55 protein-coding genes (1 of these 55 running past the window's edge) are annotated in these 56321 nt (G+C 54.8%); 29 read left to right on the top strand and 26 right to left on the bottom strand.

Going from position 1 to position 56321, the window contains the following annotated elements:
- Positions 1-79 precede the first annotated feature (79 nt).
- Both BEN30_RS03385 and BEN30_RS03390 read right to left on the bottom strand, forming a co-directional pair.
- Entirely contained in the window at positions 80-1255 is a 1176-nt protein-coding gene (locus BEN30_RS03385; RefSeq protein ID WP_069956943.1) for a JmjC domain-containing protein, read from the bottom strand.
- A gap of 10 nt (positions 1256-1265) precedes the next feature.
- Entirely contained in the window at positions 1266-2297 is a 1032-nt protein-coding gene (locus BEN30_RS03390) for a TAXI family TRAP transporter solute-binding subunit (protein WP_069956944.1), read from the bottom strand.
- A 199-nt stretch (positions 2298-2496) separates the two neighbouring features.
- On the opposite strand from BEN30_RS03390, the gene BEN30_RS18250 reads away from it, so the two are divergent.
- Positions 2497-3120 (top strand): hypothetical protein, encoded by a 624-nt coding sequence (locus BEN30_RS18250; protein WP_139134824.1) that lies wholly within the window; start codon positions 2497-2499, stop codon positions 3118-3120.
- Between the two features lie 34 nt (positions 3121-3154).
- On the opposite strand, the gene BEN30_RS03400 is transcribed toward BEN30_RS18250, so the two are convergent.
- Complete coding sequence (locus tag BEN30_RS03400) at positions 3155-4012, bottom strand: ATP-binding protein (protein WP_069956946.1); 858 nt, start codon at positions 4010-4012, stop codon at positions 3155-3157.
- 216 nt (positions 4013-4228) lie between these two features.
- Between BEN30_RS03400 and yajC the strand changes: the two genes are divergently transcribed.
- The 9 genes from yajC to ubiV all read left to right on the top strand — a co-directional run bounded on the left by yajC (position 4229) and on the right by ubiV (position 13157).
- A complete protein-coding gene (yajC, locus tag BEN30_RS03405) occupies positions 4229-4663 on the top strand; it encodes a preprotein translocase subunit YajC (protein ID WP_069956947.1) in 435 nt (144 codons plus the stop codon).
- A 63-nt stretch (positions 4664-4726) separates the two neighbouring features.
- Positions 4727-6310: a protein translocase subunit SecD gene (secD, locus tag BEN30_RS03410; RefSeq protein WP_069956948.1), complete on the top strand. Its 1584-nt coding sequence runs from the start codon at positions 4727-4729 to the stop codon at positions 6308-6310.
- Positions 6311-6326: 16 nt separating this feature from the next.
- Positions 6327-7256: a protein translocase subunit SecF gene (gene secF, locus BEN30_RS03415; protein ID WP_069956949.1), complete on the top strand. Its 930-nt coding sequence runs from the start codon at positions 6327-6329 to the stop codon at positions 7254-7256.
- Positions 7257-7286: 30 nt separating this feature from the next.
- Entirely contained in the window at positions 7287-7658 is a 372-nt protein-coding gene (locus BEN30_RS03420) for an Mth938-like domain-containing protein (RefSeq protein ID WP_069956950.1), read from the top strand.
- Between the two features lie 28 nt (positions 7659-7686).
- A complete protein-coding gene (locus tag BEN30_RS03425) occupies positions 7687-8118 on the top strand; it encodes a hypothetical protein (protein WP_069956951.1) in 432 nt (143 codons plus the stop codon).
- A gap of 79 nt (positions 8119-8197) precedes the next feature.
- Positions 8198-10390, top strand: a complete 2193-nt coding sequence (locus tag BEN30_RS03430; protein WP_069956952.1) for a transporter substrate-binding domain-containing diguanylate cyclase — start codon at positions 8198-8200, stop codon at positions 10388-10390.
- 117 nt (positions 10391-10507) lie between these two features.
- Positions 10508-11230 carry a ubiquinone anaerobic biosynthesis accessory factor UbiT gene (gene ubiT, locus BEN30_RS03435; protein WP_069956953.1) on the top strand — a complete coding sequence of 241 codons (723 nt, stop codon included), beginning with the start codon at positions 10508-10510 and terminating at the stop codon, positions 11228-11230.
- Positions 11227-12216, top strand: coding sequence for a ubiquinone anaerobic biosynthesis protein UbiU (gene ubiU, locus BEN30_RS03440; RefSeq protein WP_069956954.1), 990 nt, complete (start codon positions 11227-11229; stop codon positions 12214-12216). The genes ubiT and ubiU overlap by 4 nt, the downstream gene beginning before the upstream one ends.
- Positions 12217-12227: 11 nt before the next feature.
- Positions 12228-13157 (top strand): ubiquinone anaerobic biosynthesis protein UbiV, encoded by a 930-nt coding sequence (gene ubiV / locus BEN30_RS03445; RefSeq protein ID WP_069956955.1) that lies wholly within the window; start codon positions 12228-12230, stop codon positions 13155-13157.
- Here the strand turns inward: ubiV and BEN30_RS18255 are convergent.
- The gene (locus BEN30_RS18255) at positions 13154-13372 is read right to left on the bottom strand and encodes a hypothetical protein (protein ID WP_139134825.1); all 219 of its coding nucleotides are present in this window, start codon (positions 13370-13372) and stop codon (positions 13154-13156) included. The two genes, ubiV and BEN30_RS18255, sit on opposite strands and share 4 nt — an antisense overlap.
- 389 nt (positions 13373-13761) lie before the next feature.
- Here BEN30_RS18255 and BEN30_RS03450 point away from each other — a divergent pair, with 389 nt between their 5' ends.
- On the top strand, positions 13762-14658 hold the full coding sequence (locus BEN30_RS03450) for an inverse autotransporter beta domain-containing protein (RefSeq protein WP_170826946.1): 897 nt from the start codon (positions 13762-13764) through the stop codon (positions 14656-14658).
- Positions 14658-15338 (top strand): hypothetical protein, encoded by a 681-nt coding sequence (locus tag BEN30_RS03455; protein WP_069956957.1) that lies wholly within the window; start codon positions 14658-14660, stop codon positions 15336-15338. The genes BEN30_RS03450 and BEN30_RS03455 overlap by 1 nt, the downstream gene beginning before the upstream one ends.
- Positions 15339-15416: 78 nt before the next feature.
- Here the strand turns inward: BEN30_RS03455 and BEN30_RS03460 are convergent, their stop codons facing one another.
- A complete protein-coding gene (locus BEN30_RS03460) occupies positions 15417-16013 on the bottom strand; it encodes a superoxide dismutase (protein WP_069956958.1) in 597 nt (198 codons plus the stop codon).
- Between the two features lie 170 nt (positions 16014-16183).
- Between BEN30_RS03460 and BEN30_RS03465 the strand changes: the two genes are divergently transcribed.
- Positions 16184-16996 (top strand): squalene/phytoene synthase family protein, encoded by an 813-nt coding sequence (locus BEN30_RS03465; protein WP_084004955.1) that lies wholly within the window; start codon positions 16184-16186, stop codon positions 16994-16996.
- 17 nt (positions 16997-17013) lie between these two features.
- Here the strand turns inward: BEN30_RS03465 and msrA are convergent, their stop codons facing one another.
- Together msrA and BEN30_RS03475 are read right to left on the bottom strand one after the other, a co-directional pair.
- Positions 17014-17520, bottom strand: coding sequence for a peptide-methionine (S)-S-oxide reductase MsrA (msrA, locus tag BEN30_RS03470; RefSeq protein ID WP_069956960.1), 507 nt, complete (start codon positions 17518-17520; stop codon positions 17014-17016).
- 55 nt (positions 17521-17575) lie between these two features.
- Positions 17576-20209, bottom strand: coding sequence for an ankyrin repeat domain-containing protein (locus tag BEN30_RS03475; protein ID WP_069956961.1), 2634 nt, complete (start codon positions 20207-20209; stop codon positions 17576-17578).
- Between the two features lie 154 nt (positions 20210-20363).
- On the opposite strand from BEN30_RS03475, the gene BEN30_RS03480 reads away from it, so the two are divergent.
- Positions 20364-21275 carry an alpha/beta hydrolase gene (locus BEN30_RS03480; RefSeq protein WP_084004956.1) on the top strand — a complete coding sequence of 304 codons (912 nt, stop codon included), beginning with the start codon at positions 20364-20366 and terminating at the stop codon, positions 21273-21275.
- 21 nt (positions 21276-21296) lie between these two features.
- On the opposite strand, the gene BEN30_RS03485 is transcribed toward BEN30_RS03480, so the two are convergent.
- Both BEN30_RS03485 and trmFO read right to left on the bottom strand, forming a co-directional pair.
- Complete coding sequence (locus tag BEN30_RS03485) at positions 21297-21911, bottom strand: glutathione S-transferase family protein (RefSeq protein WP_069956963.1); 615 nt, start codon at positions 21909-21911, stop codon at positions 21297-21299.
- Positions 21908-23296 carry a methylenetetrahydrofolate--tRNA-(uracil(54)-C(5))-methyltransferase (FADH(2)-oxidizing) TrmFO gene (gene trmFO / locus BEN30_RS03490; protein WP_069956964.1) on the bottom strand — a complete coding sequence of 463 codons (1389 nt, stop codon included), beginning with the start codon at positions 23294-23296 and terminating at the stop codon, positions 21908-21910. Before trmFO ends, BEN30_RS03485 begins: the two co-directional genes overlap by 4 nt.
- A 135-nt stretch (positions 23297-23431) precedes the next feature.
- On the opposite strand from trmFO, the gene BEN30_RS17840 reads away from it, so the two are divergent.
- The gene (locus tag BEN30_RS17840) at positions 23432-23869 is read left to right on the top strand and encodes a rhodanese-like domain-containing protein (protein ID WP_245648976.1); all 438 of its coding nucleotides are present in this window, start codon (positions 23432-23434) and stop codon (positions 23867-23869) included.
- A gap of 37 nt (positions 23870-23906) precedes the next feature.
- On the opposite strand, the gene BEN30_RS03500 is transcribed toward BEN30_RS17840, so the two are convergent.
- Together BEN30_RS03500 and BEN30_RS03505 are read right to left on the bottom strand one after the other, a co-directional pair.
- Complete coding sequence (locus BEN30_RS03500; protein WP_139134827.1) at positions 23907-24116, bottom strand: hypothetical protein; 210 nt, start codon at positions 24114-24116, stop codon at positions 23907-23909.
- Positions 24117-24244: 128 nt separating this feature from the next.
- A complete protein-coding gene (locus tag BEN30_RS03505) occupies positions 24245-24664 on the bottom strand; it encodes a bacteriohemerythrin (protein ID WP_069956966.1) in 420 nt (139 codons plus the stop codon).
- Positions 24665-24883: 219 nt separating this feature from the next.
- Between BEN30_RS03505 and BEN30_RS03510 the strand changes: the two genes are divergently transcribed.
- A complete protein-coding gene (locus BEN30_RS03510; protein ID WP_069956967.1) occupies positions 24884-26476 on the top strand; it encodes a CYTH and CHAD domain-containing protein in 1593 nt (530 codons plus the stop codon).
- 10 nt (positions 26477-26486) lie between these two features.
- Here BEN30_RS03510 and uvrA read toward each other — a convergent pair whose 3' ends face one another.
- Positions 26487-29324 carry an excinuclease ABC subunit UvrA gene (uvrA, locus tag BEN30_RS03515; protein ID WP_069956968.1) on the bottom strand — a complete coding sequence of 946 codons (2838 nt, stop codon included), beginning with the start codon at positions 29322-29324 and terminating at the stop codon, positions 26487-26489.
- 303 nt (positions 29325-29627) lie between these two features.
- Here uvrA and BEN30_RS03520 point away from each other — a divergent pair, with 303 nt between their 5' ends.
- Positions 29628-30191 carry a response regulator gene (locus tag BEN30_RS03520; RefSeq protein ID WP_069956969.1) on the top strand — a complete coding sequence of 188 codons (564 nt, stop codon included), beginning with the start codon at positions 29628-29630 and terminating at the stop codon, positions 30189-30191.
- 179 nt (positions 30192-30370) lie between these two features.
- On the top strand, positions 30371-30871 hold the full coding sequence (locus BEN30_RS03525; RefSeq protein WP_084004958.1) for an Hpt domain-containing protein: 501 nt from the start codon (positions 30371-30373) through the stop codon (positions 30869-30871).
- Positions 30872-30941: 70 nt separating this feature from the next.
- Here BEN30_RS03525 and BEN30_RS03530 read toward each other — a convergent pair whose 3' ends face one another.
- The 6 genes from BEN30_RS03530 to BEN30_RS03555 all read right to left on the bottom strand — a co-directional run bounded on the left by BEN30_RS03530 (position 30942) and on the right by BEN30_RS03555 (position 38506).
- The gene (locus tag BEN30_RS03530; protein ID WP_069956970.1) at positions 30942-31493 is read right to left on the bottom strand and encodes a hypothetical protein; all 552 of its coding nucleotides are present in this window, start codon (positions 31491-31493) and stop codon (positions 30942-30944) included.
- A gap of 141 nt (positions 31494-31634) precedes the next feature.
- A complete protein-coding gene (gene hemA / locus BEN30_RS03535) occupies positions 31635-32846 on the bottom strand; it encodes a 5-aminolevulinate synthase (RefSeq protein WP_069956971.1) in 1212 nt (403 codons plus the stop codon).
- A gap of 184 nt (positions 32847-33030) precedes the next feature.
- Positions 33031-34422, bottom strand: coding sequence for an aspartate aminotransferase family protein (locus tag BEN30_RS03540; protein WP_069956972.1), 1392 nt, complete (start codon positions 34420-34422; stop codon positions 33031-33033).
- 98 nt (positions 34423-34520) lie between these two features.
- The gene (locus BEN30_RS03545; protein WP_069956973.1) at positions 34521-36854 is read right to left on the bottom strand and encodes a DAHL domain-containing protein; all 2334 of its coding nucleotides are present in this window, start codon (positions 36852-36854) and stop codon (positions 34521-34523) included.
- On the bottom strand, positions 36851-37864 hold the full coding sequence (locus tag BEN30_RS03550) for a cytochrome-c peroxidase (protein WP_211563274.1): 1014 nt from the start codon (positions 37862-37864) through the stop codon (positions 36851-36853). Before BEN30_RS03550 ends, BEN30_RS03545 begins: the two co-directional genes overlap by 4 nt.
- Positions 37865-38080: 216 nt before the next feature.
- Entirely contained in the window at positions 38081-38506 is a 426-nt protein-coding gene (locus tag BEN30_RS03555) for a hypothetical protein (protein ID WP_069956975.1), read from the bottom strand.
- 208 nt (positions 38507-38714) lie between these two features.
- On the opposite strand from BEN30_RS03555, the gene BEN30_RS03560 reads away from it, so the two are divergent.
- Together BEN30_RS03560 and BEN30_RS18945 are read left to right on the top strand one after the other, a co-directional pair.
- Complete coding sequence (locus tag BEN30_RS03560; protein WP_069956976.1) at positions 38715-39497, top strand: response regulator; 783 nt, start codon at positions 38715-38717, stop codon at positions 39495-39497.
- Positions 39494-40972, top strand: coding sequence for an ATP-binding protein (locus tag BEN30_RS18945; RefSeq protein ID WP_069956977.1), 1479 nt, complete (start codon positions 39494-39496; stop codon positions 40970-40972). The genes BEN30_RS03560 and BEN30_RS18945 overlap by 4 nt, the downstream gene beginning before the upstream one ends.
- Before the next feature lie 16 nt (positions 40973-40988).
- On the opposite strand, the gene BEN30_RS03570 is transcribed toward BEN30_RS18945, so the two are convergent.
- From BEN30_RS03570 to hspQ, 3 genes are all read right to left on the bottom strand, one after another.
- Complete coding sequence (locus BEN30_RS03570; protein WP_069956978.1) at positions 40989-42005, bottom strand: hypothetical protein; 1017 nt, start codon at positions 42003-42005, stop codon at positions 40989-40991.
- Between the two features lie 141 nt (positions 42006-42146).
- Positions 42147-42824 (bottom strand): orotate phosphoribosyltransferase, encoded by a 678-nt coding sequence (locus BEN30_RS03575; protein ID WP_084004959.1) that lies wholly within the window; start codon positions 42822-42824, stop codon positions 42147-42149.
- Positions 42825-42907: 83 nt separating this feature from the next.
- Entirely contained in the window at positions 42908-43300 is a 393-nt protein-coding gene (gene hspQ, locus BEN30_RS03580; RefSeq protein WP_084004960.1) for a heat shock protein HspQ, read from the bottom strand.
- 143 nt (positions 43301-43443) lie between these two features.
- Between hspQ and BEN30_RS03585 the strand changes: the two genes are divergently transcribed.
- The 4 genes from BEN30_RS03585 (at position 43444) to BEN30_RS03600 (ending at position 47755) form a co-directional block, all read left to right on the top strand.
- The gene (locus tag BEN30_RS03585) at positions 43444-45144 is read left to right on the top strand and encodes a thiamine pyrophosphate-binding protein (RefSeq protein WP_069956979.1); all 1701 of its coding nucleotides are present in this window, start codon (positions 43444-43446) and stop codon (positions 45142-45144) included.
- A gap of 1 nt (position 45145) precedes the next feature.
- Positions 45146-46135 carry a mitochondrial fission ELM1 family protein gene (locus BEN30_RS03590; RefSeq protein WP_069956980.1) on the top strand — a complete coding sequence of 330 codons (990 nt, stop codon included), beginning with the start codon at positions 45146-45148 and terminating at the stop codon, positions 46133-46135.
- A 31-nt stretch (positions 46136-46166) separates the two neighbouring features.
- Positions 46167-46685, top strand: a complete 519-nt coding sequence (locus BEN30_RS03595) for a type III secretion system chaperone family protein (RefSeq protein WP_069956981.1) — start codon at positions 46167-46169, stop codon at positions 46683-46685.
- A 77-nt stretch (positions 46686-46762) separates the two neighbouring features.
- Complete coding sequence (locus BEN30_RS03600) at positions 46763-47755, top strand: diguanylate cyclase domain-containing protein (RefSeq protein WP_069956982.1); 993 nt, start codon at positions 46763-46765, stop codon at positions 47753-47755.
- 6 nt (positions 47756-47761) lie between these two features.
- On the opposite strand, the gene BEN30_RS03605 is transcribed toward BEN30_RS03600, so the two are convergent.
- The 5 genes from BEN30_RS03605 to BEN30_RS03625 form a co-directional block, all read right to left on the bottom strand.
- Positions 47762-49012 (bottom strand): NupC/NupG family nucleoside CNT transporter, encoded by a 1251-nt coding sequence (locus BEN30_RS03605; protein ID WP_069956983.1) that lies wholly within the window; start codon positions 49010-49012, stop codon positions 47762-47764.
- A 38-nt stretch (positions 49013-49050) separates the two neighbouring features.
- Complete coding sequence (hemN, locus tag BEN30_RS03610; RefSeq protein ID WP_069956984.1) at positions 49051-50400, bottom strand: oxygen-independent coproporphyrinogen III oxidase; 1350 nt, start codon at positions 50398-50400, stop codon at positions 49051-49053.
- A 117-nt stretch (positions 50401-50517) separates the two neighbouring features.
- Positions 50518-52044, bottom strand: a complete 1527-nt coding sequence (locus BEN30_RS03615) for a pilus assembly protein (RefSeq protein ID WP_069956985.1) — start codon at positions 52042-52044, stop codon at positions 50518-50520.
- Between the two features lie 18 nt (positions 52045-52062).
- On the bottom strand, positions 52063-52617 hold the full coding sequence (locus BEN30_RS03620; protein WP_069956986.1) for a TadE/TadG family type IV pilus assembly protein: 555 nt from the start codon (positions 52615-52617) through the stop codon (positions 52063-52065).
- Between the two features lie 10 nt (positions 52618-52627).
- Positions 52628-53152, bottom strand: a complete 525-nt coding sequence (locus BEN30_RS03625) for a TadE/TadG family type IV pilus assembly protein (RefSeq protein ID WP_069956987.1) — start codon at positions 53150-53152, stop codon at positions 52628-52630.
- Between the two features lie 267 nt (positions 53153-53419).
- On the opposite strand from BEN30_RS03625, the gene BEN30_RS03630 reads away from it, so the two are divergent.
- The 5 genes from BEN30_RS03630 to BEN30_RS03650 all read left to right on the top strand — a co-directional run.
- A complete protein-coding gene (locus BEN30_RS03630) occupies positions 53420-54217 on the top strand; it encodes a tetratricopeptide repeat protein (protein ID WP_170826947.1) in 798 nt (265 codons plus the stop codon).
- Complete coding sequence (locus tag BEN30_RS03635; protein ID WP_069956989.1) at positions 54214-54699, top strand: PilZ domain-containing protein; 486 nt, start codon at positions 54214-54216, stop codon at positions 54697-54699. The genes BEN30_RS03630 and BEN30_RS03635 overlap by 4 nt, the downstream gene beginning before the upstream one ends.
- A gap of 78 nt (positions 54700-54777) precedes the next feature.
- Positions 54778-55485 carry a Crp/Fnr family transcriptional regulator gene (locus BEN30_RS03640; protein ID WP_069956990.1) on the top strand — a complete coding sequence of 236 codons (708 nt, stop codon included), beginning with the start codon at positions 54778-54780 and terminating at the stop codon, positions 55483-55485.
- A 359-nt stretch (positions 55486-55844) separates the two neighbouring features.
- Positions 55845-56030 carry a Flp family type IVb pilin gene (locus tag BEN30_RS03645; RefSeq protein WP_069957006.1) on the top strand — a complete coding sequence of 62 codons (186 nt, stop codon included), beginning with the start codon at positions 55845-55847 and terminating at the stop codon, positions 56028-56030.
- A gap of 199 nt (positions 56031-56229) precedes the next feature.
- Positions 56230-56321: the 5' portion of an A24 family peptidase gene (locus tag BEN30_RS03650; protein WP_069956991.1), read on the top strand. The gene runs 442 nt beyond the window's last position; only the first 92 of its 534 coding nucleotides appear in the window; its start codon is at positions 56230-56232; its stop codon lies off the right edge, out of view.

Below are 56321 nucleotides of genomic sequence, written 5' to 3' on the forward strand. Positions count from 1 at the left end.
TTGTTCAGGGCGAACTATTTTGGGCGCGGTCGTGACCAACGTTGCCATCAAATTTGCCATTCACAAACCGCCGTTCTGATCAGCAAAACTCGAGCGCTTCGTGGTTGTAAAGATCACACAGCAGTTGCACGCTGGTGGGTGATGTTGACAACGTCCGCATGTTGGTGCCATTCACAGGCCGTTCTTTCATCAAAGCTTGAATGATGTCGAAGGCGTGTTCGTCCAGCACAAAGCTGTGGCCGTCAAATCCAAGGGTGAAGCGCCCCGCTTCGGATGTGAGGGCGAATTTGACGTAGTGGGGCTTGATCAAGCTGTCGCCGTCTTTCAGGTAGGCGGCAAAGTTTTCTAGCGACAGTGGGTCTTCGCGCTCAGAATAGACACCGAAGTCCTCATGCCCAGACTCGGTAAAAAACGTCACCAACCATTGGGTAAAGTCAGCGCGGTTCAACAATCCGCCAAGGCGCTCGCGCACGGTGGCGACGGCATCGGGCGCAATGGAGAAATCTGCACTTTCGACGTTCAGACCATCGCCCACATAGCGCGGGTCGGTTTCTTCAAACTGCGCCAGATGGTGCCCGTAACTGCTCAGCAGTTCGGACAGCTTTGGCCCCAAAAACCCAACCGAATAGGTTAGCGAGGTTTCAATCGTGGTGCCTTCGTGAGCGAAGTTCGGCGGCAGGTACAGCACGTCGCCGCGGTTGACCTCCACCCGGTCGCCCTCGTAGCGGGTTTTGAGCAGTTTGAAGTTCAGGCCTTCAACGTGTTGAGGGTGTTGGAGGGCCTCGCGACCAATGGTCCAAACGCGCTGGCCTTGGCCTTGGACCAAGAACACGTGGTAGCTATCGATGTGCGGTCCCACCGAGCCGCCGGGGGCGGAATAGCTGACCATGATGTCGTCCATCAGCCACCGGGGAGCAAATTTGAAATGGCGCAACAGGGCCGAAGTGTCGGGGTGAAACTGCTCGACATTTTGCACCAGAAGGCTCCAGTCCTTGTCGCCAGCGCTGGCATAGTCGTCAACGCTAAAGGGACCAAAGTGCGCCGACCAGTCGAGTACGTCGCCGGCGCTCTTCACCATGCGCGAAAGTGGGGCGTCTTCCATCGCCAACCCGGCCAACTCATCGGCGCTGATGAGGCCTGCCAAGTCGTCCTGGTCAAACGCGGCGCGTACAAGAAATGGCTTTTGGTTCCAATAAGTGGCGTAGAACTCAGTGGGGGACGGCAGGGCGTCCAAAATGATCAGGCGTTGGGGCATTGGGTTCCGATTAGCGGCGCGGCGCAGGTTTGACCTGCAACAGCGTGGAGAGGTCCTGCATTTCCTGGAAATATTTATCAGCGCCGGGATGCATCGGAGCCGTCAGGCCTCTTTTGGACATGTCATTGGGCTGAAGGCTAAAGAGCGCCGCAGCGGAGAATTTAAAATCGGTGAAATTGTTAAAAAGGCTTTCGATCAGAGTATAGACGACTTTTTCGGGGGTTTTTGAAGTGGTGACCAGGGTGGCCGTCACGCCGAAGGTCTTGGTGTCGAGCGGGGAGCCGGGATACATTCTTCCGGGAATGGTCACGGGGGTGAAATAGGGGAACTTTTCGGTCAGCAACTTGACCGCCGGACCGGACACTTGCACCAATGCCGTGTCGCACATATGGGCCGTTTCTTTGATGGAAGCGTTGGGGTGACCTACCGTATACACAACCGCATCGACATCACCGCCACACAACGCCGCCGACTGTTCCGCAGGGGCCAATTCGCTCGCTAGGGCAAAGTCTTCTATTGTCCATCCTTTGGCGTGCATCATCAGATCCATGCCGGAGCGTTGCCCGGAACCGGGGTTGCCGATGTTGACGCGCTTGCCCTTTAAATCGTCGAATGTCTTTATGCCCGCGGCGGTGCGGGCCAACACGGTGAAGGATTCGGGGTGTAGCGATAAAACTGCATTGAGGTCCGAATACGTACCCTGGCCTTGAAACGGTCCATAGCCTTTGGTGGCGTAAAACTGCACATCCGATTGGGCAATGGCAAAGTCAACGGTGCCGTCACGCAGCCGATTGATGTTGTCCACGGAACCGCCGGTGATGGCGACGGAACAATGAATGCCGTGCTTGTCCTGCCTTTGGTTGATGAATTTGCAAATGGCTTTGCCGACGGGGTAATAGACGCCAGACGTGCTGCCCGTGCCGATCGTAATGTTGCGGGCCTCAGCACCCTGCGCTTGCCCTTGAATGGCAAGTGAAATTCCCAAAGCGCTGGCCAAGCAAATCAAAGCGTTGCAACTATGCCGTTTTAATTGAGAGGCCATCGTATCTCCGAAAGCAGGTTCTTATAACGGTTTAAGCTAATATACTGTGACAGAATTTGTGTTCATCCGTCAATGATATGATGATCCCTACAGAGCACAAATCAGGTATTGTTGGTTGAGGACCCAATGATATCAGATTAATATCGTACGCTATTGAATACGCCCCTAGGGAACCGGGCGGGACGGGACGGAGGCCGAGGTGTCGGAAGTTGATCTAAACAAGGCGCTCCCTCAGTCGGACGATGGCACTCCGGTGATGAAACTTGGGCCGGCACCCGTACCAGCCCCAGACCCCACGCCAAAACCGGCGCCGTCGCCCAAATGGCTGGCGCTGTTGTCCAGATGGCCGAGATTGCAGGCAAAATTTCTGGGGCTCTCTGCCCAATTGCCGACGCTTGTGGCTCAATTACAGGCACAGTCTGAAAGTCTGCCAACGCAAGTCGCTCGGGTGAAAGCGCTGCCTGGGACGCATTTTGGCATTGCGGCTCTTGGCCTTGTCGTCGTGGCATCGCTGTTGGTTTATGTTTTGTCCGAAGACGTACCCTTGGCGTTGCCCGGGTGTGGCGATGCGGACGTGCAAGAGGTGGTCCGCAGTCTTGTAAAGAGCGCCCTCACCCAACAGGGGGCACCCACACCAAAAATAGACGTCTCTGACTTTGAATCAGGTGGGTCCGCGCCGGATGCCCCGCGTCAACTCTGTACGTTTTTGGTGAGCGAACAAGGCGAGAAGCTCACCATGTATATGTCTGTGTCATGGAAAAACGTCGATACGGGTGAATACCAAGTGATGATCGGTTCGACCTACGACTCCGTTTCAGAGTGACACGGTTTGCTCTCCGTTAGGGCCTGACCCTAGCTTAACTTAAGGTTTTGCCTTGTTTGCCTGCGATGTCCTGGATGAACTGCCAGGCCACCCGGCCGGACCGGGCGCCGCGGGTCATCGACCACTCCAGGGCCGCTGCCTGCAAATCGTCTTTGCTGATGTCGAGGGCGTAGTGCACCCGGTAGCTTTCGCAAATCTCAAAATAAGTGGTTTGGTCGAGGTTGTGAAAGCCCAACCACAAGCCGAAGCGGTCCGATAGGGAGACTTTTTCTTCCACCGATTCAGACGGGTTGATGGCCGTCGAGCGTTCGTTTTCGATCATATCGCGGGCCATCAAGTGGCGGCGGTTAGACGTTGCGTAGAAAATCACGTTGTCGGGTCGGCCCTCGACGCCGCCTTCCAAAACCGCTTTTAACGATTTGTACTGAGCATCATCGGCATCAAACGACAGGTCGTCGCAAAAAATAACCGCGCGCCGTCCGGTTGCACGCAAAATCTCCAACAAGCGGGGCAGGGTGGGGATGTCTTCGCGATGAATTTCCACCAACAGCAGCGGATCTTTGCGGTTGGCGTTGATTTCAGCGTGCACCGCTTTCACCAACGAGCTTTTACCGGTGCCGCGCGCGCCCCACAGCAAGGCGTTGTTGGCGGGATGACCGTCGGTGAACTGGCGTGTGTTTTGCAGCAAGGTCTCGGCTTGCGACTTGATACCCTTCAGCAATGAGAAGTCCACGCGATTGACCTTCGCGACCGGGCTCAGGCGTTGCGAATCCGCGTGCCAGACAAAGGTGTCCTCATCGCCCAGCACTTGGGTTGAGGAACGGGCGGGGGCTAAGCGGTCCAACGCGTCGGCGATGCGCTCTAAAACGGGCTTTAATTCATGATCTGTCATGGTCGGGGACGATAATCGGGCAAATTGCGCCCGTCAATACGCGTCACAATTCGCGTAAATACGCCTGAATACGCCTCTATCTTGCGGATCTGCCTTAAAAAAGCCTTTCTGCGTTTGCATACCGTGTCGATACGGCTATATATTCCGCAGTCTTTTTTAGTGGACCCTGTCCCAGGCGCCATTGTGGCGTGGAATGAGGGTTTTGAGGAGTTTCCAATGCTGATTTCGCCTGCTTTTGCGCAAACCGCCGGTGCTGCATCTCCGGCTGACATGTTCAGCCAGTTCATGCCGCTGCTGCTGATCTTTGTGGTGTTTTATTTTTTGCTCATTCGTCCGCAGCAAAAGAAAGCCAAAATGCACAAGGAAATGCTGAACGCGTTGCGGCGCGGCGACCGGGTTGTCACCGGTGGCGGGATCATCGGCACCATCACCAAAGTCAAAAGCGACACCGAAGTTCAGGTTGAAATTGCCGATGGCGTCAAAGTTTTGGTGGCCCGTGATTCCATTTCGGTGGTCATGGCAAAAACCGAAGCAGCGGATAAGGTTTCTGCAAACGACTCAGACGATGACAGCCAAGACGATCAAGACGGCAATGCGAAGACCGACGGCAAAAGCAAAAGCACTGGCCTGAAAAAACTGCTCGGCGGCTGATCAAGGATCTCCGCTTTTCGACGATTGTTCTGATTTCATACGCTTCACTCAACGGAATTTGCCATGCTCAAGATCGAAACCTGGAAGCTTGCCGTCGTTGGCATTCTCTGCGCGCTTGGATTTGCCTTTGCCGCGCCCAACCTGTTGAGCAGCGAAGCGGTGGACGGTTTGCCGGGGTTTTTGCCCAAAAGCCAGATCAGCTTAGGTCTGGATCTGCAAGGCGGATCGCATCTGTTGCTGGAAGTCGAAGTCGGCGTCGTCGTTAAGGAGCGTCTGGAATCTTTGGTGGATTCAATCCGCACGGAGCTGCGTAAAGAGCGCATCATATACGGCGGCCTGGGCGCAACGGACAGCGCCGTCAGCGTCACCATCAAAGATCCGGCTGAAGCCCAAAAGGCATACGACACCATTCGCCAGCTAGAAGTCGGCTATGCCAGCGATTTGGCCGATGACGGTGTCATCACCCTGACCTTGACCGAACAATCGTTGAAAGAACGACGCGTCGCGGCGGTCGAACAATCCATCGAAATCGTTCGCCGCCGCATCGATCCTCAGGGTATCAAGGAACCCACCATCATTCGCCAAGGCGATGATCGCATTTTGTTGCAGGTGCCTGGTGAAGATGACCCGGAAAAACTTAAAAAGCTGCTCGGTCAAACCGCGAAGCTGACCTTCCATCTGCTCGACGAAAAAGGCTCGCTGGCTGATGCTATGGCCGGGCGGGTGCCGCCGGGCTCCATGTTGGTGCCATCGATTGATGAGTTTGACAATCGCGGCGCGGCACGCATGTATTTGTTAAAGAAGCGCGTTTCCGTCAGTGGTGATACCTTGGTTAGCGCCTCGCTGGGCTTTGATCAAAGCTCGCGCCCGGCGGTCAATTTCCGCTTGGATGCCGTGGGCGGCAAAAAGTTCGCCGACATCACGCGCGCCAACATTGGCAAGCCGTTTGCCATTGTGCTGGATGGCAAAGTCATCAGCGCGCCCACCATTCAAGGCATTATTCCGGGCGGTTCAGGCCAGATCACCAGCGGAACGTTCACCACGGAAAGTGCCAGGGAATTGTCCTTGTTGCTGAGTGCAGGCGCGCTGCCCGCCCCGTTGACGGTGCTGGAAGAACGCTCCGTCGGACCGGGTTTGGGCCAAGACAGCGTCGATGCGGGCAAAGTTGCATCAATGGTCGGCCTTGCCCTAGTGGTGGTGTTCATGGCGATTTATTATGGCCGTTTCGGCGTTTACGCCAATGTGGCGTTGCTCATGAACATGGTGTTGATCGTCGCCATGCTGTCGGCCTTTGGCGCGACACTGACGTTGCCGGGCATTGCCGGTATTGTGCTCACCATCGGTATGGCGGTGGATGCCAACGTGTTGGTGTTTGAGCGCATTCGCGAAGAATTGCGCACCGGACGGGGTGTTTTATCCGCCGTGGACCAAGGTTACAAACTGGCGCTCAGCACCATCATGGATGCCAACATTACGACCTTGATTGCGGCGGTGCTGTTGTTTGCCTTTGGATCGGGTCCGGTGCAGGGCTTTGCGGTGACATTGGCTGTCGGCATCATTTCATCGATGTTTACGGCGATTTGGGTGACGCGCATTCTCATTTCAACTTGGTTGCGGCGCACTCGCCCCGCGACGTTGACCATTTAAGGAGAAGGTAACAGTTATGCGGATCAAACTTCTCCCCGAGAATCCCAATTATGCGTTTCTGTCCAAGCGCATGATTTTCTATGTATTTTCGTCTCTGTTGGTGGCGTCTTCCATTGCGATGTTTAGCATCAAGGGCCTCAGCTACGGCATCGATTTCACCGGCGGCATTATGATCGAAGTGAAAATGTCCGAGCCGGACCAGATTGGCAGCATGCGCTCCACGCTTTCCCAATTGGGCCTGGGCGCGGTTGAGTTGCAAGAATTCGGAACCTCAGATGACATTATGATCCGTCTGCAGGCGCAAGATGGCGGCGAAGCGGCAAACCAAGCCGCCGTAAACGCGGTGAAAAAGGCGCTGGGCGACGGCGTTGAATATCGGCGCACTGAATTGGTCGGGCCCAAGGTATCCGATGAGCTGTTTTTGAACGGTATTTACGCCGTTGTTTCTGCGATTATGGCCATTTTGATTTACATTTGGTTTCGCTTTGAATGGCAATTCGGTCTCAGCGCGGTGGTTGCTCTGGCCCATGACGTAATCAGCACCATTGGGGTGTTTTCGCTGATCCAACATGAATTCAACCTGACCACCGTGGCCGCCGTTTTGACCATTGCGGGGTATTCCATCAACGACACGGTGGTGGTTTTCGACCGGGTGCGCGAAAACTTGCGCAAATACAAAACCATGCCGATGGAACAACTGCTCAATCAAAGCGTCAACGAAACCTTATCACGCACGACCATGACCTCGTTCACAACCTTGTTGGCACTGGTGGCACTGTATTATTTTGGCGGTGAAATCATTCGCGATTTTGCCTTCGCGATGATTTGGGGCATACTCATCGGGACCTACTCTTCGATCTGTGTGGCGGTGCCGATGTTGCTGCACATGTCCGTCGAACGGCGCAGCGGTGAGGACGACCAGCAAGCCCAAGAACAACAGTCGTAAAGCCTTCAAGGCTTTTTGAGAGGAGGGCGCATGTCCCTCGACATCACGCCACAGGTTCCCGCTTCGCGCCAAATCGTGCGCGCGTACGGCGATGGCGGCTTTAACATTTCCGGTGTCCAACACGAAGGTTCGGTGTTTGTCTTTTTGGAAGAAACGCGGGCGTGGTCGGGGGAAATAACCCTCGACGCACTGGAGCCTGTTATCCATCTTATAAACAAACCGGAAATCTTGATCATCGGTTGCGGTTCAACCTTTGAATTGCCAGATGAAGCGTTGCGTGCGGCCTTGAAAGCGCACGGCATTGCTTTGGAGTGGATGGATACAGCAGCAGCGTGTCGGACGTACAATGTCTTAGCCCTTGAAGAGCGTTCCGTCGCTGCCGCATTGGTTGCCGTTGTTTAAACCTTAAAACTCAAAAAGGTCAGCTTAGATGAAAAAATCAAGTCTCTTCGTGTGTTTGATTTCGGCTCTTGTGATGCACGGTTCTTGGGTGAGTACGGCGGTGGCCGAAGACGACCGCGAAGCCATTTTTGTGAGCCGTGAACAGCGCGACCTGGTGTTGGAGGATATGCGCAACTTCTTGGTCGCGGTGCAAGACATTGTCCTGGCCATGGCCGACGGCGATATGGCCACGGTCTCAGATGTGGCACGCGCCATGGGGCCGGGCAAGGGTCGGGGGATGGGCATGGGCATGGATATGCCTATGGAATTTCGCCAAATGGGTCGCGGAACCCACGTTGCCTTTGTCGAATTGGCACAAGCTGCCGACATGGGGTCTGAGGGTGTGATCGCGGATCTGGGAACGTTGATGTCAAACTGCACGGGATGTCATGTGACCTATAAATTTGTGATCAAACAATAATCCTTATTCCTTGGCCGAATGTGCTTATTCATATACACTATAATTTACGGATTAAATTATTGATGTAGGGTGTTTTTTCGTGAGCACATTTCGGCTGGGGCGAATCTTTTTCGCACTGATTTTTTTTGTCGGGGTGACGTATTTTGCTATGGTATGCCGTGTGCAGGCCAGCGAAGTTCCCCTTTCAGATGCTGAACGAGCCTACATTCAAGACAACCCAACCCTGCGTGTCGCCAACGAAATGGCGTGGCCGCCGTTTAACTTTAGTGAAAACGGGGAGGCCAAGGGGTATTCCATCGATTACATTCGATTGATTGCCCAAAAGCTGGGGCTCAAAGTTGAATTCGTCAGAGGCCCAAGCTGGGGCATGTTCATGGGGATGATCCGCACGGGCGACATCGACGTGATCATGAACATCATTCCGTCCGACGAACGCCGTGCCTATATCAACTTCACGTCGGCTTATGTGATTTCATCGGCGGCGCTGTATACCAAGGGCAGGCATTCCGACATCACCACGCTGGACAGTCTGAACGGCAAAACCGTCGCCGTGCCCGCAGGTTATATTTCACAAGAGTTGTTGACCCGCAAGTATCCAAACATCAAGCAGTATTTGACCACCGACACCGCCGAGGCCCTGCAGGCTGTAGCGAAGGGGGAGGTCGATGCCGTCATTTCCGACACCGGCGTGGCAGAGCATCTCATTCGGAAATTAAAACTTGAGAGTTTGGTGAACACGACCACGATTTCGGATCCAATGTTTGTCAATGTGTTGAGCATTGGGGTGCGTAAAGATCGGGCGTTGTTGCTGACCATCTTGCAAAAAGGCATGGATGCGGTTTCGGATGAAGAAACCTTGCGTCTCCGCGAACAGTGGTTGAGCCCTTCACAGGGCTCCCAGGTGCGAAGTCCGTTGGCGTTCACTGAGGGCGAGAAGGCGTATCTCGCGGCGCACGATGAAATCACCATGTGTATCGATCCCGATTGGATGCCCTATGAAAAATTTGATGCGGATGGCAAGCACATCGGCATGACGGCAGATTATTTTGATGCGTTTGCTCTGCGCATCGGCAAGCCCATTCATGTGGTGAAAACCAAAACGTGGCCCCAGTCTCTCGACGCCGCGCGCAAACGGGTTTGTGACATTATGTCCCTGGTGATGAAAACCGAAGAACGCCGTGCCTACTTGGATTTTACGGCGCCCTATCTGGTCAGTCCGATGGTGATCGCGACCCATCCCCATGCGCCGTTTATCGCCGATATTCCCAGCATCGGCGATCACGTGGTCGGGATCGTCAAAGGCTATGCCTTCGTGTCCGTTTTTCGCCATCGGTACCCCGACATCCATGTGGTCGAAGTGAACAACATCAATGACGGTCTGGACAAAGTGCGTAACGGTGAACTGTTTGGCATGATCGATACGCTGGCCACCATCGGATACGCCATCCAGCAAAATTATATCGGCGAGTTGAAAATCGTTGGCAAGTTTGAAGATACCCTCAATTTGAGTGTCGGAGTGCGCAATGATGCCCCTGAACTGCTGAGTATTTTTAATAAAGTCATTGATTCTTTAACGCCAGAACAACACCGCGCCATCCGCAACGCCTGGATCTCTGTTCACTATGAAGAGGCGCCCGACTACACCCTTTTGATTCAGGTGATCATTGCTTTTATGATTATTTCCGTGCTGATGGTGTATTGGCAAATTCAATTGCGCAAGCACAACGCGGTGTTGGAGCGTCTGTCGAATACCGACCGTCTGACGGGGCTTTTCAATCGCTTGAAGCTCGATGAAATGATGGAAATGCGCCATGCTGAATTTGCGCGGTTCGGTCGCCCCTTCAGCATCATTTTGCTCGACATCGACAATTTTAAATTGGTCAACGATCGCTTCGGTCACCAGATGGGGGATCGGGTTTTGGTGAAGGCCGCATCCCTTCTCAAAGACCAATCGCGGACCGTAGACAGCGTCGGGCGGTGGGGCGGGGAAGAATTTTTGATCATCTGCCCCGAAACCCGTGCCGAGGGTGCCAAGGTGCAAGCGGAATATATCCGCGCGGCGTTTAAATCTACGGACTTTGGGACTGGTGATACCATTACGGTGAGCTTGGGGATTGCCGAGATGGGCGAAGGTGAAGGCGTCAAAGACGTTATTTTACGCGCCGACGCAGCGCTTTACACGGGCAAAAACAATGGCCGCGATCAAGTTTGCGTCGCCGCGCCCCGTCCTGGGTCCACTCAGGCGTTCACTCAAACGCCTACAGGCCAATAGGCTTTGCTCTTAACGAATTTCTATGCAGCTTTGGTTTCATCTTGTGCGGTCTTCGCAGGGCTGTATAATTCACATATAAACCATGTTGAATTGGTATCATTCTAAGGTGCGTATGCGATGTTTTCTTCCACGATGATTCCCCCATTTTCGCCCGTTTTGCTGGGCGGCCTTGCTGCGCGCGGGCTTTCACCGAAGATTTTGCAACCGGCGCTGCGTCATGCGATGAAAACCATCTTTCAGCGTCACCCGGATTTGTTTGAGCGTTTAGGCCACATGGGCGCGCCTGTGTACTTGATTGATCCCATCGATTTGCCGTTGGCCTTCGTGTTGTATGCGGACGTTCACAATCCCGATATTGAGGCCGTACGCTCGGCCGAAGGGGTGAACGCGTGTGCCACCATTCGCGGTCCGTTGTTGAGTTTGCTGCGTTTACTGGAAGGGCGTATTGACGGCGATGCATTGTTTTTCTCCCGTGAGTTGGTGATCGAGGGCGACACCGAAGCCGTGTTGGCGTTGCGCAACACCGTCGACGGGGTTGAAGTCGATGTGATGGAGGAAATCCTCACCGCCTTCAGCGCCAATTTGCCCCGACCTTTGTCGGCCCCCATGTCGGCGCCGGTGCGATTGGTTGCGCGTTTGGGCCAAGGGCTGTTTGCCCGGGCCGCAGACGATTTGAGCATTTTGCACTCTGCGCTCACGGCCCCTTTGCAACGCCGGGTCGACGCCCAAGCGGCCCAGTTGGATGCGTTAAAAGGCGAGCCCGCGCGTGCTCCCAGCAAACCCAGGGCCAAAGCCAATCAACGCACCGTGCGTGAAGGGCGAGAGGGGGCTCAGGTATGAGCGCTCTACTGGAATTGGTATGTCCCGCAGGGACACCGGCATCGCTGCATGGTGCCGTTGAAAACGGTGCGGACGCAGTCTATCTGGGCTTTCGTGACGAGACCAACGCGCGCAATTTTCCGGGCTTGAATTTCAGCCGTCCCGAACTGGAAGACGGCTTGCTGTTTGCCCATGACCGCGGCTGTCAGGTCTTTTTGGCCGTCAATACGTTCCCTGAAGCGGGCAACCCCGGGCCTTGGCACAAAGCCATCGACGACGCGGCGGCGCTGGGCGTGGACTGTGTGATATTGGCCGACATCGGATTGCTCAATTACGCCGCCACCCATCACCCCGATTTGCGTCGCCATCTGTCGGTGCAGGCGTCGGCGTCGAACCCGGATTCCATCAACTTTTATGTGGATGCGTTTGGCGTCAAGCGGGTGGTGTTGCCGCGTGTGCTGAGCATTCCGGAAATCGCGGATTTGAACAAGCAGATTGCGGTGGAGACGGAAGTGTTTGTGTTTGGCGGGTTGTGCGTGATGGCGGAAGGGCGCTGTCAGTTGTCGTCTTACGCCACCGGACAATCGCCCAACATCAACGGCGTGTGCTCGCCTGCGAGCCATGTGCGCTATGAAGAAGACGCCGGCAACATGGTCTCGAAACTCGGCGATTTCACCATCAATGCCTTTGGCGAAGGCGAACCGGCGGGCTATCCGACGCTCTGCAAAGGTCGTTTTGTCACCGCCGGCAAGGCCTCGTATTTGTTTGAAGAACCCACCAGCTTGAACGCCGCATCGATGCTGCCAGAACTGGCCAAAGCGGGCGTGACGGCGCTGAAAATCGAAGGCCGTCAACGCGGCCGCGCCTATGTGTCGCAAGTGGTGGCGGCCTTTCGTCGCGCCGCCGATGCGGTTGAGGCGGGCGAGGCGGTGCCGGAACTGGGCCTGGAAAACATCACCGAAGGCCAAGCCAAAACGTCTGGCGCCTTCAACAAAAGCTGGCGGTGAGGAAAAACATCATGAGCGCAAAACTCACACCCAAACTCACACCTAAACTGACTCTGGGCCCGGTGCTGTTCAATTGGAAACCCGAAGTCTGGCGCGATTTTTATTTTCGCATCGCCGATGAAGCCGATGTCGACACGGTCTATGTGGGCGAAGCGGTGTGCTCCAAGCGCGCGCCGTTTTACGAACCCTACATCGCCGACGTGGTGGAACGGTTGCTGGGCGCGGGCAAAGAGGTGGTGTTGACGACCTTGGCACTGATCATGAACAGCCGCGAAATGAAGGCGCTGCGCGAAACCGCCGAGGATTCCGAGTTGATGGTTGAAGCCAATGACGTCTCAGCGTGCGCGCTTTTGGCCGGGCGTCCCCACGTGATCGGACCCTACGTCAACGTCTACAACGAAGGCACGCTGAAATACTTTACGGACCAAGGCGCGGTGCGGGTGTGCCTGCCCGTGGAATTGGGCCGCGATGCCATCAAAGCCCTGAAAGCAAGCACGTCCGTCAACAACGACGTGGCGCTGGAAGTCCAGGTCTTTGGCCGTCTGCCCCTGGCGGTGTCGGCGCGCTGCTACCATGCGCGTTCACACATGCTGCACAAAGACAGCTGCCAGTTCGTCTGTGATCGCGACCCCGACGGGATGGAGCTGGACACCTTGAACGACGAACCGTTCCTGGTGGTCAACGGCATCCAAACCATGTCCCACAGCTACCAAAACCTAAGCGCGGAGCTGGCCGAAATGCAAACGCTCGGCATCACCCACTTCCGCCTGTCGCCGCATACCGCCGACATGGTCGCGGTGGCAAACATCTATAGGGGCGTGCTCGACGGAACTCTGTCCCCCGACCAAGCCGACACCCAACTCGCCGACCTGATCGGCGAAGTGAGCTTCTCCAACGGCTATTACTACGGCGCTAAAGGCGTGGATTTTGTGGCGGCTTAGGGGCTGGTTTTAAAGTTGCGGCAGTCGTTTTCTAAACACCACAACCCCACCCACGCCCCGTCATTGCGAGCCCCCACTTGGGGGCGGGGCAATCCAGGGCCTTGAGTAAAGTAACCCGTCACCGTAACCACCAAGTAAACTGTCACCGTAACCCCACCGTAACCCAGGTCTGAGCCCCGCGCCCTGGATGGCGTCGTCGCTTCACTTCTCGCCATGACCGTGGGGATCAAAGTCTTCGTCTAAGTTTAGTCTTGACCGGACTTGATCCGGTCATCCACGTCTTTTTCACGCCCCCAAACATAGTCGTGGATACGCGGGGCAAGCCCGCGCAGAACGGTTTGGTGGTCTGGGCGGGGAGGGAGCGTCTCCGTACGATTTCGGCCTCAGGAACCCTTCTTTGCAACCTCGCAGGAACGCCAACTCTATGATAAGTCACGCATTTGACAACCGGCCGTTGTTGGGGGGGGAGGGTTGACCCTGTGTGCACAAGATGATACTCCCTAGTTTCACATGGATTTTTTGCAAATATTTTTAGGTCAGAATGATGATTAAAAGGTTAAGGAAATCAACAACATGTCTCGCGTTAATGGTCTTCGCCGTTAGTGTGAACGTTCCTGTTGTAAACTCCCAAGAGGCACCGTCATCTCAAAATAAAGAAAAAATTAATACATTTATCAATTCATCCATCAATTACATGCTGCCAACCATCGGTGAAAATGTCCCCGATTATTTAAAACGGGTTGAGCTCGATATTAAGGTACAAGATAACCTAAAGCCGGAATGGTCCATTTTAACCGTTCAGCCCCTTTATCAATCGGAAGACAAGCAAAATACGGTCTTCACCCAGCTCAGCCAACGTCGCTACGAATACTTAGGTACGGACCGTGACGTCACCAATATTGGATTTGGTTACCGCCAGCTGTTTGCGGACAATACCGTTCTTGCGGGTGTTAACACCTTTTATGATTACGAATGGAAACGTCAGCATAAACGCGGTGGCGTGGGTGCAGAAGTTAAGTGGTCTGGCCTCGATTTCACGACAAATATGTATAAAGCCCTCAGCGATAAATCAGGAAAAGGATTGTCTGGAGATACCCAAGAGGAAGTCCTTGATGGTCGAGATTTTGAGCTGAGTGCTCAAGTTCCCTATCTTCCTTGGGCAAAAATTCATGCCAGCCGTTATTATTGGGATAGCGTTGCGAATGCTGAGGACGTTAAGGGCTGGTCAACCAGTCTGGAAGCCAAAGTTCAACAAAATATAACTGTTGAGGCAGGATTAACTGACGATAACTTTATTGCGAAACGTGCAAAATTTGCCAGGGTTACCTTCAGTATTCCATTCGGTGAGCCTCGCCCCGTAATGGCGAGTTCACAGCTTGTCAGCAATACGGCATGGGACATGCGGGATATGAGAGAATACACGCTTGATAAGGTTCGTCGTCAAAACAAGATCATTGTCGAACGGACAACTTCTGGCGTCGTGATTACGAGGGGGAACTGATGAAAATGCTTAAGAAACTGACTTTTGGCGCCCTTGTTGTGCTGCTCCCACTTTCTGCGAAGGCTGCTATTCCAGGCACGACTGCGGCAGCAGACAGTTATGAAATCACTGTGACAAAAGTTGAATTGTGTAGGACTTCTGCTTGTGCAGCTCCCTACACCTTGGGCAGTGGAAACAAAACATTTGATATCTCCTCTGCCACTGCTGGTGCTGATGTTGGGCAGTATATTTCCTTAGAGGATATTCCTCTCTATCAGACGTGGTCGCATGTTCGTGTGACAATTTCCACCACCATTTCCATTAAGGGGCAAGGAACGGATAATGCGCCTCAGGCCTGCAAAACAGGTACGGGGCTAGCTTCCGGTGCTCATACGGCTGTTGGTACAGGAGTCGTAGCTGTAGGCGCTGGAACGCTTCAATCCTTGGTTATACCAAATGATAATGTGGGTGGGTTGGCGACTGCTGATTATACGGCTTTTAATTTTGCCAAAACAGCTGGGGCAGCAACTGCGACAATTACTTACGCTCTCTCAACACCTTATACATGCAAAGGGACATTGCCCCGAATTGAAGTTAAATTTAATACGAGTGCAGCATTAGGTTTAGTTCAAACAGGTGCAGGTACATGTGGCGTATTTCCTCGACCTCCTGATGTTACCATTACGGCAACAGACCCTTAATTTGGTTTGATTTTTTTACACAAAAAAGCCCGGAGACGGATGTCTCCGGGCTTTTGATTTTGCTGTGGTGAGATCAGTTTAGCCCGCGAAGTTGGCGTTGGCGAAGTCCCAGTTGACCAGGTGGTCCAAGAACGCGGCCAGGAAGTCGGGGCGGCGGTTTTGGTAATCGAGGTAATAGGCGTGTTCCCACACATCACAGGTGAGGATCGGCGTTGCGCCTCTGGTCAGCGGGCATTCGGCGTTGGGGGTCTTGACGATTTCAAGTTTGTCGCCTTTTTTCACCAACCACGCCCAGCCGCTGCCGAACTGGGTCATGCCCGCAGTTTTGAAAGCTTCTTTGAAGGCATCATAGGAGCCGAAGGCTTCGTCGATGGCGGCGGCAATGGCGCCTGTCGGTGCGCCACCGCCATTGGGCTTCATGGAGCTCCAAAAGAAGGTATGGTTCCACACCTGCGCGGCATTGTTGAAAATGCCCGCTTTGGAAGCGTCACCCGCGGTGGCTTTCATGATGTCTTCAAGCGACATGGCGGCCATGGGGGTGTCGGCAACCAAGCCATTCAGGTTCACAACATAGGCGTTGTGGTGCTTGCCATGGTGGAAATCAAACGTGTTGGCCGAAATGTGTGGCGCAAGCGCGTCTTTGGCGTAAGGGAGATCGGGAAGTGTAAAAGCCATTTTTAACCTCATCAGGTTTGATATGATTGAAATTGTTCTAAACGATTGCCCAAAACATAGGGACTTCACGGCAAATTTCAAATGTTGAATGCAAAAAATCGTGATATTTTCTGCATCTCGGCCCACTTCATTCTAAGATATGCCACTCTCCCTGCAAAAAGAAGACATTCATGCCCCCACCATCCCCGCCCCCGCCGTCCACGACGCCATCATCCATGCCCCCGTTTGATGACATTGTTTACGCGCTCAGTCAAAAAGACCGTGAACGCCACCTGTGCGCGATGACCGCAACCCGGGCCCAGCAAGGTGGATTGATGGCGCTGATCGCGTTTAATGACGAGCTGGCGCGCATTGCCCATACGGTGTCGGAACCGATGCTGGGCAAAATCAAGCTGCAATGGTGGATTGACGTGGTGCCGGGCATTTTGCAAGGCCGCCCGCCGTCGCACCCGGTGGCGCAGGCTTTGGCTGAGGTGAGAGACGTTTTGGCGGCGCGTTCGAAAGAGCTGCGGCAGTTGGCCGAAGCGCGCAATTTTGAACTTGAGCCCGACAAGCCCACATCGGTGGCGGAGCTGTATGCCTATGCGGACGCCACGGGCGGGGCGTTGCAAATGTTGATGCTCGATATCTTGGGCATTTCAGATGGCGAAACCCATCAAGCCGCCCGCGAAGTCGGTACCGCCTGGGCGCTGATCGGCACCATGCGGGCGCTTCCGTATCCGGCCCCGGCGCGCCGCGATATGCTGGCGCAAAATACAACCGTGAAGGATGTTTTAGAACACGCGGTGAGCTTGATCAAAACGGCCCGCGCCCGCACCACCCGGAAGGAGGCTTTGCCAGCCCTGGTCATCGCCAGACTTGCCGACCGCCACATCAAACGCTTGGCCAAGCAAGGTTGGGACCCGGCCCGGCGCGAAGAACCGCCCGCAGGATTTGGCGCCGTGGGGGCGGTGTGGTTGGGCAAAGTGACGAAACGATTTTAGGGCGGTTTAGGGCGGTATTAAGCTTTACCCTTCAACGACCACAGGGGCCTTGGAAAGTGGCAGGTGTAGCCGCCCGGTTGGCGCAGCAGGTAGTCTTGGTGCTCCGGTTCCGCTTGCCAAAACGCACCAACCGGCGAGACCCGCGTGACGACGGGGCCGGGCCACAGGCCAGACGCATCGACGTCGGCAATGGTCTGCAAGGCGATTTCGCGTTGCGCCTCGGTCGTATAAAAAATCTCCGAGCGATAAGATGCGCCGCGATCATTGCCTTGGCGGTCGACGGTGGTCGGGTCGTGGATTTGGAAGAAGAACTCCAGGATTTCGCGATAGCTGGTGCGCTGGGGATCAAACACGATCTCGATGGCTTCGGCATGGCTGCCGTGGTTGCGGTAGGTGGCGTTGGGCACATCACCGCCGGAATACCCGACGCGTGTCTTTTCAACGCCGGGGCGTTTGCGAATCAAGTCTTGCATCCCCCAAAAGCATCCGCCCGCCAAAACCGCGCGTTCCGTCTTGTTTGTCATCGGCTTGTATCCAATTCATCGCGAAAGAGAACTTGGATATAAGAACGAAGAGGCACTAATTCCAGATATCACCCGGGGCGGCGGGATTATCCGCCGTGGGCGCGGGAGGGGCATCCACATCAGCCTTGAGAACCATCAGTTCCAGCTGAGACAAATACGGAAAAATCGGTTTGGCGTCGTTGCGTGACAGCAAGATGACACCGCGTTCCGTATCAGGGAAGCCACCGCCCAGCGCATCGTCGAATTTGCGAATTTCCAAGGTGATCATCGTGTCGGTTCCCGTTTCACGACTTTGCCACAGATAGGTGGGGTTTTCTTGGCGCGGGGCCGCCAACGGCGCAATGGCGCGCACCAGAGTTTCGCTGGGCTGGCCGTAACGTCCGATATAATAACTGACGACTCTTTCAAAGGCCTCGGTGCGGAACAAGGTATGGAACTTCGTCGCCCGACCCGCGTCATAGCGACCAATGGCGCGGGTGCCTTGATACATGATGGTGTCGACTTCGAATTCGCCGCTCAGATCCAGCGGCCAGTTGACGGTGTCGATGCAGAAGATCGTTTCGCGTTCATCCTTGGCGACGCATGGTTTGTGGATGGTGACTTGGTCGAGCATGGCCATCCGCTTCTCGCCGACCTCTTGACCGATTTTGGTGTCCACGCCAATGGTAAGCTCAACGCCGTCGAGAATGGCCCCGGTGGGTTTGATGTCGGAGAGAACAATAACTTCTTGGGGGATGTCTGCCCCTTCGACTTTTTTGACGTCCCAGCCTTGGCTCCCTCCTGGCCCTTTGCCCGAGCTTTCCAGAAGACCCCCAAACGGATTTTCATCGTCCGCAGCGGCGCTTTTAGGGGCCGTTGCTACGGCAAATGGATCGTCCGCGTTTTGCGCGGCAGGGGCAGGCTTGTTCAGATTGTCCAACAGATCGGAAACGGCCGGGGTTTTGCTGTCGGCAATGACCGCAAATGGATCATCTTCAGCAGCGCTGGCGGCGGGGGGCTGAGCTGCAAATGGATCAACGTCCTTGGTTTCGGCACTGGCAGCGGGGGACGGTTCCGCAAACGGATCAACGTCTTGTTTATTGGCGGGGCTGGCCGAGATGGCGAATGGATTTTCCTCTTGGGCCGACTCTTGGGTCGGGCTGGCCTTGGCCGCAGATTTAGCCGGAGCTGATGGTGGGTCGACTTCGGCAAACAGACCCTTGTCGGCCGCGTCGGCGGCCTTTTTCTGGGCCTGTTCCTTTAGGGTCTGTTCGTCCAAGGGCAATCCGGTGTGTTCATCCAGTCCAAGGTATGCCAATACGTCCGGGTCGACGCCACCACCGAAGGGTTTCGAATCATCATAGCTCTTTGTGGGTACACCCGGTGCCGGATTGGAAACGGGTTTGGATGATGTGCTATTGTTGCGAATGGCTTTCGGGTCTAATCGAATGGCGGGGCCGGATGGCATCGGAATTTGGGGGGCGGCAGATGCATCCTCTATTTCCAAGTTGCCAAAGGGGTTCCCCGAGCTGGGCGAACGGGTGGAGGATGCCGGAGAGGAGACGGAATAAGGCGGTAGCCCCGAATCTTCTTTCGGCAGCGCCGCCAATTCTTCGGGCGAAAGCTCTCTTAATGGAAGTTCTTTCGCCAACTCATCGGGTGATATGGGAACGGCGGGCCCTCTGATGACATCGTTGCCAAGCTCTGCCTCAATCTGTTTGAGTTGAGCGCTCAGCTCCGCTTCCGAGAGGCGATCAGCTTCGATCTGTTGTTCTTTTTCTTCCTTTGTGACCCCGGTGATGTTGGGAGGAGCGAAAAAGTTCCCGAACGTCGACAGAAAGGTCCACGCAGCAGAGGGCTTTTTCACCACCGGGGCTGTTTCTGGTTCCGCCATGGGCTCAGCAGCAGGATCCGCAATCTCCTCGTCCATTTTGACCGTTTTACTGGCACTCAACGGGGCTTTTTTGGTGCGTTCGGCCAACTTCGACAAGGCAGAGGGTACAGGCTTGCCGGGGGCTTTTTCAACGGCAGCCTGTTCTGAGGCACTGGGCGTAAAGACCCGTACGCTGGTGGTTTCAGGCTGTGGGCTTTCAGGCTGTTGGACTTCAGGCTGCTCCGTCGCCAACGGTTCTTGAACGGAGCCGATGATGGGCAGGTTTTCGGTCGGTTGCGCCACTTCAAATGGATCGGGGCCTTCCAATGGGGGCAAAGGCGGCGGAGCTACGGCAATGCCGGGCGTCACGTGCGTCGTCGGTGCGGCGGCAGGGGGGGCGGGGAATTGCGCTCTTTGCGCCAATTCTTCGGCGCTGGGGGCCGCTTTTACCTCACCGCCCTTTTCTTGTGCCTGCATGGTGTTGCGCACAGAGATTAAGTAATGCGCGATTTCAAAAAAGCCCTGGTCAATCGCCACATCCACCGCTTGGGTGCCGCTGTAATCGTGGGCTTGAAGATCGGCGCCTTTGCTGATGGCGGCTTGTACGCCGGGCAAGTCGTTGCGTTCGACCGCCAAGAAAAGCTCTTGAGTTGCGCCACTCAGTTCTTGTTGGGCCAACGCCGGGGAAACAAAGGCCAAGGAGAGCAGGAGCGGCGAAGACAGGGGCAGATTCAATACGGCCCCTAACGCCGAAACCGCGCACAACAAATACCACGCCCGCGCACGCGTAGGTACGCAGAGGAAACGGCGTTTGGCTGGAACGGCCTTTAAGGGCATGTAGTCCGTTTATATCCCTTACTTCAACACTTCAGGTTTGACCGTTGATTTGAACCATCAAACTGGCCCAAATTCATAAATACTGCTATACCATGGTCTTAAATCCGGGGCTTCAAAAAAGTACAACAAAGTCCCAGTGGGAGGATGACAAAAGATGTTTAAGACTTTGAAAACAAATCTGCTTGTGGCGATGATTCTCACCGTATGTGCTTTTGCCACATTTGCTGTGCAGGCGAAAGACGTCCAGATCAAAAACAGTGACGGATTGACCTTGGGGGCCGAATTGACCTTGGCTGAGGGCAAAACCATAGTGGACGGCGTGGTGCTGTTGACCCACGGCACACTGGCGCACAACAAAATGGAAATCATCGTTAATTTGCAAAGGCTTTTGGCTGAGCGTGGGGTGAGCTCGCTGGCTCCGACCTTGAGCTTGGGTGTGGACAGCCGCACCGGTATGTATGATTGCAAAGTTCCAGCCACCCACAAACACTCCGATGCGTTAATTGAAATCGGATTTTGGCTCAACTGGCTGAAAAGCCAAGGCGCAACCGACGTTGTGTTGGCCGGGCATTCCCGGGGTGGCAATCAAACGGCTTGGTTCGCGGCGCGTGAAAACGATCCGGAGGTCTCCAAAGTCGTGCTGATTGCCCCGGCAACGTGGTCCATGGACGAAACGGCCAAAAGCTTCAAAAAAACCCACAACCAAGACCTCGCCAAAGTCTATGCAAAAGCAAAGGCCTTGACCGAATCCGGTCATGGGCGTGATTTGATGCAGGGTGTAGGCGTGTTGTACTGCCCCGGCGCGGACGTTGCTGCGGACAGTTTCTTGGATTATTACGCCAATGATGACCGCAACCACACTCCCAACCTGTTGCCGATGATCACGAAGCCGGTTTTGGTGATTGCGGGCAGTGAAGATACGGTCGTGAAGGGCTTGGTCGACGCCGTCAAACCGATGGCGGACGGGGAGAAAATCAAGCTCCATGTGATTGATGGGGCCGGGCACTTCTTCCTTGATTTTTATGTCGAAGACGCTGCCGACGCGATGGCCGAGTTTATCCAATAACACCCCTTTCGGGAGGCGCGACTAAAGAGCTTCAGCCCTTTTGACCGCTTCCCGCAAGGCCACGCGTGCGGTCCATTGTTCCAGGTGCGGATAATCTCTGGGAGCAATGTCGGTGAAGTCTTCCAAGATGGCCATCCACGGATACAAAATGATGTCGGCGATGGAATATTCACCGGCCAGATAGTCGCGACCTTGGGCCAAGGTGGCTTCCAAAACATCCAACGCGCGCCGGGTGCGGGTGCGGGCGCGGTCTTCCGCGTAAGGGTGCGGGGCGTCGGCGACTAGGGTGTAGTGATAAATATCGAGCATTTGCGGCGTTAGGCTGGCGGCTTCAAAGAGCAGCCATTTGAGCGTTTCGGCGCGCTCGACGGGGTGATCCAACCCCGGCAAGAACTGCCCGTATTTTTCCGCCAAATAGATCAAGATGGCGGAAGATTCAAACAGCGCCACGCCGATTTCGGTGTCGAGCAGGCCGGGCACCTGTCCGGTCGGACTGGCGCGACGAAAGGCGGCGAACTGGGGCGAGCCTTCTTCCAGCGTGCGGACATTGATGAATCTGTACTGGGCGCCCAGTTCTTCCAGCAGAATTTGCGCCTTCAGCACGTTTTGGGTGGCGTGGCCGTACAGTTCGATCATGGTTGAGTGTCCTTGATCCAGGCCTCAAGCGCGTTCAGCGCCCGGGCGCAAACGGCGGCTTTGCGGGCCTTTTTTCGGTCGCCGCGTTTGAGCCGCTTGCCCCGCATTTCGGGTGGGCGGTCGTCGATTTCGGCGGGCGGAAAAAGCCCGAAATTGATGTTCATGGGCTGATAGGTTTCCACGTCCGCTCCCCCGGTCACGTGACCCAACAAAGCCCCCAATGCGGTGGTGACGGGCGGCGGCTGCGTGTCTTGATCTAAGCGTTCGCGACTGGCGAAGCGTCCCGCCAACAGGCCAATGGCGGTGCTTTCGACGTAGCCTTCACAGCCCGTGATTTGGCCCGCGAAGCGGATGGACGGTTTGGATTTGAGGCGCAGGTTTTGATCCAAGAGTATCGGGCTTTTGATGAAGGTGTTGCGGTGCATGCCGCCCAAGCGGGCAAATTCGGCATTTTCCAGCCCCGGAATGGTGCGGAAAATGCGTTTTTGTTCTCCGTACGCCAGCTTGGTTTGAAATCCGACCATGTTCCACAGCGTGCCCAAATCGTTGTCTTGGCGCAGCTGCACGATGGCGTAAGAACGTTTGTCCGGGGCATTGGGGTTGGTGAGGCCGACGGGCTTCATGGGGCCAAAGGTCAGCGTTTCGACACCGCGTTCGGCCATCACTTCAATGGGCAGGCAGCCTTCGAAATAGGGGGTGTTGATTTCCCAGTCTTTGAACGATTGTTTTTCGCCGTCCAGCAAGGCTTGGATGAAGGCGTGATATTGCTCTTTATCCATGGCGCAGTTGATGTAATCAGACCCGTCGCCTTTGTCGTAGCGCGATTGAAACCACGCTTTGGAAAAATCGATGCTGTCTTTGTAGACGATAGGGGCGATGGCATCGAAAAACGCCATCTGATCGGCCCCCGTCAAGGCGCGGATGGACTGAGACAACGCATCCGACGTCAACGGTCCGGTGGCGACGATGGTTTGGTCCCAATCCAGGGCTTGCAGGTCGGTGATTTCTTCGCGCGAAATGGTGATGAGATCATGATCGTTGAGGGCGCGTTCGACGCTGTGCGAAAAGCCGTCCCGGTCCACCGCCAGGGCCCCGCCTGCGGGCACCCGGTTTTCGGTCGCCGCCTGCATGATGAGGGAGCCTAAACGGCGCATTTCTTCATGCAGCAGGCCAACGGCATTGGCGGTGAAATCATCGGCGCGAAACGAGTTGGAGCACACCAATTCCGCCAAGCCACCGGTTTGGTGGGCGGGTGTGGATTTGGTGGGGCGCATTTCATGCAGCACCACGGGGATGCCCGCTTGGGCGATTTGCCAAGCGGCTTCCGAGCCCGCAAGTCCGCCGCCGATGACGTGTATGGCTGATGTTGATGTTTGTGTGGTCATGGACTTGTCTTAATCGTCTTGTCAGCGGGTTGCAATGATTTCTCAAACCTGCCGGGCTTGACATTCGGCAACGGGGAAGGCTACCTGTGCTTTCACGACAAAACGGCGCACATAAGGGAGCCAACGACGGTGGAAATGTTCCAGGCTGATACGTATAAAATGGTCCTCATCGGGGTTATGGTGATTGTATTTCTGCGCTTTTTGCCGCGGATCAAGGCCAAAATGCTGGGCATTCCGTTTGTCAACGTTCACGATGTAAAACAGCGCATGGACGCGGGGGAAGCCCTGTTGGTGATTGACGTGCGCACGGCGGGTGAGTTTACCGGCAACCTGGGTCACATCGAAGGTGCCTTGAACTTGGACGCCTCGGCGCTCAGTTCCAAGCTTGCGGACTTGGCCGACAAACTGGAGCCCTTTAAAGACGAGCCCATTGTCATCACGTGTCGTACGGATAACCGCTCACCGGGTGCGGCGCGGGTGTTGTTTCAACATGGCTTTAAAAATTTAGTCATTATGGGCGGTGGGATGAGCGGCTGGAACCGCGCCGGATATCCGGTGGCGTACAAGCGCTGACGTTTTAAGCTCTAGCTGCAGATGGTCATGCCCGTCATTACGGGGCATCCAGGCGATGCATCCATTCACTGATAACCATTTTTTTGCGGATTTCAGACAGCGCGCCGGGCTGAGGCAGGGTGTGAAAGCGCGGCTGTTCCTTGCTGCGATATTGGGCGCAATCAACAGGGGTTAAGGCTGAAATGCTGGTGCATTTGCCGTTCGCCCAATAAAAACAACTGTTGTGCTGGCACTGTAGTTTGCTCATACCCATAACAACACCCGAAAATCCTTACAGCCAAAAGTCCTTACCGTTAATCTTTTGTAAACGGTTTAGGGGATGCAGGCTGTGACGTTGATCACAAGGCTCAGATCAATCGGGCGCAAAGAGGCTCGTCAGGGCATATCGGCTTGGCGCAGATATTCACGGATTTTGGTGTCGCTGGCGACGATGTGGCGCAGAACCCAAACCTGGACCAAGCTTACCAATCCTTTCCAATCGGCAACATCTTCGCCGTGAAGAATGCTCTCAGAAATTTTGCCAATTTCCTTACGCAGATCGTCGTGTTCGCTGAGGTGATGCTCATAGTCCGGGTAATGGATGTTGCGCATAATACGTTCTTCATAGTCAAAATGCCCAAGTGCATGGTCGACCAAATTTTTGAAGGCTGTTTGTTTTTTCGGCAATGGCGCACAATCATCGGAAAGTGTATCCAGAAGTGACTGCGACAAATAGATGAGTTCTTCGTGTTGTTGGTCCAAGGAAACAATGTCTGTGGAGAATTTATCTGACCATTCAAGTTCTTCGTGGGCCATGGTTTGGCTCCTTTTTGATTGGGGCTGACACTGATGCCCAAGAGCACGGGGAGTTGTCCGTTACTTCTTTGTATATTGTATACCTTGAACGGTGCGTCGCACAGCGTAAACGCTGAAAAATGAAGCTTTTATGCGAATCTGTAACATTTGTGACATATTTTTTTGAGGCTTGAATGCTATGTTCACGGGCTGAATATTTTAGAGAGTTTACGTAAAAACATGCACAGTCTAACCGAAGGCGAAAAATGCGGATTGGAGATCGAGCTGAAGTTCGAGCTGTCCGGGAGCGATGTACGTGCATTGTGTCGTGCTCCTGCGCTGAAAGCGATGATGGTTGCCCCTGCGCGAACCAAAACCCTGCGCGCTACATATTTTGACACGCCCGACAGCCTTTTGGCGGCGCGTGAATTGTCTTTGCGGGTGCGCAAAGAAAGTCGCCGTTATGTGCAATGCTTAAAAGCCATGGCCCCCAGTGCTGAGGGAGAGAACGTCACCGGATTTGCGCGCCTGGAATGGGAATGGCCACTGCCGGGACCGTGCTTGGATTTTTCCCATTTGCGCAACAATGCAGACATTATGGCGTTGTTAGAGGGCATCGAACTGTCCCAGCTCGGCGCCGTTTATTCAACGGATATCAAACGTCAAAGCCGTGAATTGCGCACCCCGGGCGGAGCCCTTATTCAGTGCGAAATCGATCAAGGCCGGGTTCTGGCGGGCACCCATGAAGCCCCCTTGGAAGCACCCGTGTATGAGTTGGAACTGGAGCTTGCGTCGGGCGATGAAGGGGAGCTTCTGGCCACCGCAGAGTTGATCGCTTCGCTGGTTCCGGCTCGACTTTCGGCGCGCACCAAAGCCCAGCGTGGACAGACTTTGGCGGGCGGACAGGGGCATGAATGGGTGAAGGCCCAGATGCCCAAATTGGCCAAGGGGGCGACGGCTGAAGAGGTCTTGCGCACGTCGGTTATGTCCGGACTCAAACAATTGATGGCCAATGAAGATTGTGTTTTGACGCGGTGCCATATTGAAGGTGTACACCAGATGCGCGTTGCGCTGCGGCGGGTCCGCTCAGTCATCACCACCTACAAAAAATTGTTACCCAAGGGGTCGTTTGAACATTTGAGCCAAGGCCTAAAGGAAGCAGGCTTTGCGCTGGGCGCTGCACGGGACTGGGATGTGTTTTTGGATGAAGTGCTGACCAACGTCGAGCGTGGCTTTGACAAAGATCCGGCACTGGCGGTGATGCGCAGGTACGCCGTGGGCAAACAAGAGCAGGCCTATTGCGACGTGGACGACCTTATTCACTCTCAAGACTATGCAAAACTGTTGACGCAAACGCTGGTGTGGGTGGCAAGCTCGCCATGGCGACGTGGAGAACCGAACGGCAAGGGCACGGATGCTCTGCAAATCCCCGCGACCAAGGTTGCTCAGCACATTTTGACCAAGCGCCACGCCCATGTTTTGAAGGCCGGAAAGGGCCTGAAAAACTTGAGCATCGAGCAACGACATATGCTGCGCATTACGCTTAAGAAAGCGCGCTATGCGGCTGAATTTTTTGCTGAACTTTATTCCCCCAAAAAAGCTCTGCCTTATTTGAAGGCCCTGAAATCCCTGCAGGAAAGTTTGGGCCACTTGAACGATTTGGCCACGGCGGAACGTTTGATGGGGGCGTTGATTGCGGACGGCGGGGATGTGGCCGCCTTGCATCGCGCAGCGGGCATGGTTGAAGGCTGGTTCATGCACGCGCAAAGCCGGCGTGAGAAAGACTTGCTCAAGGGCTGGAAAGCCTTTCGCGCCGCCAAGACGTTTTGGTGAGGCCGATAGCTTATTTTTTGCGTTTTTTCAGATATGGTGCCAAGTAGTGTCCGGTGTAGCTGGCTTTCACCTTGGCGACGTCTTCTGGCGTTCCCTCGGCGACGATTTCACCGCCTTTTGAGCCGCCTTCCGGTCCCAAATCAATGATCCAGTCGGCGGTTTTGATGACTTCCAAATTGTGCTCAATGACGATCATGGTATTGCCTTGATCGACCAAGGTGTGGAGCACTTCCAACAGCTTGTTGACGTCGTGAAAATGCAGCCCGGTGGTGGGTTCGTCCAAGATATAGAGGGTTTTTCCGGTGGCCCGGCGGCTGAGCTCTTTGGCCAGCTTGACTCGCTGGGCTTCGCCACCTGACAAGGTCGTGGCTTGCTGGCCCAAGTGGATGTAGCTTAAGCCCACTTGGTTCAAGGTGGACATCTTGTCGCGAATGGAAGGCACCGCTTTGAAGAACTCGGCCCCTTCTTCCACCGTCATGTCCAACACGTCGGCGATGGATTTGCCGCGAAATTGGATTTCCAGGGTTTCTCGGTTGTAGCGCTTGCCTTTACAGACGTCGCATTGGACATAAACGTCGGGCAAAAAGTGCATTTCGATTTTGATGAGGCCATCGCCTTGGCACGCTTCGCAGCGCCCGCCCTTGACGTTGAAACTGAACCGTCCGGCCTTGTAGCCGCGCCGTTTGGATTCCGGCAAACCCGCAAACCATTCGCGGATCGGCGTGAAGGCCCCGGTGTAGGTGGCGGGATTTGAACGCGGGGTGCGCCCGATGGGGGATTGGTCGATGTCGACGATCTTGTCGATGTGCTCAATGCCGTCGATGCGCTCATGGGCCCCGGCGTGCAGACGCGCCCCGTGCAGGCGGCGCGCCAAAGCTTTGTACAAAGTTTCGATCACCAACGACGACTTGCCGCCGCCCGACACCCCGGTGACGCAGGTGAACGTGCCCAGCGGAATGTCGACGCTGACGTTCTGCAAGTTGTTGGCTTGGGCGCCAATGATGGAGATGTACTGGCCTTTGCGCCCAGGGCGACGCTTGGCGGGCAGGGGAACTTCTTGCACGCCGTTCAAATACTGACCCGTCAGACTTTTGGGTTCCGCCATCACCTCTTCGGGCGTGCCCCGCGCGATGACGTGGCCACCGTGCACACCGGCACCGGGGCCTAAATCCAACAGATAATCGGCGGAGCGAATAGCGTCTTCGTCATGTTCCACAACAATCACGGTGTTGCCCAGATCGCGCAGGTGTTTCAAGGTTTCCAGCAAGCGATCATTGTCGCGTTGGTGCAGGCCGATGGACGGCTCATCCAGCACATAGAGAACCCCCGTCAGGCCGGAACCGATTTGCGAGGCGAGGCGGATGCGCTGGCTTTCACCCCCCGAAAGTGTGCCCGATGCCCGCGCCAAGGTCAGATATTCCAACCCCACATTGACCAAAAACCCAAGGCGGTCATTGATTTCGCGCAAAATCCGCCGGGCGATTTCGCGCTGCTGCTTGGTCATGGTCTTTTCTGCACCCAAGAACCACTTGGCCGCTTGCTCAATGGACATGTCGGTGACTTCGGAGACGTTCAGTCCGCCGATTTTGACCGCCAAGGCTTCGGGTTTGAGGCGATGGCCGCCGCAGGTTTCGCACTTGGTGATGGTTTGGTATTTGCCAAGCTCGTCGCGTACCCAGTTGCTGTCTGTTTCCAGCCAACGGCGCTCCATATTCGGCACCACGCCTTCAAACGGTTTGGTGACTTGGTAGTTTTTGCGCCCGTCGTCATAGCTCATGGTGACGGCTTCCCCGTTGGTGCCATAGAGCAACCGCTTGTGCACCTCTTCGCTCAAGTCTGCGTATGGGGTATGCAGATCAAAGCCATAATGGCGGCCTAAGCTGTCGAGGGTTTGCTTGTAATAGGGCGAGCTGGACCCCGCCCACGGTGCAATGGCCCCTTGGGCCAGGGTCAGGCGGTCGTCGGGAATCACCAGTTCGGGGTCGAAGTACATTTCCGTGCCCAATCCGTCACAGGCCGGACAGGCGCCAAACGGGTTGTTGAACGAAAACAGTCGCGGTTCGATTTCGTCGATGGTGAAGCCCGATACCGGGCAGGCGAACTTGGCGGAAAAAGAGGTGCGCTCGCCGCTGTCGGCGTCTTCCGTGAAGGCCAGACCATCGGCCAACGCCAAGGCGGTTTCAAAGCTGTCGGCCAAGCGGGTCCCTAAGCCTTCTTTGACGCTGACCCGATCCACCACCACTTCGATGTCGTGTTTGACCTTTTTGTTGAGCGTGGGCACGTCTTCGATGTCATAGACTTGGCCGTCGACTTTGACGCGCTGGAAGCCCTTTTTGGCCAGTTCTTGCAGCTCTTTTTTGTATTCGCCTTTGCGACCGCGCACAATGGGGGCCAAAAGCAACAGGCGGGTGCCGTCTTTCATATCCATCACCCGATCAACCATTTGGCTGACCGTTTGGCTCTCAATGGGCAAGCCGGTGGCGGGGGAATGAGGCACCCCGACTCGTGCCCACAAAAGACGCATGTAATCGTAAATTTCCGTCACCGTGCCGACCGTGGAACGGGGATTGCGGCTGGTGGTCTTTTGCTCGATGGAAATGGCCGGGCTGAGGCCTTCGATCCAATCCACATCGGGTTTGGACATCAACTCCAGGAACTGACGCGCATAGGCCGACAGACTTTCCACATAACGGCGCTGGCCTTCGGCGTAGATGGTGTCAAATGCCAGAGACGACTTGCCGGAACCGGACAAGCCCGTAATCACAACCAGTTTGTCGCGGGGAATCTTGACCTCGATATTTTTCAGATTGTGTTCGCGCGCACCGCTGACATGAATAAATTCGTGCATGGTTTATATCATCATCTTGTCGGTTTCGGAGGGGGTGCGCTTATCGCGCGTTGGAGGCATTGTAAGCCAGATGTAGCCTTATGTGGGGCAGGCGTAAAGGGGACACAAGGCACAAACTGCCCCAATCTGCGGAATGTTTTAAAAAGCACTGGATTTACAGTCCTTAAATGAGGAGAATACCAGAATGTGGGTAGGGGCTGGGGTACAAGCGGTCAACTTGTCTCGGCAAATGTCGAAAACACTTCTCGTCAAAGATAAGCTCTTGCGGGTTCGAGAGATTGCCACTTTGAGTGTAGGGATTATATGTCGGATTATAACCTGTCACGACTGAACTTCTTAATTGTCGATGATAACAAGCATATGCGGGCCTTGGTGAAGAGCATCTTGCACGCCCTTGGGGTTAAGAATGTTCTGGAAGCTTCAGACGGTGCTGACGCCTTTAAAGAACTTCGCCATTTTCCCGCTGACGTGATCATTTGCGACTGGAATATGGCTCCTTTGGATGGCCTCGATTTCGTGCGTATGGTGCGCACGGGCTCCGACAGCCCCAATCCTTTTGTTCCCATCATCATGTTGACCGGACACACGGAAATGAATCGGGTGATGGAAGCGCGCGATTGCGGCGTTCATGAATTTCTCGCCAAGCCGATTTCCGCTAAAAAACTCTATTCCCGCATTCGTTCGATTATTGAAAACCCCCGTTCATTCGTGCGCGCGGGCATGTATTTTGGTCCCGATAGACGCCGCAAAACCTTGGCAAATTACAATGGTCCAGAACGGCGTAAGGATGAAATGGAAGATGCAGGCGGTAGCACCGAGGGGGCAGAGTTGTCTCAAGATGAAATCAATGCGTTGTTGAACGGCTAGAGTTCGCAAAGAAATAATCATATATTTGTGGAATGCCGTGACAAAAGCCTTAAATCTTTACGGAGATGTCATAAATTCCCCAGTAAGGTATGTGATGGAAAGCGACTAAACAGAACACTTTTGAGGCGAATTTAGCCCATTGGACCTCAGTTCAGCATAGAAGTGCATAGGAATCTCCGATGTCAGACGACACACCAGAAAAAGAATCAACCAAGGCCCAGGTGATCAATCCACCACGAACGCTGCAAGGCAAGGTGGAGAAGGGCGGTCCCGGCGCGGTTGACTTAGAAGCGTTGGCCCGGGCGGAAAGTGTTATCGCTAACCTTGCCGATGATTATCTCGATTGGGTGAAAGAAGATTTGGTGCGCCTTGAAGCGGCTTATGATCATCTGCAAAAGGGCAGTGACGACGTCAAGGCTGACTTGGATGTGATTTTTCAGATTGCTCATGACATGAAGGGACAAGGCGGCAGCTTTGGCTACGATTTGATGACGGCGGTTGGTGATCACTTGTGTCGATTGGTCGAGAAGATGGAAAAAGCCGGCCCCCGTGAAGTGATGATGGTGCGCGTGCACATTGATGCTATGCGTGTGATCATCACCAAAGGTCTCAAAGGTGACGGCGGTAATGAAGGACGTCAGCTGCTGATGGGGCTGACTTTGGTCGGCGGTAAAGTCTAAGTCGTCTTTTTTTGAACGCCCTTTTAAAACCCGCTTCTAAACCCCGCCTCCGTTTTGGCGGGGTTTTTCGTTAGCCATTGAGGCGTTCGCGAAAGGCTTCCAACCACTCCAAATGGGCTTCCAGCTGATCGATGTCATGGTCCAGCCACGCCAATAAATACCCGGCATCTTTGCAGTGGTGGGTGCGCAGGTCGTCCAGGCGGGCCAGCTCCGTATCGCAATTTTCTATCAGCAAATCGACTTGTTCGCGCTGACCTCTGGGATCCAAAAGATGGAGAAAACGCAGCTTTAAGGTGGTGATGAGTTTGTTGACCTCACCCCCCGCCGAGCGAATGCGCGACGTCATCAAGGCTTTGAGTTCAGCGGTACCACTTTCCGTCAGGCGCAGTCGGGCGTCGTCTTCCATACCCAGGCCATCGATGGGTTCAACCAGCCCTTCGAATTTCAACAACTCAATGGATGTGCCCATGATGTCCAAAGACGGACCGGTGATGCGGCTGGTAAAATGGCGGATGGCGCTGGCCAACTCACTGTAGCGCAGAGGATCAGACGCAAGCGCAAGTGTGCCGAGAGCACACAAACGGATGGCTTCCTTGGGCGTCAGGGTGTTGTCAGCAAACATGGCGGGGCGCACATCTCCGTGAGAATCGCTGTCAGTATAACGAAGTGAGGTTAGCGGGTCACGCGGTGCTCTCAAGACATTTCAAACACAAACGGCGGTTCAAGGGGAACCGCCGTTTGTGTTCTTTAAAAGGCCCAATTTCTAAGCCGCGTCTTTTAAACCCAAACGTCCCCAGACCTCTTTGATCGCTTCAATCAGGTGATCGAAGTGCGCATCGGTGTGGTGCGGGGTAGGGGTGAAACGCAGGCGTTCCTTGCCGCGTTCGACGGTCGGGTAGTTGATGGGCTGCACATAAATGTTGTGGCGTTCCATCAAATCGTCGGAAGCCTGTTTGCACAGCACCGCATCGCCGACCAGAACGGGTACAATGTGGCTGACGCTGTCCATCACCGGAATGCCCGCATCGCGGAATCGCTGTTTCAGGGTGGCGGCGCGTTCTTGATGACGTTCGCGCAGTTCATTGTGGTTTTTCAAGTGGTTTACGTTGGCGCGCGCCGCTGCGGCAACGGCGGGCGGCATGGAGCTGGAAAAGATAAACCCAGTGCCGTAAGAGCGGACAAAGTCACACATGGACTGGCTGCCCGCAATGTAACCGCCAATAACGCCAAAGGCTTTGGCCAATGTGCCTTGAATGATGGTGATGCGGTCCATCACGCCGTCGCGTTCGGCAACGCCAGCACCGCGGGTGCCGTATAGACCCACGGCGTGGACTTCGTCCAGGAACGTCATAGCACCGTATTTATCGGCCAGATCGCAGATTTCCTTGATCGGAGAAATGTCGCCGTCCATGGAATAGACGCTTTCAAAAGCGATCATTTTGGGTCTTGCCGGATCAATGGATTTGAGGACATTTTCCAAGTCTTCAAGATCGTTGTGGCGAAACAGATGTTTTTCCGCGCGGGAATGGCGGATGCCTTCGATCATGGAATTGTGGTTTTTACTATCTGATACGATGATGCAGCCGGGGATCATGGCCCCAACCGTCGACAGCGTCGTCATGTTGGCGATCCACCCCGATTGAAACAGCAAAGCGCTTTCGGTTTGGTGCAGGTCAGCCAGTTCGGCTTCCAGCAAAACGTGTTCGTGCATGGTTCCGGAAATGTTGCGGGTGCCACCGGCACCGACCCCATAGCCCGCGGCAACATCTTGCATAGCCTTGATGGCGTCAGGATTTTGCCCCATGCCCATATAGTCGTTGGAACACCACACTGTGATTTCTTTGACCGTATCGTCTTTGTGCACGTAAGCCGTCGGGAATTTACCCGCTTGGCGTTGAATGTCGGCAAAAACACGATACCGACCTTCGGCCTTCAATTCGGCAATTTTGTCGGTAAAGAATTGCTCGTAGTTCATGTAGTCCTCCCATAGGGCAAGGCCGCTTTATAGGTATAGTGCGGGTTGTTGACCGCTCTTGGCGCCTGCTTCATTTTTTGTTGCGCCTATCTTACTCGAATCGAAGGATTTAAGGCAAGATTCCGCACTCAAAAGAGTGTAATTTTTCGAACATTGGCGTCCCATTGGGGCGGAAATGGGGCGTTTAAGGGGCAAAATGGCCCTCAACTTGTAGCCATTCCAAGGTTTGATCCAGAGCTTTGGCAAATCCCGCCAGCATTTCGGCAATTTCATCCCGGCTGATGATCAAGGGCGGTGAAAAGGCCAGGCTGTCGCCCATGGCCCGTCCGATGACCCCATTGTTCTGCAAAAATTTCGCGCACTTCATACCGACGCCCAGCTTGGGGTCGAAGCTTTCGCGGGTGGTTTTGTTTTTGACCAGTTCAACCGCCGCGACCAAACCGACGCCGCGTACTTCGCCAACCAGCGGATGGGATTTGAATGCCGCCAGTCCCGTTTGAAAGGCCGGGGAAATGTCTTGCACGGTGGAAACGATGTCGCGCTCTTCATAAATTTTGAGGGTTTCCAGCGCCACCGCACAGGCCACCGGGTGTCCGCCATAAGTATATCCGTGACCAAATACGCCCAGTTTTTCGCTTTGTTTGACCATATCGGCAAAAATTTCGTCACTGACCATCAGGGCTGAAATGGGCATGTAGGCCGAAGACAGGGCCTTGGCCATGGTCATCATGTCTGGTTTCAAGTCATACGTTTGACTGCCCCACATATTGCCGGTGCGGCCAAACCCACAGATCACTTCGTCCGCAATCAGCAAGATGTCGTATTTTTTCAAAACCGCCTGGATTTTTTCAAAGTACGTGGCGGGAGGGACGATCACGCCGCCAGCCCCCATAACGGGTTCGGCAAACATGGCGGCGATGGTGTCGGGACCTTCACTGAGAATCAATTGCTCCAACTCATCGGCGCGGCGGGTTGCGAACTCTTGCTCGCTTTCGCCCTCTTGACCGAAGCGATAATAATGCGGGCAGCCGGTGCGCAGAACCCCGGGGATCGGCAGATCGAAATCGTTTTGACAGGCCGGCAGACCCGTCAGGCTGGCGCTGGCGATGGTGACGCCGTGATAGGCCTTTTCCCGGGCGATGACTTTTTTCTTGAGCGGTTTGCCGCGCGCATTGTTGATGTACCACACCAATTTGAGCGCCGTGTCGACGGCTTCCGATCCAGAGTTGGCAAAAAACACCTTGCCCATTTTGACCGGGGCCAGCGCCAAAAGCCGTTCCGCCAAATCCACCGTGACGTCGGGAACTTTGTGGGTGAACGAATGATAAAAGGGCAGGCGGCTCATGGCTTCGGTGGCGGCCGTGACGAGGCGCTTTTCACTCCACCCCAACGAGGTACACCACAACCCGGCCATGGCTTCAATATAGGGCGTCCCGTCTTCGCCGAAGACGCGCACACCTTCGCCGCGGCTGATCACCAATGGTCCCGTATCTTGGTGGACTTTGAGATTGGTATAGGGGTGAATGAGCGTCTCAATGTCGCGCTGTGCGGTCGAATTCGGCAATGATGGAGGCATGGTGAGCCTTGTGACAAAGTGTTGCAGATGGGTTGAAGAGACCCTGACCCTAGCTTCTGCCATCGGGTCAGGCAGTGCAATCCTTTTCCGTATCCGCGTTATTGAAGGTCCACATATGACTGGCTGTAATCAACAATTGTGGGCAGATGAACGGTGACGGTGGTGCCGCCATCTATAACGCTGTCAATGCTCAACGAACCCTTGTGCAATTTCACGAACGAGTTGACCAAAAATAATCCCAGTCCACTGCCCTCATGGCTGCGGGTATAGATGTCACTGAGCTGTTCGAACGGTTCGAGGATTTTGTGTTGTTTGTCTAAGGGAATGCCCGATCCGGTGTCGCTTACGATGATGTCGATCATGTCACCGCTTCTATGGGCGACCTCAAGGTTGATCAGTCCGCCTCGGGGGGTGAATTTTATGGCGTTGCTGAGCAAGTTCAAGACGATTTGTTTGATGCGCATGGCATCGCCGCGCAAATTGGGCAGTTCATCCTGAATTGAGCTGTGTAAGTTTTGTTTGGCGAAGTCGGCCTGGGGTTGCATCATTTCAAGGCACGAATGGCAAATTTTCGCGATATCAATGTATTCATCGCGGATTTCCATGGTGCCTGTTTCAATGCGCGAAACGTCCAAGATATCGTTGATAACGTCGAGAAGATGTTGCCCCGATGATAAAATATTGGCGCCGTATTCAACGTAATTCTCATTGCCTATGGGACCGAACATTTGCCCCTTGATCATTTCTGAAAAGCCGATGATGGCGTTGAGCGGGGTGCGCAATTCATGGCTCATATTGGCCAAAAACTGGGTCTTGGCATAGCTGGCAAGTTCGGCTTGTTCTTTGGCGGCAATCAGTTCGGCCATGTCGCGTTTGCGCTGGGTGATGTCTTCTTTGACGGCAAGATATGAGGTGACTTCCCCCAGTTCATTTTTAATTGCCGAAATAGAGGCGTATTCCCAAAACAGCGTGCCGTTCTTGTGCTTGTTATGAAACTCGCCGCGCCATTCGCCACCCGCCGAAATGGTCTTCCATAACTGTTGGTATTCCGTGGAGCTTTTTTCACCGGAACTGATCATGCTTGCTTGTTGACCAATGGCTTCTGCGGATGTGTAGCCGGTCGAGTCTTCGAATTTCGGATTGACGTAAGTGATGTTGCCCTTGGTGTCGGTGATCATCACACTGGCGGGGCTTTGTTCGACCGCGAGCGAGAGTTTGCGCATTTCAGCTTCGGCTTGTTTGGTTTGCGTGATGTCGATGCGTACGCAGGCAATGCCGCCATCGGCCATGGGGCTGTCGGTGGCCAGCATCCACACACCGTTGGCAGAGCGCACCACATAGGAACGCCCAAGGGCGTGGGTCAGAGAATCTTCAAGGAGGTGGGTGTTGTTGTCGTGGACCTTTTGGTAAATGCGCGCATCCACACACGCTTTGTAAAAATCGCCAAACGACACGCCGACGTGAAGCGGTATGCCGAGTTCTTTATGGAGACGGGCGAAGGTGGGGTTCCAAAAAGACAATTGGCTGTTGGTGTCAAAAAAGGCAAAGCCTTCACCAATGCTTTGTGCCGCGTCGCGAAACTGCCGAGAGATACGATCTGACTCATCGTGGGCATTGCGTAAATGCCTCAAGGCTAAGCCAAGTCCGATGAAAAGTGCCATGGACAAGGTGAGAAGGATCACACGAAATTGGTTGGCGGTTTTGATTTGCGCGATGGAATTATCCATATCCATGGCGATGATGCGATCCAGCGTGGCAAGGGTCGGCAACTTCAAAAGGTCTGTCATGTTCGTGGAGATGTCGGAGATCGCATTTATATTTGCGCGCACGTGATGCAGAACTTTTTCAACTTCCGTACGTTTTGTAGGGGAGAGTTCTACGGTCTCCAAAGCGGTGATGCTGGCGACAAGGTTCTGCTGACTGGTTTCGGAAGGCAGCAGGTTATGAATGAGCATCGCGCTTAACACCTGGTGCAGTGCGGCCACATCCGGACCAAATTGACCTTGGGTAATGCGGGCGACTTCCAAGGGTACGTAGTTCAGCGTGTTGCGCATGATGGCTGCACGGGATTTTATGGTTTCCGTCAAGTCCAGTTTTGCCGCCAGCAATGATTTGAAGGTGTCGAGGCTGTCGTCCACCTTCGCACTCACCAGACCCGCGAGACCCGTGGAAGGATCGCTCAGTTTTGTGCTCAGAGCCTTCATGCGTGAAACGGTGTCGACGATGCCGTCATAATGCTTCAACTGCAAAGAAACGGCTTTCAGCGTTTCTTCGTTCAACTGGGTGTCGAGCTGCTTCAAATTCAATAGATCGCGCGATGCCGCGTTATGGCGATCCACGTCCATGAGACGGGTTTGAAAATAGAACACCAAAACCAGGGCGGCAGTCGTGGCAAGGAGTATATATGCAACACTGTGAGAAGGTTTTTTCATTGCGGATCAAACCGTTTGTATTCGCCAGCCAAGCTTTCTAAAAATGCGACAATATCGTTAATGTCGTTTTCAGCAATCTCTCGCCCCAGTTGATACTTGGCCATGTTGCGCACCGCGTCGTTTAACGTTTTGGCACTGCCGTCGTGAAAATAGGGGGCCGTTAAGGCCGCAACCCGCAGACTGGGCACTTTAAAGACAAAGCGATCCTGTTCGCGTCCGGTGACTTGAAAGCGGCCCATGTCACTGTCTTTGACGTCGCCACGATCTTTGAAGTAATCCTCCATAGCCCCCATGGTCTGATACATGTTGCCGCCGACGTTAACGCCTTGATGGCATGCCGCACATCCGTAAGAGACAAACAGGGCGTAACCGTTTGCGGCTTGGGGGCTGATGGCGGTCATATCGCCTTTAAGGTATCTGTCAAAGGGGGCATCGACGGTGACCAAGGTGCGTTCAAACGTGGCAATGGCATCAACGATGTTTTCGGCGGATATTTCCGCATCGTAAGTGGCTTGAAAGGCGTTGGTCATAAAAGGATCGCGGTTCAGCTTTGCCACGACTTCAGCCCAATTTGATCCCATTTCGGACGGGTTGTGGACGGGGCCGGAGGCTTGTTCTTCCAAGCTTTCAGCGCGACCATTCCAAAACTGGGTGAAGTTGTAGGTGCTGTTGAAAACGGTTGGTGTGTTGACGGAACCTTCTTGGCCATCAATGCCAATGGGTTTTGTCCGTCCGTCAACGCCGCCATTGCTGAGGTTGTGGCAACTGGCGCAACTGATGGAATTGTCTTTGGACAGGCGGGGGTCGTAAAACAACATCTCCCCCAAGCGGACCTTTTGGGGATCGACGTCGGCAAGCTCGGGCACGGACTGAGGCATCGGAGACAAAGACCGCCCACGCCAGTTATCGGGCTCATCATCAGCCACGGCCAAACTGGACATAAACAGAAAAACGCACGCGCCCGCCGCAATCCAGGCCGGACGGATAAAGAATGGGGCTGAGGGTGTCAATGTTGTACCTAAGGGCAGTTGCTCATCCGGGGGGGTAGTCTAAATACATTATAAGACATGAACTGTCACTTAAGTAGGTCTTTTCGATAATTTCATAATTTTTTTGTGGGATTGATACTGAGCTCAGATCCTAAAGGTTTTAAGACATTTCGGCCCATTCAGGACTGCTGAATGGGCCGATGAATGCTTGGATGTGTGTTTCATGTCGGGTGAGCGCTATTTCGTGCGGATACGCCGACCCGTGGCTTTGTCGATGGTCACTTTTTTGACCAATGAATCATCAACCGTAACGATTTCGGCGACGATGGTTTTGTCGTCGAGTTCCGTCACTTGGCCGACTTTCAAGCGGTCATTGCCGCGTTGTTTGAGGTGCTGTTCCATGTTGGCGCGCACGTCGTCAATGGTGAGCGGTTGAGCCAAAGCCTGGACTTGTCCGTTCGGACAGCCTTGCCCGCCCATGTTGTTGTTCATCATGCCGCGGCCCATACCTTGGTTCATGCCGTAGCCCATGCCCGGGCTTATACCTGGGCCCATGCCGTAACCGCCGCCATGATAGCCATATGGACTGTGGGCATAAGCACCCACCGCGCCCAAACTGGCGATGGCGACGACCGCGGTGATGATGAGTGTCTTGGTTTTCATGGTGTTTCTCCTCAAGGTGTTCTGTGTGTGGATCTGAGGAGAAGATGGATGCTTCGCCTCTTGACTGAGTTAAATGTAGGCGTGTTGCGTTGCTGGGAGGTGTCTGGATCGGGGGGATTTGTAACGCTATGTTGCTGGGTGCGGAGCCGTTACACTCTGTTACCAAGTTCCCGTCACACCGTTTAAAAATAAGCGCTATATTGGATTTATGGACAGAACTTCACACATCTTGATCGTTGATGACGACCGCGAAATTCGCGACTTGCTGAGCCGCTTTTTGAGCAAGCACGGCCTGCGTGTCAGCACCGCCGCAAATGGCCGCGAAATGGCTGCAGTGCTGGATGGTGGGGCCATCGACTTGATCGTTTTGGATTTGATGATGCCGGGCGAAGACGGTCTGACGTTGACGCGAAACCTGCGCGCCAACAGCGCTGCGCAGGGCGGCGGTATTCCCATCATTATGCTCACCGCCATGGGTGAAGAAACGGACCGCATCATCGGTTTGGAAATGGGCGCGGACGATTATTTGGCCAAGCCGTTCAATCCTCGCGAATTGCTGGCACGGATTAAGGCGGTGGTGCGCCGTTTCTCTGCACTGCCCACATCTTTGGAAGTCCCCGGGGAAGGGGGCGGGGATGGCCTGGTTACATTTGCCGGGTGGACCTTCAATATAGCCGTTCGGGAATTGACCAATCCCGACGGCGATGCCGTGATCCTTAGTGGTGGTGAGTTTGAGCTGTTGCAAGCCTTCATCAGTCATCCCGGGCGGGTGCTCAACCGCGATCAGTTATTGGATTTGGCACGCGGCCGTGACGCCCAACCGTTTGATCGCGCCATTGATGTGCAAGTCAGTCGGTTGCGCAAGAAAATCGAGCCTGATCCGAAAAAACCCACCTATATCAAAACGGTGCGGGGCGGGGGATACATGTTTACCCCCACCGTCACAGGTCCCACGATCATGGGGCAGGCGTCTGCACAGGGGGGAACATGAAGCTTTGGCCGCAAACTCTGATGGGGCGGACCCTGACGGTGGTGCTGGCCGGCATTGCGCTGAGCATCTTCATCACCATCGGACAGCAGCTTTTGGACCGCAGCGTTTTACTGGCGACCATCGGTGGTTGGCATGGGGTGGAGCGCCTGTCCGACAGCATCATTAAAATCGAAGCGGCAGACCCCGCAAGCCGCACCGCCTTGGCCAAGTCCTTTGAAACGCCGGGCTTTCGCGCCGCTTGGGGGCAAGACAGTGTGCTGCCAGACAAGGAACTGGACTGGCAGGGGCAACAAGTGCGCACCGTGCTGGAAAAGTTTTTGGGCGAAGTTGCCCCCGGTGCTCTGCGCATTGCCCTGGTTAACTACCGGGATGCTTCTCGCGCCGTGCCCCATGCGCGCATGAGCGAATGGCGCAAGCGTGTGGAACGACACGGTGGTCCAGATATGATGGCGCATATGTTACGCGACCGTGATGAGGCGCGTACGCCCGGGGGCCTGTCTGGCGATGGGCCGAATATCCGGCCTTTGGTGCTGCTGATCAGCTATCAACTCACAGATGGCTCGTGGTTGACGTTTGTCACCCCGCCAGCCCCGCCACCGCCCTTCTGGGGAACCCGGTTCTTTCTGCTTTCGATGATGATGTTGCTGGTGTTAATCGGCATGACGGTGTGGGCGGTGCGCCGTTCGACCAAGCCGCTGGGGCGCTTTGCCTTGGCTGCGCAACGGTTAGGGCTGAACGTCAATGCCCCGCCTATGGACGAAGAAGGGCCGCGCGAGGTGCGTCGTGCCGCGAAAGCGTTCAACCGCATGCAGCACCGCTTGCAGGCCTTTGTCAAAGACCGCACCCATATGCTGGCCGCCATCAGCCATGATTTGCGCACCCCCATCACTCGCCTCAGGCTGCGCGCCGAATTCATTGAAGACGATGAGCAGCGCCTCAAAATGCTCGGTGATTTGGATGAAATGGAAGCGATGATCGCGTCCACCTTGCAGTTCGCCCGTGATGACGTCGTGGGCGAGTCCAATAAAGTCTTGGATCTTGCCGCCTTGGTCCGGGAACTGTGCACCGACGCGGTTCAAGCGGGCGATGAGGTCGAATACGTAGGACCGGAACGCTTGATGTTCGACGGCCGTGAAGTGGCCTTAAAGCGCATGGTTGCCAACCTGATCGGCAATGCGGTGCGTTACGGCGAACGCGCCCGGGTGACGCTAGACGTCAGTGAAGATGATGCGTGTCTGACCGTCAGCGACGACGGCCCCGGCATTGCCGAGGATATGATGGAGCGGGTGTTTGATCCGTTTGTGCGGGTCGAAGGCTCTCGCTCACGCGAAACCGGCGGTGTTGGTTTGGGACTGACCGCCGTCAGAACCATCGTTCAGGCTCACGGTGGGCACATCGATCTGCTGAACAGGCCTCAAAGTGAAGGTCGGGGCGGTTTGGACGTTCGTGTGTGTTTGCCCCAAGGTTTGGTGTGAGGCGCATTTTTCGTCGTTATGAGCTCGACAACGTCTGCTTCATCAAAGCTTCGAATTCAGCGTTGAGGGCTTCAGCGGGAACGCCTGCAGCCACCAGCTTGCTTTTGGCGGCGATCAAGTTGTTGGCAAGCTGGGTTTTGATTTGCAGATTTTGTTCCGTGGCATTGGCGCGAATGCTGGCTTGGCTGGCTGCGACCTGCGCTGCCGCATCCCCCTCGACAACTGCGCCGACGGCTTCGACCAGTTTGCTGAGGATTTTGTAGACGGCATTGGCCGAAAAGCCACCCAACAGCGCCAACAATGGCCGCGATGTGGTTGTTTCAACGTCCAGTGAAACCAGTTCCGACAAAACAAATCCGGCGATCAAGCCCAAGGCAAAGTTGATCCAGTAGGTGGTGTTGTTGTTGGGGTCGAAGGTGCCTTTATCAACAAACTGATAAGCCTTGTAGAGGTTCGCAAACGACCCCCCGATGGCGGCAGCGCTCAACAAAAAGAGCGATACGCTGACTTGGGCGAAGCCGTCGCGCTCAAAGAGAGATTTTCCCAACTCAATGGCGTTGATTTGGCTGGAGACGCTCAGATAAATAAAGGCGGCAAGGGCGAAAAAACTGACGATGACCATGTGGCGAATGATCGGGATGGGGCCTAAAAACTTTGCCAAGTTTTGCGCACCAAAGATTGTTTCTTTGCGTTGCTTTTTGAGAAACAGAAGGCTTCCCGGCAAGGCCGGCAAAATGAGAACAGAAAGCGCGTTGTGAATGCTGATCAGCACTTCAAAGCAAGGTCTTTGCTGTTGTTCAATCTGTCCCTGAACCGATTGAAGGTTTTGCGCCACGCTGTCGGGGATGCTGACGCCGACATCCAACGCGTGTTCTGTCATAACGGCGATTTCATCGAGAATGTAGCTACCGAGATTGACGACATCTGACGGAGGGACTGGCTTTAAATCATCGTCTTTATGTGCAGATTGACCGGAAGTTGTGGTGTTCCCTGGATCGGTTAGAGGGCTGTCTGGCGTGCCGATATCCGTCATTTTCACCTCCAAAGTGCGCAGTTCAATGTACCTTATGAGGTGTATTGTATAATATAAATATATTAAAAAGTGTATTATTTTTGCAGCAAACTACACACGCTCAATTGGCGTTGGTGAAACGAACTCAATGTGATGGTGCGCTTAAGAAGCGCCTTTTCCACCGTGGGTGAGGGACCAGCCAATGGGATCAGCCAAGAAATCCTTGACCCCTTGGATAGCCGCGGGGGAGAAAGCTTGGCGTTCTTCAGCAACTTCCAATACATCTTGCCAAGTGGCGAGATAATGCATGGTCACGCCTTCTTTGGCCAAGGTGTCCAACGCGCCCGGAAAAGCGCCATAGAAAAACACCACGAAGGCATCGGATACGGTTGCGCCCGCATCGCGTAGCGCGTTGACGAAGTTGATTTTTGAGCCGCCATCGGTGGCCAGGTCTTCGACCAGCAACACGTGCGAGCCTTCGGGCATGTAGCCTTCGATTTGCGCGTTGCGGCCAAAGCCTTTGGGCTTTTTGCGCACGTACAGCATCGGCTTGTCGGTCAGGTGGGCAATCCATGCGGAATAGGGAATGCCTGCCGTTTCGCCGCCGGCAACCGCGTCAACGCCGTCCAAATCGGAATCCCGGCTCAGCGTTTGCACCGCCATGTCCATCATGCGGGTGCGTTCTTTAGGGAACGAAATCAATTTGCGGCAATCGATGTACACGGGGCTCGCCCAGCCGGCGGTCAAGATATAGGGCTCTTCGGGACGGAAGTTGACAGCTTCGATATCAAGAAGGATTTTGGCCGCTTCCAGACCAAAGGGATTGCGTTTGACGCTCACGGGTACGTCTCCAATTGCCAAATGAATATGATGCCCGTTTATGGCCGGGTCGGCGGATGAAGTAAAGGGCGAGCAGAGGGGGGTTAATGAACTTTGTGCGGATGGCTGACGTAACCGTCTTTGGACAAGGTGTTGAAGTAGGTGATCACTTCAGGGTGATCAATGGGGCCGCCTTCGGCGTCGGGCTCTAAGTTCTGTTCCGACACGTATGCGTGATTTGCGGTGCCGTCGATCAGCACATGGTACCAAGGTTGAGAATCGTCGTGTTGAAATTTGGGGCGACGGTCTTGCGCTTTCATTTGCGCGCCGACGCGAAAATGCGGGTCTACGTCGACAATCACGCCGCGATAATCGAACAGAGTGTGGTGAATCAGCTGTCCGACCGCATATTTGGCGCGTTCACACCCCGCCCTTTTTGGGGAAGGGGCGCGTGAGGGCGTGGTCGCAGCGTCGAAATCGGACGGATTGTGAGTCACAGAACGTCTCCGATGGTTATTCACCCCTTAAGCTTCCCGCTATTTTGCCGTCGGGTCAACCACGGCTTTGCAGTTGGCCTCATTCATGGCACTTTAGGTGGGCTAAGTTTGATGTGGGGATTCTCCCTTCAGTGAGGTCGCAAATGGAAAAGAAGCACCCAGAATATCGCACGGGTGGCGCTTTGATTGCTCAGGCTCTGGTCGCACACGGGGTGGATACGGCGTTTTGTGTGCCGGGTGAGAGTTATCTGGAAGTTCTGGACGCCTTGTACGACCATCAAGACACCGTGCGGGTGGTGACGTGTCGCCATGAAAACGGTGCGGCCTATATGGCTGAGGCCTATGCCAAGCTGACCGGGCGGGTCGGTGTCGCCATGGTGACGCGCGGGCCGGGGGCCTGCAATGGGTCTATTGGGGTGCATACGGCATTTCAGGATTCTTCGCCCATGGTGTTGTTGGTGGGTCATGTCAGGCGCGAAGACATTGGCCGCGAGGCCTTTCAAGAAGTTGATTTTGAACAGATGTTCGCCCCTTTGGCCAAAGCGGTGCGGCTGGTTTCCAGCACCCAAGCGGCGGCGGCTGATGTCGCGTGGGCGTTTGATATGGCGTTGTCAGGTCGTCCTGGCCCTGTTGTGTTGGTGTTGCCCGAAGACATGCTGCGGGAATCCGTAGAGGCCTGTGTGCCGGCGCCGATCCCGCCCGCCATGGACGATATGGACAGTGGCGCAATTGAACGCATTCACCACCGTCTGGTGCAAGCCAAGCGCCCCATGGTGATGGTCGGCGGCAGCCGCTGGACCGCCCAAGCGCGTGCCGACATCTTGGCGTTTGTCGAAGCCATGGATTTGCCCGTGTGTTGTTCCATGCGCCGCTTGGACATCATTGACAACACTCATCCGTGCTTTGTGGGGGAACTGGGCATCGCACCCAATCCGCAGCTGTTGCAACGCGTCAAAGACGCCGATGTGCTGCTGGTCGTGGGAGCCCGGTTGGGGGAAATGACCAGCCAGGGCTATACGCTTTTGACGCCCGAAGAGGCAGAGCACAAGCTGGTGCACGTTCATGTGGAGCCTCAAGAATTGGGTCGCGTGTTTTCTCCCGCTATCGGCGTCGCCTCTAGCCCCCAAGCCTTCGCGGCGGTGGCAAAGGCTTTGGGTGCACCCTCAAACCATTGGGCGGGTTGGCGTGCACAGGCGCGGGCCGATTACAACGCCTGGCGCAAACCTGACCCGGTGCCGGGGCCGTTGGACCTGGGGCGCGCCATGCAAAGTTTGGATGAACTGTTGGACGACAACGCCATCGTCAGTGTGGATGCGGGTAACTTTACCGGCTGGGCGCAACGTTACCTGACGTTCGGCGGCAAGCGTCAATTCATCGGTCCCACCAATGGGGCAATGGGCTATGGCGTACCGGGCGGGGTTGCGGCAAAGGCGGCGTTCCCGAACCGTCAGGTCGTTGTTTGTGTCGGCGATGGCGGCTTTGGCATGACCGGGCAAGAAATTGCCACTGCCTTGCAACACAAACTTAAATTGCTGATTTTGGTGTTCAACAATTCAAGTTTTGGGACCATCCGCATGCACCAGGAACGCAGTCATCCGGGACGCGTCATCGCGACGGACTTGTGTAATCCCGATTACGCTGAACTGGCGCGGGCCTATGGCGCGTACGGGGACCGGGTGGAAACGACGGCGCAGTTTTTGCCCGCTGTTGAAAGCGCCTTGGCCGCGGATACACTTGCCGTACTTGACGTGCGCTTCGATGCCAATATCATCTCGACCCGCACCACCTTGGACGCCATTCGAGAAACGGCGTTGAACCGACAATCCAAAAAGGACACAAACTGAGATGGCCCTAGAAGGCGACCATGCCCGCGTTTGGCTGCTGATCGACGATCGCGCCGGCAACAAGTCCCAAGTTCTGGGGGTCGCCCGCGCGTTGGGTTTGCCCTTTGAAATCAAAAACATCGCTTACACCGCATCGGCGGCGTTGCCCAATTATATGCTGATGGCGTCATTTTCCATGTTGACCCAATCGTCACGGGTCAATCTGGCGGCGCCGTGGCCCGATGTGGTCATCGCGGCCGGACGGCGCACCGCACCCGCCGCACGGCGGATCAAAGAGCTGTCGGGCGGGAAAACCTTTTTGGTTCAAATTATGCATCCCGGATCAACCGGAGAAAATGACTTTTCGTTGATCGCCGTGCCCCGTCACGATGCCATGGGAGAAGCAGAAAACCGTTTCACCATGGTCGGTGCACCTCACGGGGTGACGGCTCAAAGCTTGGCTGAGGCCAACCAGATATGGGGCGGCAAGTTTGATCACCTGCCCAAGCCGCACATTGCGCTGATCGTCGGCGGCGACACCAAACGTAAGGCATTTACTCTTGATATGGCGCGGGACTTAGGTGCCCACGCCGCCCAACTGGCCCGTGATGCGGGCGGCTCTTTGCTGGTGACCACGTCCAGGCGGTCAACGCCTGAAGCAACCCAGGCCTTGATCGATGCCTTAGGTGATGTGCCGGCGTATGTGTATCGGTGGGGCGATGAAGGGGAAAACCCGTACATGGGCTTTTTGGCCCAGGCCAGCCACATCATCGTCACCGGCGACAGTGTGTCCATGTGCTGTGAAGCCTGTGGCACAGAGTGCCCGGTGTATATCTTTGCGCCCAAAAAACTCACCGCACACAAACATGCAAAGCTGCATCAAGACCTGTTCGCCAAGGGCTATGCACGGTCCTTGGACGGGGTGAAGGTCTTGGAGGATTGGAGCCACGAACCGCTGAATGCGGCGTTTGACGTCGCGGCGGAATTGCGCAAACGTTTGGGCTTGGATTGAGGGAGCTGGATTGATGGAGGGGGGACGGCGTATGCGCGTCTGGTTAACAATCTTGGTGATCGCCTTTGCGCTTCCCGCCCAAAGTGCGGAGCCGCAAACGGGCATTTCACCCGAAGAACTGAAAGCTCATTTGACGGCCTGGGGCTATAACGTGTTCGCCCATGAAGACGAAGAAGACCGCCCACAGTTGTTGGTCAGTCACCCATCCGATGACGCACACACCGAAGAAGTGGGAGATCGCAAGGGCTTCGCGATGCTCATGCTGAACTGCAAGCCCGAAGAGGCCATGTTTATGCTGCGCCGCTGTGACGGTTTTGAATTTCGCGCTTACCTGACGCCGGGCTTTCCCATCAAAGACAAAGTTTACGCCGAATGGAACCGGGACCTTGGCCACAGTCGGGCGTTTGTGAAAGAAGGTCATCCGCGCTTGGCGTGGCGGGTGAACGTGCGGGGCGGTTTCGTGTGGGAAAATATCTTGGATACGGTTGGCGTATGGCGTGCAGAGCAAGCGGCTTTCGTTGACCGTCTTGACGCTGCCGTTATGGATTAGGCTGTACCTTAAAATCATTGCAAGAGATGTCGGGGTGTCCCATACTTGTGTGCAGGGACAGACAATGAACACTGGGCATGAGTTGGGGCACTGTGGCAAATGCCAATCCACCGCCGAAGGGCACCGGTCAAAGCACTGCGCCGCAAAGTGGGGCGCTCGGTGGCTTGAGGGTGCTGATCGTTGATGACGATCTTGATTTTGCGAATACGCTAAAACATCAGATCTTTGAGGGCTGCGCACAAGACGGCGGCGTGGTTGTTGTGTCGTCTATTGAGGCGGCTGACGAGCAGCTTCGCGCGCATATGTTTGACGTTTGTTTGCTCGATTTCGAGCTTGCGGATCGTTTCGGCTTGAAACGGGAAACCTTGAGCCGCTTCGCCCATATTCTCACCGCGTTGGTGTTTCTGTCCAACCGCCCAAGTAAGGCTTCTGCCTTACGTGCGCTCAGTTTTGGCGGCAAAGATTTTCTCATCAAATCGCGCCTTTCCAGCTTCGATGTCGCCAAGAGCATTTCCTATTCGCTGTATTGGAAATACAGAGAAATCGAACTGGAAGCGAATACTGTGCACGACCAAGTCACAGGCTTGGGCACGGTGCCTTTGTTTGATGAGCATCTGCGTCACGCCCTGGAAGTCGCCAAACGTGGCAAAGAAAAGATCGGTTTGCTGATGATCGGATTGACCGGGATGGAACCGGTGCTTCAAGACTATAACGATTCTGTTAGCGATGAGTTGTTGAAGCAAGTGGGTGAGCGCATCGTTGGAAAGTTGCGGACATCCGATGTGGTGGCGCGCTTGAGCGATCAACAATTCGGGGCCATTTTGGTGAACGTCAAATCCGACGCCATCGTCAAAAGCATCACCGGAGCGGTGACGGACACGATTGTGAGCAAGCCCTATACGATCAATGGTTATACCCTCAAAATCGGGGCCAATGTGGGTACGGCGACGTATCCGGACCATGCTCCCAACCTGGACGATCTGAAGTTTGTTGCCGATAAGGCCCTGTCTGAGAAACATAGCAAACACGGCACGTCAAAGATCAAGGACCACGCGTTCGGCTATTATTAAGGTGTTTTAAAAGCTCGTCAGAATGCCGATGAATGCCCCGGTCAAGCAGGTGGCGATGGTGCCTGATACCAAAGATTTCAGCCCCAATCCCACGATTTCACTGCGCCGTTCGGGGGCCATGGTGGTCAACCCGCCCAGCATGATGCCGAGACTGCCGAAGTTGGCGAAGCCGCACATGGCATAGGTCATGATCAGCTTGGAGCGCTCCGACAGTGCATCTGCGGGCAGGTCTTTCATCTGCAAATAAGCCAACAGTTCGTTGAGCACGGTTTTGGTGCCCATCAGGGCCCCCGCCGTCGGCGCTTCCGCCCATGGCACCCCCATTAACCACACCACCGGGGCCATCAACCAGCCCAGCATGCGCTGCAACGCCAATGGCTGACCAGCGACGTCGGGCAACAGGCCCAGCACGGCGTTGAGCAGGCTCACCAGTGCCACCAACACAATCAACATGGCGACGACGTTGAGCAGCAACCCAACCCCGGACAAGGTGCCTTGGGTGATGGCGTCCATGGAACTGTGGGTCTGGATGGGGGCCGACAGTTCGCCCTCGGTGACATTTTGGGTTTCGGGAACCATCAGCTTCGCCACCATAATGGCGGCGGGCGCGCTGATCAAAGACGCGGTCAGAATATGGCCCATGGCACCGGGAATGACGGTGCTGAGGAAGGTCGCGTACAGCACCATGACGGTGCCCGCGATGGTCGCCATGCCGCAGGTCATGACCATAAACATCTCGGCCCGGCTGAGGCGGCTTAAGTAGGGACGTACAAACAAAGGGGCTTCGATCATGCCCACAAACACGTTGGCCGCCGCACTTACGGCGACCGCGCCGCCGACGCCCATGGTACGGCGCAAGACGGATGCCAATGCTTGAACGACAAGCGGCAAAACCCGCCAATGAAACAACAGTGCCGACAAGGCGCTGGTGACCAAAATCAACGGCAGAGCCTGAAAGCCCAAAACAAACGCAGCACCGGGGTACGATTCCGCAAACGGTAAATTCCCGCCGCCCAAATAGCCGAAAACGAAGGTTGTCCCGGCTTTGGTGGCCTCTTGCAGGGCCAGAACGCCGTCGTTGATCCACAAAAACAAGGTGTGGCTGCCCGGCAGCTTCAGCAACAGCAATGCCAACACCAATTGTACGGCTAAGCCCGTAGCCGCCACCTGCCACGCACGGGTTCTGCGGTCTTCACTGATCGCCCACGCCAAGGCGGTGAGGGCAAAGACGCCCAATAGACTTTGCAGGCCATCCATGATTTCCCCCCGGAATGTTTTGCCTAAACCACCTTGGCCTAAACCGCCTTAGAATGGCGTCCCTGACCGCTGCCCAGATACGCGTCAAACGCACTGGCGACCAAGCGGACGAAGGGGCGGCCGTCTTCGCTGACGGTGATGCGGGTGTCGTCCACGGTGCAGATGCCGTCAGCGCTCAACGGGGCCAACTTGGCGACGTCATCTGTAAGGGTGCTGACCTCAAAGTCGTGGGCTTTGCACACATCGGCCAAGTCGACGGTCAAGTCGCACATGATGCGCTCAATGATGTCGCGGCGCAGTTTGTCGTCTGCGCTGAGTTCAATGCCGCGTGCGGCGGGCAACACACCGGAATAAATAGCTTGGCTATAGGCTTTGAGCGGCTGTTCGTTTTGCACGTAGCCTTGCGGCAAATAACCGATGGCCGATGCGCCAAAGCCCAACATGGCGGGGGCGCTGTCGGTGGTGTAGCCCTGAAAATTGCGATGCAGCTCGCCGGTTTCGACGGCATTGGCCATGGAATCGTCTGGGTGGGCGAAGTGATCGAAGCCGATTTGCACATAGCCCAGCGCCTTGAGCCGTTCGACCGCCAAGGTGAACTGTTTCCACCGTTCCGCCGCGTCGGGCAGGGTTTCTTCCTTGATCAGCTTTTGGTGCGATTTCATCCACGGCACATGGGCGTAGCCAAACAGGGCGATGCGGTTGGGCTGCAAATCGACGGTTAAATCGACCATACGCTCAATTTCAGCGGTGTCTTGGAATGGCAGTCCGTACATCAAATCCATATTGATGCGGGTGATGTCGTGGGCGCGCAGCCATTCGATGACCTGTTTGGTGGTCTCGTAGGGCTGAATGCGGTTGATGGCTTCTTGAACCTTGGGCTCATAGGACTGAACCCCAATCGATGCGCGGTTAACGCCCGCCAATTGCAATTCCCGCACATAGTCTTCGGTGGCGGTGCGGGGGTCCAACTCGACGGCGACTTCGGCATCGTCGGTGACGTCAAAACGATCACGCAGCTTGGTCATGATGGCCAGCCAGTCTTCGCCCTTCAACATGGTCGGCGAACCGCCGCCCCAGTGCAGGTGCTTGGCGGAAAAACGTCCCGGTAAAGCATCGGCGACCAAATCGATTTCCGCCAGCAAAGCGCCTAAATATTCTTTGACCGGATCGTAGCGTTTGACGATTTTGGTGTAACAGCCGCAAAACCAGCACATTTCGTCGCAAAACGGGATGTGGAAATACAACGACAAGGGGGTGCCTTGGGGCAGCTCCGAGAGCCATTTTTTGTAGACTGCGCCGTTCACACCCTCATTGAAATGCGGGGCGGTGGGGTAGCTGGTGTAGCGCGGAACGCGCAAGTCGTATTTGTTGATCAGGTCGTTGGTCATGCGCTGTTGAGCTTTCCGTCGCAATTTCAGTCAGGCGCATAACCTAAGGCCCGCGCGCCCGAAGTGCAAGCGCGCCTCACGGTGGGGGCGTTCACAATCTTGGCACCAGTACGGAGGCTATTTGCTCAAGTGCAAGTTCTTCAATTCCGCCCCGATGGCGCGAAAGGCCAGCGTCAGCGTTGCGGAATCGGGAGATTCGTAATAATTATCGGCGCTGGTGGCGCAATTGGTCAGCATCGTTTGTGTTGAACCGCTGATGGAGGTGCCAAAGGCGATGGTGTAAACGATAATGCCCGCATTTTTCATGCCGGTGCAGACTTCACCAAGCCTGTCATCCAATTCATTTTCCGCAGATGATTGGCTGGAGGTGCCCAAATTGGCTTCGGCAAGCAGACCATAGGCAGAATAGTACGAATCAATCATCGTATTGTCGCCGTCGGTGAGGATAATCGCGGCTTTGTTCCAATCCGGGTCACTGTAAGCTGCCCCTTCGGTAAAGGGTGCGCTCGGCGAAAGCACCCGCCACCCCCACACCGCACCGAAATTGATGTGCGTGCTGCCCAACGGCGACATGGCGGTGATTTCTGCCTCCAACGTCGCACGGTTGTTGGTCAGCGGGGTGATCGGGCGGGGGCAGTGCTTGTTTTTATCGCTAGACTTAATATTGTAAAACGGTTCCCACTTTCCATCCGTGACGATGTCGCTATCGAGTATGTCAGCCGGATAGGTGCGTGCCATGACACATCCTTCCCAAGTCGAGCCGCCCCATACATTTTGCCGTAAACTTGGCTCATTCAGCATTTTGGGGAGGCTTAGGGTGGATAAGCTGGCCATTTGGAGCAAGCCCGCAGAGCCGGAGGCCGGGTATGATTGGCTCAAACTGTACAATTTGGCCAATTTAGACGATTTGAACGAATGGGATGTGGCGAATTGACGTTCTGCATGTAATGGCGCTGGGACCTTGAGCAAGCTGGCCCAGTTGGTAAAAGTGCCCGCCGTCTGGTTAATGTAGGCGACATTTCCCGTGCCGATGTTGACGGTGTTGTCAAACGGCACCAGACCGACTTTTAACAAGTCTGGCGTTGTTTCATCGCCGAACAAAATGTCGATCAAATCTTGGGCGGCTGATTTCATCGCATTCATTTTGCTGATCGGCATACCCATGGATCCGGTGTTGTCCAACACCATCACCAATTCCAAGCCGTTGGTTTCAACGGTGATTTCGGCGCTGGATGCCACCGTGATGGTGTCGATGCCGACGATGCTCATGAACACCGTGTTTACGGTGGATTGGCCGGTCACGGTGAGGACACCGCCAACGTCGGTGAATGTCAGGTTGCTGGTGGTGCCGATTTCCGAAGCGGCGTAATTGGCGGTAAAGAAGCTGTTGAATTGGGATTCCAGATATGCAGGGTCGGAAGACGTCGTGCGCATGGTGCCGACCGCAAGGCCTGCTGCGTCCAATGCGTGGCTGAGACGCGATTTCACCAAATAGGCCCGCGACAGATCGATTGCCAGACCGCCCGCGATCAGCATCGGTATCGCCGCCAAAGCCACAATCACCGCCACTACACCCCGTTCAGCATCGGCAAATTGCCGGGCCTGCTGCACCAGGCGATTGATGAGAGAGAAGAGGTTGGGCATGATTATGGCTCCCAATAATCAATATTTCAAAACGTAATCAACCTTACGTGGGCGCATGTAAGAGACTTCTTCAAGGGTCAGCGTGGTGGGGATAATGAGCTCGGCAATGGGGGTGTAGGTATAGACGCCGCTGACGATGATGATGCTGGCCCCTGCCTCGCCGTGGCCGACGGCCAAAGTTGTCGGGTTGACGATGGAACCGCCATTCCAGCCGCTCGACCAGCTTAAGGTCGGGTCGCCAGTGCTGTCGTCAAAACGTACGCTGGCGATGCCGATGGTCAAGGGGGCGGTGCTGTATGGGGACATGGTGAGCTGTGCCGCCATATAAATTTCGGCGAGATCGGCATCCGTGACATCGGTTTTTTGACCAATCAAATCAGCCGCCGACTGCATCGCGTTCAGCAGTTTTTGTTCCACTGACATCACATTGGAAAATTCGATAATTCCCATCAAAAGCAAAAGCAGAAACGGTAAGACCATGGCGAATTCGGTCGCCGCAACGCCACGTTCATTGTGCGCAAAGCGCACCACGGCTTGGTGAAATGGGGGGGGAGAGATCAATTTTGGCATCATATCCGGCCCCTTACTCATATGGTTCGTTTTGAAAAACGACCGTCGAGGCCAGCAACCGCTTTCCCGTTCCGGTATTGTCCAAGTATGAACCGATCAATGGGGTGGCAAAATCCCAGTAATACATCACTCGAACCACCACGATATCTTCTGCGCCGCCCGCAGCAAAGCCGTAGGTTATGGGTTCGCCGGTGTCGGGGTCATAGGTGGTTTCCAGATTGACCGATGTAAATGTCGCGACGGTGCGTGCGTCGTAAAACACATTGCCGCAATTGATTGAGGAACTTAATAAACCGCAGAGCGTATCGTAAAAATCGGTGGTGGCGTCGCCGCTCGATTGGGCTTGACCTGTGCGAATGCGTCGAGCGGCCTCAATGGCTGCGCCATCAATATTTGCCGAAGCAAAAAACATGATGGAGACTTCCAAAATCGCCATAAAGATAAAAAAGAGGATTGGTGCGACAAGGGCAAATTCCAAGGCCGCCGCGCCGTCGGCGTCGCTTTTAAAGCGTTTCAGGGAAAGGCGTTTCGCAACCATTGGACGGCTTTCATATTCAGGCTTAGGCGAATGTTTCAAAAGAATTTATCGGTAAACCTTAAGCTCATTTACTTTCATTTTCCAGTTTAAGGCATACAAATGCAGTGATGCCCATCACGGAGCGGTGCAAGAGCTGACGATATGCTGTCATATGATGCGTTTGGGTGTATCTATATGGGATGAATGCGAAAGCCGTTTGCTGTAAAGTGAACGTGAAGGCTGAAGATTGAACTGTTAAGGCGCACGGACCAAAAGCAAATGTTGAATATGGGGTCAAAATCGAACGAAAACGCTCAGTGCCGTTGGCGGGGTGCCGTGATCGGTGGCGTGCTGGTGCTTTTGACCGGGTGTCAAACTACGTCCCTCTCCAAGACTGGAAATGACGATCCTTATCAGCAGGGCGGCGTGCAAACGACGATGCTGCAAGCCGGGCGCGAGGCCGAAAGCGCCAGCAAATACGAAACTGCAGCAGGCATTTATGGTCGCTTGTACGAGTCTCGTCCTGAAGACAGCGCTGTCCTCACCGCGTTTATTCGCAATATGCGTTACAGCGGTCGGGCCAAGGAAATTGTTGGCTATGTCGAAAAACAAACGCCGCACATGTTGGCAGACCAATACGTCAAGTTTGAGTACGCAAAAGCGTTGCTGGCCGCTGGCCGCAAAGCGGAATCTTTGGATGCGCTCAAAGAATTGAGTCCCCAAATGCCCGATCAATGGCAGGTCTTTTCCGCCATCGGCATTGCCGCAGATTCCTTGGAACTGTACGGCGAAGCCATGGCGGCCTACCGAACGGCGCTTCGATTATCGCCCAACAACGAAGTGGTGATGAACAATATGGCCATGTCGCAGGCCAGTGCCGGCCACCTTTTGGAAGCGATAGACACATTGGAGAAAGCCGCCGGGATTAACCGGACAAACCCACATATTCGACAAAACTTGGCCTTGCTCTACGCCATTAACGGTGACGTTGCTCGCGCTCAAACCCTTGCCGCTATGGACCTGGATGTGAGCGATGTGGAAACCAATTTATCTTTCTACCGTCGTTTCGAAGGGGCCGTTCAATGAGCGATGAGGCCCTGAGCGACAAGACTTTGGGCGATGAAATGGTGACAGAATCGCATCTGTCTGCTTCGTCATCTGAAAATTTGGCTGAATTGGAAAAACGGCGCAACACGGTGCGGCTAACGACGGTGTTCGGTGGGCGAATCAGTCAGTACGGCCGGGCCTATGCGTGCACCATTTCCGATATTTCCGTCGGCGGGGCGAAGGTTAAATTAAAAGATCCTAATGATTTTAAAGCGCTGGTGAAAGATCAAAGCGTGCAACTTGTGTTTGAGAGGCTTAGTGACTACAAAGCTCTTAATGGAGTTGTCGCTTGGCAAAAAGCGAACGAATCTGTCGTTGGGTTGACGTTTACAGATCCGGAATTGCGTCGCCGGGTTGTGATTAAGCGCTTGATGCCAAACCGCTGGCGCATCGCCAATGAACATGCAAAGCGATCCGATACAGAAGGCATCGCGTCAGAAGATCATGATGAAACAACGTGAATTCGTGAAACGCGTTGTAGTACTTGAATTTCTTTGCCAAGATATCGGACAAGGTCCACGACTGATGAAGCCAATCTTATGAATGAAGTTCAAGACCAGACCGTCGACCCACAAAATCGCAAATTAGACGGTATCGAGCTTTTGGCCGAAGCGCCGCCGCAGGTGGTGCGCGAGTTGGAAGAGCGCTGTCAGTGGAAGCTGTACCAAGCCAATCAAATTGTCGTTGAGCGGGGTGAGGAATCCAGCGACGTGTTCTTCATTGCGAAGGGTGGCGTCAAAGTCATGGATTTTCTCGCCAATGATCAAGAAATCGCTTTGGCAGAGCTGGGCACCGGAAGCAGCTTCGGCGAAATGTCCGCCATCGATTTTTCTCGGCGTTCGGCCCGGGTCGTCGCTATGCAAGACACGAGCGTGGCGATCTTGCCGAGCAAGGACTTTCGCCGTCTGCTGATGGATTGCCCGGGAATCGCTGTGATGCTGCTGAAGCGATTCGCTGGATTGATTCGCACCTTGAACAATCGGGTGACATCGCTGAGCACCTTGAGCGCTCACCAGCGCGTGTACTATGAATTGCTGCGCATGTCTGAACCCAATACAGAAGGGGATGGCACGTGGATGATTCACTTTTTGCCCAAACATGAAGAAATTGCAAGTTGGAGCGGGACATCGCGCGAAGACGTTGCTATGGCCATCGGTCATTTGGCGCGCGAAGGCATTGTTGGGCGCAAGCATAAGTCCTTGGTGATCAAAGATCACGGCCGCTTGCAGATGCTCGTGAACCAGTGATCGTATGCAAGACGTCCCTTGTTGTGGTTACCTTGGTGTGACGTCTGTCATATGCATTTTATTGTAAACTAGATTATGTTGATGCTACTAAACCGCCAAAATCCATGTTTACCATATGGTTTTGACGGACGCTAAATCGTAACGGTTGCTCTTCGGCCGGTAACCTTGCGGTATCTTGTCTCCACTTGTCCTCGACGACAAAGCTTGTTTTTTACTAATGTAAGATTAACAGCTTGGTTTATAAAGGGGAATTGGATACATGTGCTTGACTTCCAGTTTTCATTAGGCCAATGTTAGGCCACGTGATTGGAGTGTCCGGTCTTTTTTGTGGCCTTGAGCAAGACGTAGGAGTTGTGACAATGGCTAAGTTTTCTAAGCTTATGACCCGTTTTACGCGTGATGAATCCGGTGCAACCGCCATCGAGTATGGTCTGATTGCCGCCCTCATCGCAGTGGTTCTCATCGGTGCGCTGACCCTTTTGGGCACCTCCTTGAAATCCAAGTTCAACACAGTGAGTGATAGTTTAGCTACACCAGCAGAGTAACCGCTGGGTTGAGATACAGCTGCAGTTCATTCGTGCAGTATGTGCGAACGCGGAACCGCCTCTGACCCCTGGTCGGAGGCGGTTCTGTTTTTACCTCATTATTTCAGGTCGTTTTCCTCTTAATTTGATATATTTTTGATATCTTCAAGCCAGTGTTGGTATGGTTTAGGGCACGTTTAGACTTAGGGGATGCCTCTGTATGGCGACATTGCAATCTGAATTTTTAATTTTCTATATCGCCTTACTTATTTATGGCGCTTGGTCGGATGCGCGCACTTTGAAAATTCCCAA

It is taken from the genome of Magnetovibrio blakemorei (genome assembly GCF_001746755.1).
GTDB classification, from domain to species: Bacteria; Pseudomonadota; Alphaproteobacteria; order Rhodospirillales; family Magnetovibrionaceae; genus Magnetovibrio; species Magnetovibrio blakemorei.

What these genes read in the sequence shown, in the direction of transcription:
- BEN30_RS03385 (WP_069956943.1), bottom strand. Translation starts at nt 1,255, where the DNA reads ATGCCCCAACGCCTGATCATTTTGGACGCCCTGCCGTCCCCCACTGAG.
- BEN30_RS03390 (WP_069956944.1), bottom strand. Translation starts at nt 2,297, where the DNA reads ATGGCCTCTCAATTAAAACGGCATAGTTGCAACGCTTTGATTTGCTTG.
- BEN30_RS03400 (WP_069956946.1), bottom strand. Translation starts at nt 4,012, where the DNA reads ATGACAGATCATGAATTAAAGCCCGTTTTAGAGCGCATCGCCGACGCG.
- yajC (WP_069956947.1), top strand. Translation starts at nt 4,229, where the DNA reads ATGCTGATTTCGCCTGCTTTTGCGCAAACCGCCGGTGCTGCATCTCCG.
- secD (WP_069956948.1), top strand. Translation starts at nt 4,727, where the DNA reads ATGCTCAAGATCGAAACCTGGAAGCTTGCCGTCGTTGGCATTCTCTGC.
- secF (WP_069956949.1), top strand. Translation starts at nt 6,327, where the DNA reads ATGCGGATCAAACTTCTCCCCGAGAATCCCAATTATGCGTTTCTGTCC.
- BEN30_RS03420 (WP_069956950.1), top strand. Translation starts at nt 7,287, where the DNA reads ATGTCCCTCGACATCACGCCACAGGTTCCCGCTTCGCGCCAAATCGTG.
- BEN30_RS03425 (WP_069956951.1), top strand. Translation starts at nt 7,687, where the DNA reads ATGAAAAAATCAAGTCTCTTCGTGTGTTTGATTTCGGCTCTTGTGATG.
- ubiT (WP_069956953.1), top strand. Translation starts at nt 10,508, where the DNA reads ATGTTTTCTTCCACGATGATTCCCCCATTTTCGCCCGTTTTGCTGGGC.
- ubiU (WP_069956954.1), top strand. Translation starts at nt 11,227, where the DNA reads ATGAGCGCTCTACTGGAATTGGTATGTCCCGCAGGGACACCGGCATCG.
- ubiV (WP_069956955.1), top strand. Translation starts at nt 12,228, where the DNA reads ATGAGCGCAAAACTCACACCCAAACTCACACCTAAACTGACTCTGGGC.
- BEN30_RS18255 (WP_139134825.1), bottom strand. Translation starts at nt 13,372, where the DNA reads ATGGCGAGAAGTGAAGCGACGACGCCATCCAGGGCGCGGGGCTCAGAC.
- BEN30_RS03455 (WP_069956957.1), top strand. Translation starts at nt 14,658, where the DNA reads ATGAAAATGCTTAAGAAACTGACTTTTGGCGCCCTTGTTGTGCTGCTC.
- BEN30_RS03460 (WP_069956958.1), bottom strand. Translation starts at nt 16,013, where the DNA reads ATGGCTTTTACACTTCCCGATCTCCCTTACGCCAAAGACGCGCTTGCG.
- BEN30_RS03465 (WP_084004955.1), top strand. Translation starts at nt 16,184, where the DNA reads ATGCCCCCACCATCCCCGCCCCCGCCGTCCACGACGCCATCATCCATG.
- msrA (WP_069956960.1), bottom strand. Translation starts at nt 17,520, where the DNA reads ATGACAAACAAGACGGAACGCGCGGTTTTGGCGGGCGGATGCTTTTGG.
- BEN30_RS03475 (WP_069956961.1), bottom strand. Translation starts at nt 20,209, where the DNA reads ATGCCCTTAAAGGCCGTTCCAGCCAAACGCCGTTTCCTCTGCGTACCT.
- BEN30_RS03480 (WP_084004956.1), top strand. Translation starts at nt 20,364, where the DNA reads ATGTTTAAGACTTTGAAAACAAATCTGCTTGTGGCGATGATTCTCACC.
- BEN30_RS03485 (WP_069956963.1), bottom strand. Translation starts at nt 21,911, where the DNA reads ATGATCGAACTGTACGGCCACGCCACCCAAAACGTGCTGAAGGCGCAA.
- trmFO (WP_069956964.1), bottom strand. Translation starts at nt 23,296, where the DNA reads ATGACCACACAAACATCAACATCAGCCATACACGTCATCGGCGGCGGA.
- BEN30_RS17840 (WP_245648976.1), top strand. Translation starts at nt 23,432, where the DNA reads ATGTTCCAGGCTGATACGTATAAAATGGTCCTCATCGGGGTTATGGTG.
- BEN30_RS03500 (WP_139134827.1), bottom strand. Translation starts at nt 24,116, where the DNA reads ATGAGCAAACTACAGTGCCAGCACAACAGTTGTTTTTATTGGGCGAAC.
- BEN30_RS03505 (WP_069956966.1), bottom strand. Translation starts at nt 24,664, where the DNA reads ATGGCCCACGAAGAACTTGAATGGTCAGATAAATTCTCCACAGACATT.
- BEN30_RS03510 (WP_069956967.1), top strand. Translation starts at nt 24,884, where the DNA reads ATGCACAGTCTAACCGAAGGCGAAAAATGCGGATTGGAGATCGAGCTG.
- uvrA (WP_069956968.1), bottom strand. Translation starts at nt 29,324, where the DNA reads ATGCACGAATTTATTCATGTCAGCGGTGCGCGCGAACACAATCTGAAA.
- BEN30_RS03520 (WP_069956969.1), top strand. Translation starts at nt 29,628, where the DNA reads ATGTCGGATTATAACCTGTCACGACTGAACTTCTTAATTGTCGATGAT.
- BEN30_RS03525 (WP_084004958.1), top strand. Translation starts at nt 30,371, where the DNA reads ATGTCAGACGACACACCAGAAAAAGAATCAACCAAGGCCCAGGTGATC.
- BEN30_RS03530 (WP_069956970.1), bottom strand. Translation starts at nt 31,493, where the DNA reads ATGTTTGCTGACAACACCCTGACGCCCAAGGAAGCCATCCGTTTGTGT.
- hemA (WP_069956971.1), bottom strand. Translation starts at nt 32,846, where the DNA reads ATGAACTACGAGCAATTCTTTACCGACAAAATTGCCGAATTGAAGGCC.
- BEN30_RS03540 (WP_069956972.1), bottom strand. Translation starts at nt 34,422, where the DNA reads ATGCCTCCATCATTGCCGAATTCGACCGCACAGCGCGACATTGAGACG.
- BEN30_RS03545 (WP_069956973.1), bottom strand. Translation starts at nt 36,854, where the DNA reads ATGAAAAAACCTTCTCACAGTGTTGCATATATACTCCTTGCCACGACT.
- BEN30_RS03555 (WP_069956975.1), bottom strand. Translation starts at nt 38,506, where the DNA reads ATGAAAACCAAGACACTCATCATCACCGCGGTCGTCGCCATCGCCAGT.
- BEN30_RS03560 (WP_069956976.1), top strand. Translation starts at nt 38,715, where the DNA reads ATGGACAGAACTTCACACATCTTGATCGTTGATGACGACCGCGAAATT.
- BEN30_RS18945 (WP_069956977.1), top strand. Translation starts at nt 39,494, where the DNA reads ATGAAGCTTTGGCCGCAAACTCTGATGGGGCGGACCCTGACGGTGGTG.
- BEN30_RS03570 (WP_069956978.1), bottom strand. Translation starts at nt 42,005, where the DNA reads ATGACGGATATCGGCACGCCAGACAGCCCTCTAACCGATCCAGGGAAC.
- BEN30_RS03585 (WP_069956979.1), top strand. Translation starts at nt 43,444, where the DNA reads ATGGAAAAGAAGCACCCAGAATATCGCACGGGTGGCGCTTTGATTGCT.
- BEN30_RS03590 (WP_069956980.1), top strand. Translation starts at nt 45,146, where the DNA reads ATGGCCCTAGAAGGCGACCATGCCCGCGTTTGGCTGCTGATCGACGAT.
- BEN30_RS03595 (WP_069956981.1), top strand. Translation starts at nt 46,167, where the DNA reads ATGCGCGTCTGGTTAACAATCTTGGTGATCGCCTTTGCGCTTCCCGCC.
- BEN30_RS03600 (WP_069956982.1), top strand. Translation starts at nt 46,763, where the DNA reads ATGAGTTGGGGCACTGTGGCAAATGCCAATCCACCGCCGAAGGGCACC.
- BEN30_RS03605 (WP_069956983.1), bottom strand. Translation starts at nt 49,012, where the DNA reads ATGGATGGCCTGCAAAGTCTATTGGGCGTCTTTGCCCTCACCGCCTTG.
- hemN (WP_069956984.1), bottom strand. Translation starts at nt 50,400, where the DNA reads ATGACCAACGACCTGATCAACAAATACGACTTGCGCGTTCCGCGCTAC.
- BEN30_RS03615 (WP_069956985.1), bottom strand. Translation starts at nt 52,044, where the DNA reads ATGCCCAACCTCTTCTCTCTCATCAATCGCCTGGTGCAGCAGGCCCGG.
- BEN30_RS03620 (WP_069956986.1), bottom strand. Translation starts at nt 52,617, where the DNA reads ATGATGCCAAAATTGATCTCTCCCCCCCCATTTCACCAAGCCGTGGTG.
- BEN30_RS03625 (WP_069956987.1), bottom strand. Translation starts at nt 53,152, where the DNA reads ATGGTTGCGAAACGCCTTTCCCTGAAACGCTTTAAAAGCGACGCCGAC.
- BEN30_RS03630 (WP_170826947.1), top strand. Translation starts at nt 53,420, where the DNA reads ATGGGGTCAAAATCGAACGAAAACGCTCAGTGCCGTTGGCGGGGTGCC.
- BEN30_RS03635 (WP_069956989.1), top strand. Translation starts at nt 54,214, where the DNA reads ATGAGCGATGAGGCCCTGAGCGACAAGACTTTGGGCGATGAAATGGTG.
- BEN30_RS03640 (WP_069956990.1), top strand. Translation starts at nt 54,778, where the DNA reads ATGAATGAAGTTCAAGACCAGACCGTCGACCCACAAAATCGCAAATTA.
- BEN30_RS03645 (WP_069957006.1), top strand. Translation starts at nt 55,845, where the DNA reads ATGGCTAAGTTTTCTAAGCTTATGACCCGTTTTACGCGTGATGAATCC.